The sequence below is a fragment of the Bradyrhizobium australafricanum genome, assembly GCF_020329495.1.
Taxonomy (GTDB): Bacteria; Pseudomonadota; Alphaproteobacteria; order Rhizobiales; family Xanthobacteraceae; genus Bradyrhizobium; species Bradyrhizobium australafricanum.
In genome coordinates, this window is record NZ_JAGKJL010000037.1 from 1 (window position 1) to 56,919 (window position 56,919).

The 56,919-nt window shown below is 65.5% G+C and carries 52 protein-coding genes and 1 pseudogene (1 of these 53 only partly in view); 37 read left to right on the plus strand and 16 right to left on the minus strand.

The features are described from left to right. The first annotated feature begins 189 nt into the window (after positions 1–189). Positions 190–825, plus strand: a complete 636-nt coding sequence (locus J6525_RS28300; RefSeq protein WP_092078615.1) for a LysE family translocator — start codon at positions 190–192, stop codon at positions 823–825. A 156-nt stretch (positions 826–981) separates the two neighbouring features. On the opposite strand, the gene J6525_RS28305 is transcribed toward J6525_RS28300, so the two are convergent. After that, entirely contained in the window at positions 982–1,608 is a 627-nt protein-coding gene (locus tag J6525_RS28305; protein ID WP_225647110.1) for a glutathione S-transferase family protein, read from the minus strand. Positions 1,609–1,820: 212 nt separating this feature from the next. Here J6525_RS28305 and pyrE point away from each other — a divergent pair, with 212 nt between their 5' ends. Both pyrE and J6525_RS28315 read left to right on the plus strand, forming a co-directional pair. Then, the gene (pyrE, locus tag J6525_RS28310) at positions 1,821–2,384 is read left to right on the plus strand and encodes an orotate phosphoribosyltransferase (protein WP_057019495.1); all 564 of its coding nucleotides are present in this window, start codon (positions 1,821–1,823) and stop codon (positions 2,382–2,384) included. A 483-nt stretch (positions 2,385–2,867) separates the two neighbouring features. Next, positions 2,868–3,665 carry a DUF2865 domain-containing protein gene (locus J6525_RS28315; RefSeq protein WP_225647170.1) on the plus strand — a complete coding sequence of 266 codons (798 nt, stop codon included), beginning with the start codon at positions 2,868–2,870 and terminating at the stop codon, positions 3,663–3,665. 126 nt (positions 3,666–3,791) lie between these two features. Here J6525_RS28315 and J6525_RS28320 read toward each other — a convergent pair whose 3' ends face one another. Next, entirely contained in the window at positions 3,792–4,223 is a 432-nt protein-coding gene (locus J6525_RS28320; protein ID WP_016843277.1) for a hypothetical protein, read from the minus strand. A gap of 195 nt (positions 4,224–4,418) precedes the next feature. Between J6525_RS28320 and J6525_RS28325 the strand changes: the two genes are divergently transcribed. Beyond that, complete coding sequence (locus tag J6525_RS28325) at positions 4,419–4,712, plus strand: GIY-YIG nuclease family protein (RefSeq protein ID WP_076831108.1); 294 nt, start codon at positions 4,419–4,421, stop codon at positions 4,710–4,712. 276 nt (positions 4,713–4,988) lie between these two features. Here the strand turns inward: J6525_RS28325 and J6525_RS28330 are convergent, their stop codons facing one another. Continuing rightward, the gene (locus J6525_RS28330; RefSeq protein ID WP_092078624.1) at positions 4,989–5,222 is read right to left on the minus strand and encodes a hypothetical protein; all 234 of its coding nucleotides are present in this window, start codon (positions 5,220–5,222) and stop codon (positions 4,989–4,991) included. Positions 5,223–5,514: 292 nt separating this feature from the next. Between J6525_RS28330 and J6525_RS28335 the strand changes: the two genes are divergently transcribed. The 3 genes from J6525_RS28335 to rocF all read left to right on the plus strand — a co-directional run bounded on the left by J6525_RS28335 (position 5,515) and on the right by rocF (position 10,079). Beyond that, the gene (locus tag J6525_RS28335) at positions 5,515–8,034 is read left to right on the plus strand and encodes a glycogen/starch/alpha-glucan phosphorylase (RefSeq protein WP_376708572.1); all 2,520 of its coding nucleotides are present in this window, start codon (positions 5,515–5,517) and stop codon (positions 8,032–8,034) included. 146 nt (positions 8,035–8,180) lie between these two features. Continuing rightward, positions 8,181–8,999 (plus strand): acyl-CoA thioesterase, encoded by an 819-nt coding sequence (locus J6525_RS28340; protein ID WP_225647112.1) that lies wholly within the window; start codon positions 8,181–8,183, stop codon positions 8,997–8,999. Positions 9,000–9,101: 102 nt separating this feature from the next. After that, on the plus strand, positions 9,102–10,079 hold the full coding sequence (gene rocF, locus J6525_RS28345; protein ID WP_225647113.1) for an arginase: 978 nt from the start codon (positions 9,102–9,104) through the stop codon (positions 10,077–10,079). A 264-nt stretch (positions 10,080–10,343) separates the two neighbouring features. Here the strand turns inward: rocF and J6525_RS28350 are convergent, their stop codons facing one another. The 3 genes from J6525_RS28350 to J6525_RS28360 all read right to left on the minus strand — a co-directional run bounded on the left by J6525_RS28350 (position 10,344) and on the right by J6525_RS28360 (position 13,571). Next, positions 10,344–11,960: a phosphoenolpyruvate carboxykinase gene (locus tag J6525_RS28350; RefSeq protein WP_092078630.1), complete on the minus strand. Its 1,617-nt coding sequence runs from the start codon at positions 11,958–11,960 to the stop codon at positions 10,344–10,346. 556 nt (positions 11,961–12,516) lie between these two features. Beyond that, on the minus strand, positions 12,517–12,783 hold the full coding sequence (locus J6525_RS28355) for a hypothetical protein (RefSeq protein ID WP_225647114.1): 267 nt from the start codon (positions 12,781–12,783) through the stop codon (positions 12,517–12,519). 53 nt (positions 12,784–12,836) lie between these two features. Further along, positions 12,837–13,571, minus strand: a complete 735-nt coding sequence (locus J6525_RS28360) for a HugZ family pyridoxamine 5'-phosphate oxidase (RefSeq protein WP_225647115.1) — start codon at positions 13,569–13,571, stop codon at positions 12,837–12,839. 241 nt (positions 13,572–13,812) lie between these two features. Here J6525_RS28360 and J6525_RS28365 point away from each other — a divergent pair, with 241 nt between their 5' ends. The 5 genes from J6525_RS28365 (at position 13,813) to J6525_RS28385 (ending at position 17,809) form a co-directional block, all read left to right on the plus strand. After that, positions 13,813–14,514, plus strand: a complete 702-nt coding sequence (locus tag J6525_RS28365; protein WP_016843287.1) for a response regulator transcription factor — start codon at positions 13,813–13,815, stop codon at positions 14,512–14,514. Between the two features lie 110 nt (positions 14,515–14,624). Next, on the plus strand, positions 14,625–16,433 hold the full coding sequence (locus tag J6525_RS28370; protein WP_312009880.1) for a sensor histidine kinase: 1,809 nt from the start codon (positions 14,625–14,627) through the stop codon (positions 16,431–16,433). Then, positions 16,430–16,870, plus strand: a complete 441-nt coding sequence (locus J6525_RS28375; protein ID WP_225647116.1) for an HPr kinase/phosphorylase — start codon at positions 16,430–16,432, stop codon at positions 16,868–16,870. The genes J6525_RS28370 and J6525_RS28375 overlap by 4 nt, the downstream gene beginning before the upstream one ends. Positions 16,871–17,084: 214 nt before the next feature. Beyond that, the gene (locus J6525_RS28380; protein WP_021076632.1) at positions 17,085–17,486 is read left to right on the plus strand and encodes a PTS sugar transporter subunit IIA; all 402 of its coding nucleotides are present in this window, start codon (positions 17,085–17,087) and stop codon (positions 17,484–17,486) included. Beyond that, a complete protein-coding gene (locus J6525_RS28385) occupies positions 17,483–17,809 on the plus strand; it encodes an HPr family phosphocarrier protein (protein ID WP_028335869.1) in 327 nt (108 codons plus the stop codon). Before J6525_RS28380 ends, J6525_RS28385 begins: the two co-directional genes overlap by 4 nt. 161 nt (positions 17,810–17,970) lie before the next feature. On the opposite strand, the gene J6525_RS28390 is transcribed toward J6525_RS28385, so the two are convergent. Together J6525_RS28390 and J6525_RS28395 are read right to left on the minus strand one after the other, a co-directional pair. Then, positions 17,971–19,584, minus strand: a complete 1,614-nt coding sequence (locus J6525_RS28390) for a glycosyltransferase family 39 protein (protein WP_225647117.1) — start codon at positions 19,582–19,584, stop codon at positions 17,971–17,973. 108 nt (positions 19,585–19,692) lie between these two features. Beyond that, on the minus strand, positions 19,693–19,866 hold the full coding sequence (locus J6525_RS28395; protein WP_225647118.1) for a M15 family metallopeptidase: 174 nt from the start codon (positions 19,864–19,866) through the stop codon (positions 19,693–19,695). A gap of 277 nt (positions 19,867–20,143) precedes the next feature. Here J6525_RS28395 and lepA point away from each other — a divergent pair, with 277 nt between their 5' ends. The 6 genes from lepA (at position 20,144) to J6525_RS28425 (ending at position 28,731) form a co-directional block, all read left to right on the plus strand. Continuing rightward, positions 20,144–21,955, plus strand: coding sequence for a translation elongation factor 4 (lepA, locus tag J6525_RS28400; protein WP_225647119.1), 1,812 nt, complete (start codon positions 20,144–20,146; stop codon positions 21,953–21,955). A 100-nt stretch (positions 21,956–22,055) separates the two neighbouring features. Continuing rightward, a complete protein-coding gene (locus tag J6525_RS28405; protein WP_225647120.1) occupies positions 22,056–22,385 on the plus strand; it encodes a hypothetical protein in 330 nt (109 codons plus the stop codon). Positions 22,386–22,638: 253 nt separating this feature from the next. Then, on the plus strand, positions 22,639–23,865 hold the full coding sequence (locus J6525_RS28410) for an MFS transporter (RefSeq protein WP_225647121.1): 1,227 nt from the start codon (positions 22,639–22,641) through the stop codon (positions 23,863–23,865). Positions 23,866–24,026: 161 nt separating this feature from the next. Then, positions 24,027–25,199 carry an acyl-CoA dehydrogenase family protein gene (locus J6525_RS28415; protein ID WP_225647122.1) on the plus strand — a complete coding sequence of 391 codons (1,173 nt, stop codon included), beginning with the start codon at positions 24,027–24,029 and terminating at the stop codon, positions 25,197–25,199. 467 nt (positions 25,200–25,666) lie between these two features. Next, the gene (locus J6525_RS28420; RefSeq protein WP_225647123.1) at positions 25,667–26,584 is read left to right on the plus strand and encodes an NADP-dependent oxidoreductase; all 918 of its coding nucleotides are present in this window, start codon (positions 25,667–25,669) and stop codon (positions 26,582–26,584) included. A gap of 179 nt (positions 26,585–26,763) precedes the next feature. Then, positions 26,764–28,731 (plus strand): methyl-accepting chemotaxis protein, encoded by a 1,968-nt coding sequence (locus J6525_RS28425; RefSeq protein ID WP_225647124.1) that lies wholly within the window; start codon positions 26,764–26,766, stop codon positions 28,729–28,731. Between the two features lie 21 nt (positions 28,732–28,752). Here the strand turns inward: J6525_RS28425 and J6525_RS28430 are convergent, their stop codons facing one another. Continuing rightward, positions 28,753–29,664: a sterol desaturase family protein gene (locus J6525_RS28430; protein ID WP_225647125.1), complete on the minus strand. Its 912-nt coding sequence runs from the start codon at positions 29,662–29,664 to the stop codon at positions 28,753–28,755. A 105-nt stretch (positions 29,665–29,769) separates the two neighbouring features. Here J6525_RS28430 and J6525_RS28435 point away from each other — a divergent pair, with 105 nt between their 5' ends. From J6525_RS28435 to J6525_RS28445, 3 genes are read left to right on the plus strand one after another with little or no spacing between them, the layout of a single operon-like run. After that, positions 29,770–30,375, plus strand: a complete 606-nt coding sequence (locus tag J6525_RS28435; RefSeq protein ID WP_225647126.1) for a TetR/AcrR family transcriptional regulator — start codon at positions 29,770–29,772, stop codon at positions 30,373–30,375. Between the two features lie 11 nt (positions 30,376–30,386). Continuing rightward, the gene (locus J6525_RS28440; RefSeq protein WP_225647127.1) at positions 30,387–31,169 is read left to right on the plus strand and encodes a sulfite exporter TauE/SafE family protein; all 783 of its coding nucleotides are present in this window, start codon (positions 30,387–30,389) and stop codon (positions 31,167–31,169) included. 35 nt (positions 31,170–31,204) lie between these two features. Further along, positions 31,205–31,663: a DUF1801 domain-containing protein gene (locus J6525_RS28445; protein WP_225647128.1), complete on the plus strand. Its 459-nt coding sequence runs from the start codon at positions 31,205–31,207 to the stop codon at positions 31,661–31,663. A 107-nt stretch (positions 31,664–31,770) separates the two neighbouring features. Here the strand turns inward: J6525_RS28445 and J6525_RS28450 are convergent, their stop codons facing one another. Further along, positions 31,771–33,969, minus strand: a complete 2,199-nt coding sequence (locus J6525_RS28450; RefSeq protein WP_225647129.1) for a putative bifunctional diguanylate cyclase/phosphodiesterase — start codon at positions 33,967–33,969, stop codon at positions 31,771–31,773. Positions 33,970–34,325: 356 nt separating this feature from the next. Beyond that, entirely contained in the window at positions 34,326–34,763 is a 438-nt protein-coding gene (locus J6525_RS28455; protein WP_225647130.1) for a L,D-transpeptidase, read from the minus strand. Positions 34,764–34,958: 195 nt separating this feature from the next. Between J6525_RS28455 and mepA the strand changes: the two genes are divergently transcribed. From mepA to J6525_RS28485, 6 genes are all read left to right on the plus strand, one after another. After that, the gene (mepA, locus tag J6525_RS28460; protein ID WP_225647131.1) at positions 34,959–35,921 is read left to right on the plus strand and encodes a penicillin-insensitive murein endopeptidase; all 963 of its coding nucleotides are present in this window, start codon (positions 34,959–34,961) and stop codon (positions 35,919–35,921) included. 130 nt (positions 35,922–36,051) lie between these two features. After that, positions 36,052–36,561, plus strand: a complete 510-nt coding sequence (locus J6525_RS28465) for a hypothetical protein (protein ID WP_225647132.1) — start codon at positions 36,052–36,054, stop codon at positions 36,559–36,561. Between the two features lie 208 nt (positions 36,562–36,769). Then, complete coding sequence (gene modA / locus J6525_RS28470; protein ID WP_225647172.1) at positions 36,770–37,555, plus strand: molybdate ABC transporter substrate-binding protein; 786 nt, start codon at positions 36,770–36,772, stop codon at positions 37,553–37,555. A gap of 2 nt (positions 37,556–37,557) precedes the next feature. Then, positions 37,558–38,253 (plus strand): molybdate ABC transporter permease subunit, encoded by a 696-nt coding sequence (gene modB / locus J6525_RS28475; protein WP_225647133.1) that lies wholly within the window; start codon positions 37,558–37,560, stop codon positions 38,251–38,253. A gap of 103 nt (positions 38,254–38,356) precedes the next feature. Continuing rightward, positions 38,357–39,028, plus strand: a complete 672-nt coding sequence (gene modC, locus J6525_RS28480) for a molybdenum ABC transporter ATP-binding protein (RefSeq protein ID WP_225647134.1) — start codon at positions 38,357–38,359, stop codon at positions 39,026–39,028. 112 nt (positions 39,029–39,140) lie between these two features. Further along, positions 39,141–40,406: a hypothetical protein gene (locus tag J6525_RS28485; protein ID WP_225647135.1), complete on the plus strand. Its 1,266-nt coding sequence runs from the start codon at positions 39,141–39,143 to the stop codon at positions 40,404–40,406. A 9-nt stretch (positions 40,407–40,415) separates the two neighbouring features. Here the strand turns inward: J6525_RS28485 and J6525_RS28490 are convergent, their stop codons facing one another. Further along, positions 40,416–42,209, minus strand: a complete 1,794-nt coding sequence (locus J6525_RS28490) for a potassium/proton antiporter (protein WP_092078694.1) — start codon at positions 42,207–42,209, stop codon at positions 40,416–40,418. A 221-nt stretch (positions 42,210–42,430) separates the two neighbouring features. Between J6525_RS28490 and J6525_RS28495 the strand changes: the two genes are divergently transcribed. Together J6525_RS28495 and map are read left to right on the plus strand one after the other, a co-directional pair. Then, complete coding sequence (locus tag J6525_RS28495; RefSeq protein ID WP_057019519.1) at positions 42,431–43,747, plus strand: mechanosensitive ion channel family protein; 1,317 nt, start codon at positions 42,431–42,433, stop codon at positions 43,745–43,747. 168 nt (positions 43,748–43,915) lie between these two features. Further along, on the plus strand, positions 43,916–44,740 hold the full coding sequence (gene map / locus J6525_RS28500) for a type I methionyl aminopeptidase (RefSeq protein WP_028340441.1): 825 nt from the start codon (positions 43,916–43,918) through the stop codon (positions 44,738–44,740). A 25-nt stretch (positions 44,741–44,765) separates the two neighbouring features. Here the strand turns inward: map and J6525_RS28505 are convergent, their stop codons facing one another. Beyond that, positions 44,766–45,485, minus strand: a complete 720-nt coding sequence (locus J6525_RS28505; protein WP_225647136.1) for a DNA-3-methyladenine glycosylase I — start codon at positions 45,483–45,485, stop codon at positions 44,766–44,768. Positions 45,486–45,622: 137 nt separating this feature from the next. On the opposite strand from J6525_RS28505, the gene radC reads away from it, so the two are divergent. The 5 genes from radC (at position 45,623) to J6525_RS28530 (ending at position 52,990) form a co-directional block, all read left to right on the plus strand. After that, on the plus strand, positions 45,623–46,336 hold the full coding sequence (radC, locus tag J6525_RS28510) for a RadC family protein (protein ID WP_092079294.1): 714 nt from the start codon (positions 45,623–45,625) through the stop codon (positions 46,334–46,336). Positions 46,337–46,688: 352 nt separating this feature from the next. Continuing rightward, positions 46,689–48,812, plus strand: coding sequence for a glycogen debranching protein GlgX (glgX, locus tag J6525_RS28515; protein ID WP_225647137.1), 2,124 nt, complete (start codon positions 46,689–46,691; stop codon positions 48,810–48,812). A gap of 242 nt (positions 48,813–49,054) precedes the next feature. Beyond that, positions 49,055–50,920 carry a sigma-54-dependent Fis family transcriptional regulator gene (locus J6525_RS28520; RefSeq protein WP_225647138.1) on the plus strand — a complete coding sequence of 622 codons (1,866 nt, stop codon included), beginning with the start codon at positions 49,055–49,057 and terminating at the stop codon, positions 50,918–50,920. Between the two features lie 82 nt (positions 50,921–51,002). Continuing rightward, a complete protein-coding gene (locus J6525_RS28525) occupies positions 51,003–52,586 on the plus strand; it encodes a tetratricopeptide repeat protein (RefSeq protein WP_225647139.1) in 1,584 nt (527 codons plus the stop codon). Then, on the plus strand, positions 52,586–52,990 hold the full coding sequence (locus tag J6525_RS28530; protein WP_225647140.1) for a hypothetical protein: 405 nt from the start codon (positions 52,586–52,588) through the stop codon (positions 52,988–52,990). The genes J6525_RS28525 and J6525_RS28530 overlap by 1 nt, the downstream gene beginning before the upstream one ends. Positions 52,991–52,999: 9 nt before the next feature. Here J6525_RS28530 and J6525_RS28535 read toward each other — a convergent pair whose 3' ends face one another. Further along, positions 53,000–53,755 (minus strand): SDR family oxidoreductase, encoded by a 756-nt coding sequence (locus tag J6525_RS28535; RefSeq protein ID WP_225647141.1) that lies wholly within the window; start codon positions 53,753–53,755, stop codon positions 53,000–53,002. A gap of 379 nt (positions 53,756–54,134) precedes the next feature. Between J6525_RS28535 and J6525_RS28540 the strand changes: the two genes are divergently transcribed. Continuing rightward, positions 54,135–54,611 carry a hypothetical protein gene (locus tag J6525_RS28540; protein WP_225647142.1) on the plus strand — a complete coding sequence of 159 codons (477 nt, stop codon included), beginning with the start codon at positions 54,135–54,137 and terminating at the stop codon, positions 54,609–54,611. A 144-nt stretch (positions 54,612–54,755) separates the two neighbouring features. Here J6525_RS28540 and J6525_RS28545 read toward each other — a convergent pair whose 3' ends face one another. Further along, entirely contained in the window at positions 54,756–55,529 is a 774-nt protein-coding gene (locus tag J6525_RS28545; RefSeq protein ID WP_225647143.1) for an MBL fold metallo-hydrolase, read from the minus strand. A gap of 74 nt (positions 55,530–55,603) precedes the next feature. On the opposite strand from J6525_RS28545, the pseudogene J6525_RS28550 reads away from it, so the two are divergent. Both J6525_RS28550 and J6525_RS28555 read left to right on the plus strand, forming a co-directional pair. Then, positions 55,604–55,798: pseudogene (locus J6525_RS28550) on the plus strand (helix-turn-helix domain-containing protein); the annotation flags it as partial. Between the two features lie 18 nt (positions 55,799–55,816). Then, entirely contained in the window at positions 55,817–56,491 is a 675-nt protein-coding gene (locus J6525_RS28555; RefSeq protein WP_225647173.1) for a LysR substrate-binding domain-containing protein, read from the plus strand. Positions 56,492–56,595: 104 nt separating this feature from the next. Here J6525_RS28555 and J6525_RS28560 read toward each other — a convergent pair whose 3' ends face one another. Continuing rightward, positions 56,596–56,919: the 3' portion of a flavin reductase family protein gene (locus J6525_RS28560; RefSeq protein WP_016847112.1), read on the minus strand. The gene runs 231 nt beyond the window's last position; 324 of the gene's 555 nt are visible here — the last part of the coding sequence; its start codon lies off the right edge, out of view; the stop codon is at positions 56,596–56,598.

Sequence of the window (56,919 nt, forward strand, 5' to 3'; positions counted from 1 at the left end):
CTCGGGACGACGCTTTGCGTCGCTCGTCGCGCGTCGGCCTAAGAGCGAGCTTTGCTCGTCTCGACCCTCGCAAGCGGGAGAGGGAGCCCTTGCACCACTGCCGCCGCCACATTGCTCCGAGAGCAATTCCAGCATGGCCGCGCGACTGACCACGCGCTAGAAGCGTGCGCATCCCTCGCGAGACCTGTCATGCCCCACACCTCCGCTTTGCTCGGCTTTGCGCTCATCTGCCTTGGCATGGTGCTGACGCCGGGGCCGAACATGATCTACCTGATCTCGCGCTCGATCACGCAGGGGCCTGCGGCGGGCATCGTCTCGCTCGGCGGCGTGGCGCTCGGCTTCGTGTTCTACATGCTGTGCGCGGCATTCGGCATCACCGCATTGCTGTTTGCGATTCCCTACGCCTATGACGCGCTGCGCTTTGCCGGCGCGGGCTATCTGCTCTGGCTGGCGTGGCAGGCATTGAAGCCCGGCGGCCGCTCGCCGTTCCAGGTCAAGGCGCTGAAGGTCGACGGCCCGCGCAAGCTGTTCGCGATGGGCTTCGTCACCAATCTGCTCAACCCGAAGATCGCGATGCTTTATCTGGCGCTGCTGCCGCAGTTCATCGATCCCGCCGGCGGCAGCGTGCTGACGCAGTCGCTCGCGCTCGGCTCGATCCAGATCGTGATCAGCGTCAGCGTCAACGCGATGATCGCGCTCGCCGCCGGCTCGATCGCGGTGTTCCTCGGCACCCGCCCGACCTGGCTCCTGGTGCAACGCTGGCTGATGGGCACGGTACTGGCGGGGCTGGCGATGAAGATGGCGCTCGAGGCGCGGCGGGCCTAATCTTCTTACCTCGCCCCGCCTGCGGGGAGAGGTCGGATCGCATCGTCAGATGCGATCCGGGTGAGGGGGACTCACCACGAATTCAATTCTCACCGTCTTTGCGGCACTGCCCCTCACCCCAACCCTCTCCCCGCAAGAGCGGGGCGAGGGAGAAGATCAATCCAGCTTCGCCTCCATTCCCCGCTTCGTCGCCGGGCGGGCCATCAGCGTCTCGTACCAGCGCTTGACATTGGGGAAGTCTGATAGCTCGACCTTGTGGCGCGGATGGCGCCAGGCCCAGCCGAGGATGGCGAAATCGGCGACCGAGAGATCGCCGGCGACGAATTCGCGCCCCTGAAGCCGGCGGTCGAGCACGCCGTAGAGCCGCCGCGTCTCGCCCATGTAGCGCTTCAGGCCGTAGGCGCGGTCCTGCTCGTTCTCCAGCGCGATGAAATGGTGCACCTGGCCCGGCATCGGGCCGAAGCCGCCCATCTGCCACATCAGCCACTCATAGACCGGAATCCGCTCCGCCAGCGGCTTCGGCAGGAACTTGCCGGTCTTCTCGCCGAGATAGAGCAGGATCGCGCCGGACTCGAAAATGCTGACCGGCTTGCCGCCCGGCCCATCCGGATCGACGATCGCGGGGATCTTGTTGTTCGGACTGATCGCGAGGAAAGCGGGCGCCATCTGCTCGCCCTTGCTGATGTTCACCGGGATCACCTTGTAGGGCAGCCCCATTTCCTCCAGCGCCACCGAGATCTTGCGGCCGTTGGGGGTGTTCCAGGTGTGCAGCTCGATGGTCATTTCCGCTTCCCGTGCAAGTGTTTGGGCAAGTTCGGCCGAGTGTTTGGCGTCTGCTTACGGGGAACGGAACGGCCGCACAACCGCGCTTTGCGGAAAGCACGCCCGCGGAAATCGCGGCTTGGGCACTGTTGACGGCCCGATTTCCACGCTGGAATGTGCCGGTAAGCGTGGATAGATTGCCGCCCGCCTCAAACCCTCAAGGGAAAAAGTCTTTGTCCAAATCAGCCTCCCGCGCCCGCCTCGCCGAGATCATCCGCAAGCGCTCGTTCGGCCGCGGCGAGATCACGCTGGCGTCGGGCCGCAAGAGCGACTTCTATTTCAACCTGAAGCCGACGATGCTCGATCCCGAGGGCGCGGCGCTGCTCGCCGAGCTCACCTATGAAGCGCTGAAGGACGACAAGCTTGATTTCGTCGGCGGGCTCGAGATGGGCGCGGTGCCGCTCGCCGGCGCCATCGCGCAACTGTCCTGGCTGAAGGGCCACCCGATCGCGGCGTTCTTCGTGCGGAAGAAGCCGAAGGAGCACGGCGCGAAGCTGTCCGTCGAAGGGCTGGCGAAGGGCGAGAGCCTTGCGGGCAAGCGCATCGTCATCGTCGAGGACGTCACCACGACGGGCGGCTCGGCGCTGAAGGCGGTGGAAGCCGTGCGCGAGGCCGGCGGCGAGATCGCCCTGGTCTTCACCATGGTCGACCGCGAGGAAGGCGCCACCGAGACGTTCGCCGAAGCCGGGCTCCAATTCCGCGCGCTGTACAAGGCGGGCGAGTTCCTGAAGGACTGACGGTCTCTCTTCTCCCTCGCCCCGCTCTTGCGGGGGCGAGACGAGCGAAGCTCGCTCTTAGAGGGTTGGGGCTCTCTCCCCGCTTACAGCTGTTGAGAGAGCTGTACTGGATCGATCCGCGAGCTCGCTTCGCCTCTCCCGCTTGCGGGGGAGGCCGGATCGCATCGTCAGATGCGATCCGGGTGGGGGCTCTTTCCACGAGTCCCATCGCCGTGAAACCCCCACCCCAACCCTCCCCCGCAAGCGGGAGAGGGAGCGCAGTACCGATGCCGTTGCACCTCAAACCCCATATGCGATAGCCCGCCGCAAGCGGGGCGAGGTGAAAGGCAGTCCGCGCGGTGCGCGTTTCATGTGACGCCGTCACCCTCAATCAATCGCTCGTTTACCATCCCGCCTTAAGGTGAATCCGCCGGGGCAGCTTGTCGCCGCGGCGTGGCGCGTCGGGTGGAGTTGGCGTTGCGTACAGAGTTGAGTGATCGGCGCATGCGGCGCCGCGTGATGCTGGCCGCCGCAGCCTTTGCGGGTTCCATCCTGGTGGTGCCCGCGCCTGCCTCGGCCGAAGGGCTGTTCGACTTCTTCTTCGGCGGTTCCCAGAAGCAGCAGGGCCGGCAGACGCCGCCGCAGGCCAATTTCTTCGCCGATCCGTTCGGCCTCAACCAGCAGGCTGAGCGGCAACCGTCCGCGCCCATCTCGGCGCCGCGCGTGGCCGGTTCCGGACCGGCGTATTGCGTGCGCAGCTGCGACGGCAAATATTTTCCGCTGACGATGCGCGGCAACGCCACTCCGGCGCAGCTTTGCCAGGCATTCTGTCCGGCGAGCGCGACCAAGGTCTATTACGGCAGCCATATCGACAGCGCCGCATCGACCGCCGGCGAACGCTACGCCGACAGCGAGAACGCCTTCGCCTATCGCAAGGCGTTGCGCGCCGACTGCACCTGCAACGGCCGCGACCCGGCGGGGCTCGCGCCGGTCGACCTCGCGCTCGATGCCTCGCTGCGCGCCGGCGACGTGATCGCGACCACCGACGGCCTCGTCGCCTACACCGGCATCCGTGTCGGCAACGAGCAGTCGTTCGACTTCACGCCGGTTGCCTCCTATCCCGGACTGACTTCGGCGGTCCGCGCGCGGCTCGGCGAAATGAAGGTCGCCCCGGTCAGCGCCGAGATCGCCGGCGACGCGCCGCTGCCGGAAACCAGAAGCGATGTCGCGCCGTCGCCGCCGTCGTCTGTTGCGCCGAAGGGCAACGCCGCAAAGCCCGCCAAGCGGGCCGAAGCGAACTGACGGCGCGAGCCGTCATTCCGGGCGATGCGAAGCGTCGAACCCCAATTCGCAATTGCGAATTGTGGAATCTCGAGATTCCGGGTCTGGTGCTAACGCACCATCCCGGAATGACAGGATAACAAACGGCTACCGCGCCACGATCACGCCGATCACGTTCGGCGCGGCCATGTATTTCTCCTCGATCGCGGCCCGCGCGGCCGCGCGGTTCTCCGGATTGAGGATGCCGCGCTTCTCGGCGAGGATCATCCAGCAATAGCCCCACCAGTCCGTCAGCATGCCGTGGTCGTCGACGAGATCATAACCCTGCTCGCCGGCGAAGATCCGCGCATGCGCTTCATCGAGCGAGTCGAGCCAGGCGTGATCCTCGTCCGAGAACAGCTCGTCGCTGAAATCGTCCGTGGTGTAGCCCCAGATCGACATGCAGACCGCGTTGAACTCGCGATCGAGCTGGTCGTCGTCGATCGGCTGGCGGCGCGAGGCCTGGTGCAGCCGCGACAGCGACCGCGCGAAATCGGCAATCCGGGTCAGGGCGAATTGATCGAAGGCGATGGTGGACATGTAGTCCTCGCAGAGACTGAAAGACCATAGATATTGTGTCGGCACAGGCACCGAATCACAATGATATATCAAAGACTTGCTAAAGCGTTCTTAATTCGTTCTGATTGGTTTAATGATCGTTCCCGGACGTCGTCCTGGCGAAAGCCAGGGCCCATTACCCCAACAGGCCGACATCTCGCGAGATTGGGCCAAACGATGAGCGCTGCAAGCAGCTACTACGTCTACATCCTCGCAAGCCGGCATCACGGCACGATCTATATCGGGGTCACCAACGATGTCGGCGCGCGGCTTGAATTGCATCGCTCCGGTCGAGGCTCCAAGTTTGTGTACAAATACCAAGTCTTCCGCCTCGTCCATGTCGAGGAATTCGCCACGCCGCAGGAAGCGATCGCCCGCGAGAAGCAGCTGAAGTTCTGGAAGCGCGACTGGAAGATCAAGCTGATCGAAGCAGAAAATCCGGATTGGAACGACCTGTCGGGCCTCATCTGACTATTGGGGTAATGGGTCCTGGCTTTCGCCAGGACGACGATGCGGCGCGAGCGAGCATCATGGCCCCGTCGCGCGCGGATGCTGCCCGCAAAGCAATTCGGGCCGCTGACCAGGTCAGCGGCCCGTTGAAAATGGCTTCGGAATGAAATGCGTCGGAGCTGAAAAACGTGCCCGCCCCACGAGCGACAGCTGTGTTTGTAAAGAACCCGTTAAGGCTTGGAAATCCGTATCACCACGGTGTTTCGGATTGAGCGTGAAAGCGCGTTGCGCGGCCGCTCAATTCGCTGCCGAGAGCAGCTTGTCGCCGCAGGCATTCGCGAAGAACTTGCCGCCGCATTGCCGCTTGATGGCGGCGCAGCGTGCGGCGGGCGATGCGTTCTGCGCCACGCTGAAGCCGCAACTCAGGCCGTCGGCGCTGCGGCCCGGTCTGCCCGCTGCATCGGCTGCGCTGGTCGCCGTGATGCACACCACGAGCAACGCCGCGGCCGCGATTTCGATCAAGAGTCTCATCACGCATCCTCCGGTCAATTGTCGCGAAATCCCGGCTTCTGCAGCGCCATCGTAGCACCCATGACCGCTGGTCCGGAAGGTTCCCGAAGCGGCCCGGTCCTTGCATAAATCACGGCAGCGCTGTGTATGGCACCGTCCCTGACGGTTTCGATTGCCATGCAAGGCGGGTATCATTGCGCCGGAGCGTGATCGGAAGGCCGCGGAACCGGGATTTCCGGGGGAACCATGCTCGACCAATGAGATGAGAACATGAGCGGGCCATCGCGTCGTGTTCCGGTTTGAACGGCAGGGATTGGGCGCGTTGCAGGAACAGACAAACTACCCGGCATTGAACCAGCCGATCGACGAGCTGGCGCTGACCGAGATCAAGAGCGCGATCCTCGCCAAGCTCCGGCTTGCGATCGGCAAGGACGCCACCGTTGCGACCAGACGCGACTGGTACAAGGCCGCGGCACTGACGCTGCGCGACCGCATCGTGCACCACTGGCTGACGGCCGAGAAGCAGAGCTACGACGCCGGCGCCAAGCGCGTCTATTATCTCTCGCTCGAGTTCCTGATCGGGCGCCTGTTCACCGACGCGCTGAACAATATGGGACTACTGCCGCTGTTCGAGGCGGCGCTCGGCGACCTCGGCGTCGATCTTTCGGACCTGCGCAAATGCGAGCCGGATGCGGCGCTCGGCAATGGCGGCCTCGGGCGGCTTGCGGCCTGCTTCATGGAGAGCATGGCGACGCTGGCGATCCCCGCGACCGGCTACGGCATCCGCTACGATTTCGGCCTGTTCCGCCAGATCATGAACCATGGCTGGCAGCAGGAATATCCCGATGAATGGCTCGCCTTCGGCAATCCGTGGGAATTCCAGCGGCCGGAGGTGGTCTACAACGTCCACTTCGGCGGCAATGTCGAGCATGTCGACGACCGCGGCCGCGACCGCGCCACCTGGCATCCGGCGGAAACCGTCGAGGCCATGGCCTACGACACGCCGATCGTCGGCTGGCGCGGCCAGCACGTCAACGCGCTTCGCCTGTGGTCGGCGCATGCACCCGATCCGCTCGAGCTCGACGTCTTCAACACCGGCGACTACGTCTCGGCCAGCGCCGAGCAGGCGCGCGCGGAAGCAATCTGCAAATTCCTCTATCCGAACGACGAGAGCGCGGCGGGCCGCGAGCTCCGGCTGCGCCAGGAATATTTCTTCGTCTCGGCCTCGTTGCAGGATCTCGTGAAGCGGCATCTCGCCTCCGACGGCGGCCTGCGCAATCTCGCGCAGAAGGCGGCCGTGCAGCTCAACGATACCCATCCGAGCCTTGCGGTCACCGAGCTGATGCGCATCCTGGTCGACCTGCACAATTTCCGCTGGGACGAGGCCTGGAAGATCACGGTCGCGACCCTGTCCTACACCAACCATACGCTGCTGCCCGAGGCGCTCGAGACCTGGCCGGTCGAACTGTTCGAGCGGCTGCTGCCGCGGCATCTCGAGATCATCTACCGCATCAATGTGGCCCATCTCGCGCTCGCCGAGGAACGCTTTCCCGGCGACATCGAATACCGCGCCTCGGTCTCGCTGATCGACGAGCGCAGCGGCCGCCGCGTGCGGATGGGCCAGCTCGCCTTCGTCGGCTCGCACCGCATCAACGGCGTCTCCGCGATGCATTCCGACCTGATGAAGGAGACCGTGTTCCACGACCTGCATCATCTCTATCCGTCGCGCATCACCAACAAGACCAACGGCATCACCTTCCGCCGCTGGCTGATGCTGGCCAACCCGCGGCTGACCGCGCTGCTGCGCGAAACCTGCGGCGAGGCCGTGCTCGACGACTTCTCGCTGCTCGAGCGGCTCGAGACCCATTCGAGCGATCTGGAATTCCAGAAGCGCTTCCGCGACGTCAAGCATCACAACAAGCTGGCGCTGGCGCGGCTGATCCGCGAGCGCAACGGCATCCAGGTCGATCCCTCGGCGCTGTTCGACGTGCAGATCAAGCGCATCCACGAATACAAGCGGCAGCTGCTCAACATCCTGGAGACGATCGCGCTGTATCACGCGATGAAGGACGATCCGCGGCGCGACTGGGTGCCGCGCGTGAAAATCTTCGCCGGCAAGGCGGCGGCGAGCTATCGCTACGCCAAGCTGATCATCAAGCTGATCAACGACGTTGCCGAAATCGTCAACAACGACGCTTCGCTCGGCGGCAGGCTGAAGGTCGCCTTTCTCGCCGACTACAATGTCAGCCTCGCCGAGGTGATCATTCCGGCCGCCGATCTCTCCGAGCAGATCTCGACCGCCGGCATGGAGGCGTCCGGCACCGGCAACATGAAGCTCGCGCTGAACGGCGCACTGACGATCGGCACGCTCGACGGCGCCAATATCGAGATCCGCGACAATGTCGGCGAGGAGAACATTGCGATCTTCGGCCTCGAGGCCGGCGACGTCATGGTCCGCCGCAAGCAGGGATTGGATGCCAGCGACGCGATCCGCAAATCGCCACGGCTGGAGCGCGCGATCCGCGCCATCGAGAGCGGCGAGTTCTCGCCCGGCGATCCCGCACGCTTCGCCTCGATCGGGCACGCGCTGCGCTACCTCGATCACTACATGGTCTCGGCCGATTTCGATTCCTATTACGACGCGCAGCGCGGCATCGACGCCCGCTGGATGGTGGCGCCGGCATGGACCCGCGCCTCGATCCTCAATGTGGCGCGCATGGCCTGGTTCTCCTCCGACCGCACCATCCGCGAATATGCCGAGGACATCTGGCACGTGCCGGTGCATCCGGGCGCCTCGCCGCAGCTCGGCAACCAGCGCGAGGCGAAGGGCTAATCCCGGGACGCGGAAATCGATTACGCCCGACGTCATTGAATTCCGCGCAATAGCTCGCGATATTGCATGACGGACGTCATTGCTCGTCATTGCGCGTCAGTCCCCTTGGCGATGACCGAAGCGCCAGTCGATATTGAAAGATCTGCATGCTCACCAAGACCCCGCACCTTTTCGATGAAGCAACCGCCGTGACCGCCGGCGACAGCCGCTGGCAGGGACGGACCAGTCCCGATTACTGGGCGTTCGTCGGTCCGTTCGGCGGCTGCACGGCCGCGACCATCCTGCGCGCGCTGATGCAGCACCCGCAGCGCGCGGGCGATCCGCTGGCGCTGACGGTCAACTACTGCGCGCCGGTCGCCGAGGGCGCGTTCGATCTCGATGTCCGCCTGGTCAAGGCCAACCGCTCGAGCCAGCACTGGTCGGTCGAGATGACGCAGGGCGGCGGCGAGGTCGCGACGCTGGCAACCGCCGTGTTCGCCGAGCGCCGGCCGTCCTGGTCGCATCAACCGGCCGAATTTCCGGGCGCCGTGCCGTTCGAACAGCTGCGCTCCTTTCCGAAGCTCAAGATGACCTGGGCCAACCAGTACGATTTCCGCTTCGCCGAGGGCGAGCCGAAGTTCGCCGGCGGCGGCGCGAAACAGCCGTCGAGCCCGTATTCAAAGCTCTGGATCGCCGACCGTGTGCCGCGCAAGCTCGATGCGCTGTCGCTGATGTCGATGTCGGACGCGTTCTTCGGCCGCGTCTTCCACGCAAGGCACGAGCTGGTGCCGTTCGGCACCGTGTCGCTGACGACCTATTTCCACGCCGACGCGGCCGACCTGGATGCGGAGGATACCACCCGCGTGCTCGCCACCGCCGACGCCAAGATCTTCCACAAGAGCTACGGCGACCAGCACGGCGAATTGTGGTCGCCGTCCGGCCGGCTGCTCGCGACCACGACGCAGATCGCTTATTTCAAGGCGTAGCCAAATATCCACATTGGTCTGTTACGACTGCATTGCCTATTTCAAGGGTTGAGGGAACATTGGCACGTCGCTTCTGTTCCACACCTTTGGGAGCACTGCTGCATGTCCGAAGCCGACGCTTCAAAGCCCTCGCGCATCGCCCTGCTTGGCGTTCCCATCGAGATCGGCGCGTCGCAGGCCGGCCCGCTGATGGGACCGGACGCGCTGCGCACCGCGGGCATCGCACGCCTGCTCGAGCAGCTCGACTTCCAGGTCGATGATCACGGCAACCTTGCGATCCCCGCCGTCGTCGCCGACGGCCCGGTGCCGGCCAACACCAGGTTCTATGACGAAGTGAAGACCTGGACCCGCGCTCTCTCCGAGCGCGCCTATTGGCTGGCGCATTCCGGCGCGATCCCGATCTTCATGGGCGGCGATCACTCGCTGTCGATGGGGTCGATCAACGGCGTCGCGCGCTACTGGCAGGAAAAGGGCCGGCCGCTGTTTGCGCTGTGGGTCGACGCGCATGCCGACTACAACACGCCGGCCACCACCATCACCGGCAACATGCACGGCATGTCGGCCGCGTTCCTGTGCGGCGAGCCCGGTCTCGACGATCTGCTCGGCGGACTGCCGCGCGCCTCGATCCCGCCCGATCAGCTCGACCTGATCGGCACGCGCTCGGTCGATCCGCTGGAGCGCAAGCTGCTGCGGCAGCGCAACGTGTCGATCGCGGACATGCGCCAGATCGACGAGTTCGGCGTCGCCGTGCTCACGCGCCGCGTCATCGAACGCGTCAGGGCGAAGAACGGCGTGCTGCATGTCTCGTTCGATGTCGACTTCCTCGATCCGGCGGTGGCGCCCGGCGTCGGCACCACGGTGCCCGGCGGCGCGACCTATCGCGAAGCCCATCTCATCATGGAGCTGCTGCACGATTCCGGGCTGGTGCGCTCGCTCGACATCGTCGAGCTCAATCCCTTCCTCGACGAGCGCGGCCGCACCGCGCGCGTCGCCGTCGAATTGATCGGCAGCCTGTTCGGCCTGCAGATCACCGACCGGCAGACGCCGAGCAACGCGGTGCTGCCTGAGATGGGGGAGTAGTGGAGGACGCTCCGCTCTAACCCCGTCATCCCCGCGCAAAGGCTTCGCCTTTGTCGCTGGAGGTGCGAGCCTTGCGGTGCAATTGCGCCGCTGGGCGAGCCTCGAAGGATGCACGGCCCGGCTCGTGGCCGTCGACCCTTCGAGACGCGCGTGCTGCGCGCTCCTCAGGGTGACGGAATTAGCAGTCGCGCGCGCTCGCCAGGCATCAAAACAAAAAGGCGGCCCTCGTGGCCGCCTTTTCAAATCGCGTATCGCTTGCGCGGCTTACTCCGCCGCCAGCTTCACTTCCGGCGCGGCGGCGCGGACTTCGGCGTCGACCTGCGCTTCGAACTTGGCGAAGTTCTTCTGGAACATGCCGACCAGCGCCCGCGCGGTCTTGTCGAACTCGACCTTGTCGGCCCAGGTCTTGATCGGATCGAGGATGTGCGGCTCGACGCCGGGCAGCGAGGTCGGCACCGCGAAGCCGAAATACTTGTCGGTGCGGAAGTCGGCGTTGCGGAGCGAGCCGTTCAGCGCCGCGGTGAGCAGCGCGCGGGTCACCTTGATCGGCATGCGGCGGCCGGTGCCGTACTTGCCGCCGGTCCAGCCGGTGTTGACCAGCCAGCAATCGACATTGTGCTTGGCGATCAGCTCGCGCAGCATGTTGCCGTAGACCGACGGATCGCGCGGCAGGAACGGCGAACCGAAGCAGGTGGAGAATTCCGGCTGCGGCTCGTTGCCGAGGCCGCGCTCGGTGCCGGCGACCTTCGCGGTGTAGCCGGACAGGAAGTGATACATCGCCTGCGCCGGCGTCAGCTTGGCGATCGGCGGCATCACGCCGAAGGCGTCGGCCGCGAGCATCACGACGTTCTTCGGATGCGGCGCACAGCCGGTGCGCGAAGCGTTCGGGATGAAATCGAGCGGATAGGCCGAGCGGGTGTTCTCGGTCTTCGAGCCGTCGTCGAAATCGGGCACGCGATCATTGGCGCCGAGCACGACGTTTTCCAGCACCGCGCCGAAGCGCTTGCTGGCGGCGTAGATTTCCGGCTCGGCTTCGCCGGACAGCTTGATGCACTTGGCGTAGCAGCCGCCTTCGAAATTGAAGACGCCGTCCTCGCTCCAGCCATGCTCGTCATCGCCGATCAGCGTGCGCTTGGGATCGGCCGAGAGCGTGGTCTTGCCGGTGCCGGACAGGCCGAAGAAGATCGCGGTGTCGCCGTCGGAGCCGACATTGGCCGAGCAGTGCATCGGCATCACGCCCTTCTCGGGCAGGTAATAGTTCAGCGTGGTGAACACGCTCTTCTTCATCTCGCCGGCATATTGCGAGCCGCCGATCAGGACGATCTTGCGGGCGAAATCGATCGCGACGACGTTCTCCGACTTGCAGCCGTGACGCTTCGGATCGGCGCGGAAGCTCGGCAGGTCGATGATCGTCAGTTCGGGCATGAAGCTCGCGAGCTCCGACGCCTCGGGGCGAATGAGAAGCGTGCGGATGAACAGCGAGTGCCAGGCAAGCTCGGTGAAGACGCGGGTCTTGATGCGATGCTTCGGATCGGCGCCGCCATAGAGATCCTGCGCGAACAGCGTCATGCCTTCGGCATGCTTGAGGAAGTCGGCATGGAGCGCGGCGAACTGCTCCGAGGTGATCGACTGGTTGCCGGCCCACCACATGTTCTTGTCGGTGAGATCGTCGCGGACCGTGAACTTGTCCTTCGGACTGCGGCCGGTGAACACACCGGTATCCGCGCAAAGCGCGCCATCGGCCGACAGCACCGCCTCGCCGTTACGCAGCGAATGCTCGTAAAGCTGAGGTGCGCCATAATTCCAATGCACGCCCTTGAGATTTTTTAAGCCGAATTTGTCGGCGCCGAAGGCACCGTTATGTACGCCCGTCTCTTGCACGAAGAACCTCCTCGAACCCGCGTATCCTTGTTCGCGCGAATGTCGCCAATCGCGCCCCGCCGCGGTGACCGTGATCAGAATATAGCCTCTCGGCTTCGGTCCGGCGACCTAATAGTGGGGATCGCCAAGCTTGCCAAGCCAATCGAACGGCTTTTGGCTGATTCCAACGCAGGCCCATCATCTGGCGCAAATACCGCAGCGCGAAACCCTTTCGTCTTGCTTTCGTTTTCTCGTTGTTTTGCCAGCAGTCGGGCGATGTTTCGTCGCCTTTCCTGCCGCGCACGGAGCTTTGCGATGCACAAAAAGTGCCAGCTGGCGGGCAGCGCCGTCGCCGATCGAGGCGAACGGTGCGGAGAATGCCGGGTATGCATTTCGCGCTGAGGATGTATCGTTGAGATGAGCCGCCGCGCGTTGACGCAGCGCTGCAGAGCCGAGCATGACCATCGCGTTGCACGCGGCACCACCTGATCGGCATTGAGCTGCAAGTGAGAAGCTGCTGATGAGCAGTTTCGACTGCGCTCAACACACCTTCGTCGAAGCCCGATTGGTTCAACGCTCAACTGCGGTGAACGTTCCGCAACGCGTAGCGTTCGGCGGCGAGGCGATCGCTGACCCCGCGATCGATGATAACGCAATCAGCGTGGTCGCACGCGCGCGTCATCGCGGTCGACATCGCGATCCGGCTGATTTTCGGATGCAGCCACGCCAGACATTCTTGCATGCAGATCGAGCCAACGGGCGATGACACGACACGCCCGTGCGAAATGATCGCGCTGTCAAATCCGGACCGCGCAATCGCGCCGCCGCAGCCATGCGACACCATGCCTCGCCACGGCCGCAGCGCCGCCGTGCGGACAGGTCTTTCTCCTATCCTTGCTATCCCTTGGCGCGCGCCTCGCCGGCGAGCCGCACCAGCATCTTGCGCAGCTCGGTGCCGGTGGTGACGCGCTCGGGGAAATCCAGCCGCAGCGTGTCGCGGCCGGCCTGCATGTCCATGCCGTCGGGATCGCAGCCGGTGCACAGCCAGTCGGCATTTTCCGCGCCGAGCAGCCGCGTCGCGTAGAGATTCATGGCCTCGCGGTGATCCTCGTTCATATGCGCCACCGCGCCGGGCTCGGCTTCGAGCAACCCCTCGGCTCCCCCGAGATCGGTCAGAAATTGCGCGGGTTTGAGGTCCACGATGCGGCCGAACCCGGCGACCAGATGGGCACCGCTTGGCTTGATCCGGAAAAACGAAAAATCCTTAAATTCCACAAAGGCTTCCGCTGACGGATGGGCAGCGAGATAGCGCCTTCGGACGAGCTCCCGCCCGGCCTCCCCGACCTCTTCCGCCTTGCCCGCCAGCATGATCCGGGCGCCCTCCAGCGGATCGCCCTCGGCGCGCTCGTCCAGCATCAGCGACACCCGGCTGTCGGCCAGGATGTTCTTGGTATGCAGCGCCAGCCGGGAAATCAGCAGGATCGGCGAGCCGTCGGGATGGCTGGCCAGATTGACCAGCGAGCAATAGGGATCGCCGGTGCCGGCCATCAACGTAGCGAGGGCGCCCTGGCGGCTGCGGCGGAGCAGCGAGCGGGCAAGGTGGGCAGGATCGAAGTCGGCGGTCGGTTGCATGGGCCTATCAGGTCATTTTATGGGCGATTCGGGCGGGTTCCCTATGAAAAAAGGGCCTTTTCTCATGGTCTAAGGGTGCTATATGGGGACCCATCGCGTGGGTCGCAGAAGCGGATTTTTGCGGAACTCGGTCACACTTCAGCCCAGCTTGCATTGCTCGTTGACCGCGTTCGAAGCCCAATTCTACGGCGCGTCGCCAGAGTGCCCGCCGTCTAAGCCACTCTCATTGTGAAAGCAGCACATGCCCACAATCGCCCTGGTCGACGACGACCGCAACATTCTCACTTCGGTTTCGATCGCGCTCGAAGCCGAAGGCTATCGCATCATGACCTACACGGACGGTGCGTCGGCGCTGGATGGGTTTCGCACGTCGCCGCCCGATCTCGCGATCCTCGATATCAAGATGCCGCGCATGGACGGCATGGAAACGCTGCGCCGACTGCGCCAGAAGTCCGACCTGCCGGTGATCTTCCTCACCTCGAAGGATGAGGAGATCGACGAATTGTTCGGCCTGAAAATGGGCGCCGACGATTTCATCCGCAAGCCGTTCTCGCAGCGCCTGCTGGTCGAACGGGTCAAGGCCGTACTCCGCCGCGGTCAGCCGAAGGACCCGACCGCCGCGCCGAAGGAGCCGGACGCCCGCGCGCTCGACCGCGGCCTGCTGCGGATGGATCCGGAGCGCCACACCTGCACCTGGAAGAACGAGCCGGTGACGCTCACCGTGACCGAATTCCTGATCCTGCAGGCGCTCGCCACCCGCCCCGGCGTCGTAAAGAGCCGCAACGCGCTGATGGACGCGGCCTATGACGACCAGGTCTATGTCGACGACCGCACCATCGACAGCCACATCAAGCGGCTGCGCAAGAAGTTCAAGGTGGTCGACGACGACTTCGAGATGATCGAGACGCTGTACGGCGTCGGCTATCGCTTCAAGGAAGCCTGATCTGCGCTTCCCGGGCGGCTTGTTAACTGACAGGCTCCGCACGGCTGGGGTAAGCTCGGGCGAACGATTGCTTCGCGGGACGACATCCATACCAACCGGCAGCTTTGCCAGTGCTTGATCGAACGCAGCTCGAGCAAGGCCTGAACACCGAGGACGCGTCACAGCTCCTCGATCAGGACGCCGTTGCCGAAGACGTGGCGCAGGACAAGGGCTGGCGCCGTCCGCTCGGCTGGCTGCGCCGCGCCGGTCAGTTCTTCTTCGCGCTGTCGTTCTCGAGCCTGACGCGGCGCATCGTCTCGCTCAACCTCGCCGGCCTCGTCGCGCTGGTCGCCAGCATCCTCTATCTGTCGCAATTCCGTGCCGGCCTGATCGAGGCCCGCACCCAGAGCCTCCTGGTCTATGCCGAGATCATCTCGGAGGCGATCGCGGCCTCGGCGACCGTCGAAGGCAATACCGTCACCATCGATCCCGACCGGCTGCTCGACCTCAAGCCCGGCGAAAGTTATGGCCAGCCGGATGAATCGGCTGACTTCCCGATCAATCCCGAGCGGGTCGCGCCGGTCCTGCGCCGCCTGATCGCGCCGACCAAGACGCGGGCCCGCATCTTCGACCGCGATGGCGGCCTGATCCTCGACAGCCGCAATCTGTTCGCGCGCGGCGACGTGCTGCGCATGGAGCTGCCGCCGCCGTCGGAGAAGCCGTCGCTCTATGAAAAGACCAAGGCGACGATCAAGACCTGGCTCAACCGCGGCGACCTGCCGATCTACCGCGAGCTCGGTCCCGAAGGCGGCAAGGGTTATTCCGAAGTCGCGCAATCGCTCGAGGGCATGAAGGGCAGCGCGGTGCGCGTCACCGAGCGCGGCGCGATCATCGTGTCGGTTGCGGTCCCGGTGCAGCATTTCCGCGCCGTGCGCGGCGCATTGATGCTGACGACGCAAGGCGACGACATCGACCAGCTGGTGATGTCCGAGCGCCTTGCCATCCTCAAGATCGGCGGGGTCGCCTCCGCCGTCATGATCATGCTGTCGCTGCTGCTCGCGAGCACGATCGCGGGCCCGGTGCGACGGCTCGCCGACGGCGCCGAGCGCGTCCGCCACCGCATCCAGACCCGCGTCGAGATTCCCGACTTCACCGGGCGCCGCGACGAGATCGGCCACCTCTCAGGCGCGCTGCGCGACATGACCAACGCGCTGTACAGCCGCATCGAGGCGATCGAGATGTTCGCCGCCGACGTCGCCCATGAGCTGAAGAACCCGCTGACCTCGCTGCGCTCCGCGGTGGAGACGCTGCCTTTGGCGCGCAATGAGAACAGCCGCACGCGGCTGCTCGCCGTGATCGAGCATGACGTCAGGCGGCTCGACCGCCTGATCTCCGACATCTCCGACGCCAGCCGGCTCGATGCCGAATTGCAGCGCCAGGACATGGCGCCGGTCGATCTGCGGCGGCTGCTGACGACGCTGACCGGCGTCGCCAACGAGACCAGGCTCGGCCACGACGTCGCCGTCGAAGCCCGCTTCGAGGGCCGCGGACCGACCGATACGCTGTCGGTGCCCGGCCATGATTCACGGCTCGGCCAGGTGATCTCGAACCTGCTGTCGAACGCGCAATCATTCTCCAAGCCGGGCGACAAGGTGCGCATCGTCTGCCGCCGCAGCCGCGGCGAGGTCGAGATCGTGGTTGACGATGACGGGCCCGGCATCGGCGAGGACGCGCTGGAGCGGATCTTCGAGCGCTTCTACACCGACCGGCCGCATCAGGGGTTTGGCCAGAACTCCGGCCTTGGGCTTTCGATCTCCAAGCAGATCATCGAAGCGCATGGCGGACGCATCTGGGCTGAGAACCGCGCTGGCCCTGCGGACGCAGACGGCAAGCCCACCATCGCCGGCGCACGCTTCGTGGTCAGGCTGCCGACACTATGAGCGACAATTCAAGCGTGCACGCATCCGCCGTTCTGGTCGGCGAGCGTGCGGTGCTGATCCGCGGCCCATCGGGCGCCGGCAAGTCGCGTCTGGCCTTCGACCTGATTCTCGCCGGGCGCACCGGAGCGCTTCCGCCGGCCATTTTGGTGGGGGATGACCGTGTCCATCTCGACACAGCCGGCGAACAATTGTGGGTTCGTCCGGTCCAGCAATTGGCTGGCCTGATCGAGATCCGAGGCCTCGGAATCCGCCATTGTCCGTTCGCAAGTGAAGCCGTGGTCGGCTTGATCGTCGACCTCGCCGCTGACGACGCCGAGCGGCTGCCGCCACCGGAGACGCTCACGATTCGCCTTAATGGTGTTTTGTTACCGCGAATTCCCGTCGGCGCTGGCTTCCAACCCCTGCCGCTGGTTGTCGCCGCGCTGACGACAACCTGAAAGTTCATGTTCCCGTAATCTTGCGGCCAATTGTGGGAAGGGAATTGGTAACCATATCACATCCACTATCGCGTCGGATTTTGCCGGCGCAGCCTCCCCTCTCTACCGCCAGGAACCGGGAGACTAGCCAAGATGCCCTCTTGCGTAGGGCCTCTGGATGGTCAAAGTGGCGCGTTCGTGCGGTGCACCAAAGGGCGCCCGCGAGGAGTTTCCAATGATTGGTCTAGTGCTGGTGACCCATGGGCGCCTTGCCGACGAGTTCAGAGCGGCGCTCGAACACGTCATGGGTCCGCAGAAACAAATTGAAGCGATTACGATCGGGGCCGAGGACGATTCCGATCTCTGTCGAAGCGACATCATCGAGGCGGTGAACCGCGTCGATAGCGGCGACGGCGTTGCGATCCTCACCGACATGTTTGGCGGCACGCCGTCCAACCTTGCGATCTCCTGCATGAGCCGCCCGAAGGTGGAAGTGCTCGCAGGCATCAATCTTCCCATGCTGGTCAAGCTTGCCAAGGTTCGCGAGGAGCGTTCGCTGCCCGACGCGATCGCGATGGCCCAGGAAGCCGGCCGCAAATACGTCACCATCGCCAGCCGCGTTCTCGCAGGCAAATGAGCGACGAGGCCCCGGGCGGAAATCAGGTCGGCCCGGGCGTGCCAGCGGGCGCCATTTCCCGTGAACTCCTGATCGTCAACAAGCGCGGCCTGCATGCGCGGGCATCGGCCAAGTTCGTCCAGTTGGTCGAGCGCTTCAACGCCGAGATCTGGGTCACCCGCGGCACCGAGACGGTCGGCGGCACCTCGATCATGGGCTTGATGATGCTCGCCGCCGGGCCCGGCACCACGGTCGTGGTCTCCGCGAAGGGCGACGAAGCGCAGCAGGCGCTCGACGCCATCGCCGAACTCGTCGCCAGCAAGTTCAACGAGGAAGGCACGTAAGGCAGTCACCTCTCACCTCGCCCCGCTTGCGGGGAGAGGTCGGATCGCATCGAACGATGCGATCCGGGTGAGGGGGTACAGGTCTATCGATAGACTGCCATCGCGGTGAAAGCCCCTCACCCCAACCCTCTCCCCGCAAGCGCGGGGCGAGGGAGCGAAAGCTACTTCGCCGGCGGCACCAGATAGACCTTCCACACCGTCGACGGACCGGGATGGCCGTTGAAGAAGCGCATGGTGGTCATCACCAGCGGCTCGGCATCCTTGGCGTGCTCCGCCATCCACGCCTCGCAGGGCTTCAGGAACACCGGATCGGTGGTGTCGCAGACGCCGATGAAGCCGAGACGCTTGGCTTCGTCGAGCGACGTCAGCCCCGACGACCAGGCTTCGCCCGGCACCAGCGACGCCGGATGATCCGGACTGTAGAACGTCATCGGCTCGCCGATATCGGAGCGCGCGACGACCACGGCCCAGCGTGAATGGAATCTGTCCTGCCAGGTCTGGGTGAGTTCGCGCGCGAGTTCGGAGCGCGCGGCGTAGGTCGAGCCGCCGATATGGTTGGACGCGATCTCCTGCGTGGCGATGCTGGGCGCGGCGATCAGCGTGGCGATCGTGGCCACGAACCAGATTGCGGTAATCGAGAACAGCGCCATGCGCGGGAAGCGCAGCGAGGGGATCGCAACCAGCGCAAGCGGCACCAGGAAGAACAGCGGGATGCCCCAATCGGTCTTGATATAGACGGTGAACGCCAGCGCGCCGAGCGGCGGCCCGATCGCGACGATCAGCTGGATGATCCAGACGTTGAGCGCCTGCGGAAGGTTGACGGCCGGATTGGGTCCGCGCGACCAGATCCGCGCCAGCACGTCCGACGGCCGCCACGGCACCGAGCCCAGCAGCAGCGCCACCAGGCCCAGCACGACGGGAATCGCGAGCAGCCCGACATTGTGCACGACATAGCCGATCACGAGCTGGACATTGAGTGCGCGGCTCGACAGCGCGTAGACGTCACCGGCGTAGGTGAACGGCACGAAGTCCACCTCCTCCAGCCACACCAGATGCGGAATCATCGCCACCGCCATCGTGCCGATCGCAACCCATGGCGCCGGCGAGCGCAGGAATTGCGTCCGTTGCGGATGGATCAGCGCGGCCAGCCCGACGGCGCCGATCATCGTCACCACCCAGTACTTGGTCATCAGCGCCAGCATGCCGGCAAAGCCGAGCCAGAGACCCGATTTGAAGCTGCGCTTCTCGAATGCGTTCAGATAGGCCAGCACCAGCAGCGGCAACGGCACCAGTTGCGCGAGATCAGCGTTGTATTTGAAGCCCTTGAAATTGAAGATCGGGTAGAGCGCGAGCATCACCACCATGAAGAACGCGCGGCGGCGATCGACGACGCGCAGCGCGATCAGCCAGCACACCACCAGCGCGAAGCTGACCGTCGTCATCGCAAGCGCATAAGTCGACCAGTTGGTGACGGGAAAAATCCTGAACCAGACCCCGGCGATCCAGCCCGACAGCGGCGGATGCTTGCCATAGCCAAGCAGGAAGCGCTGGCCCCAGGCATAGGCTTCCGCAACATCCATATGGATGTCCTGTGCGGCCTTGAGCTTGACCAGGATCAGCGTCCACAGCACCGCATGAACCAGCGCAAAGCCGATCACGAACCACAGGCTGGTGCTGGGATCGGTGGCGCGCGAGGCGATCCAGGCGGCGATCCGCCGGATCGTCAGCTTGCGGTTGGTGCGCCGGGCGGCGGGGAGCGTGGAGGCGGTCGACATGGCCTGTGCCTGAGGCATGCCCGGAAAAGTGGAAAGCGGTTTCCCGGAAGGATCATGCCCTAATGGAAGCGGAAGCGCGATGAGTGCTCATCCGCATTTCAGCGCGCTTTAGCGCGTTTTTGTGGCCAGTGAAATCAGCTTGGCGTGAGAACGCCTCCAGCCAGCGGATTCACTTTCGGGGAAGTCCGGCCGGTGCTCGAAATGGATGGTATCGCAGTGATACCATTTGCCGCCCCAGATGAAGCCGTGACGCTCGAAGATGTCGACGATCACGCGCGGCATCCGGTTCTCGTAAGGGATGGTCTTGCCTTGCCGGCCCACAGCCGGTCATCCCGAACTTTCAGGTTGAGGTCGATGGCGGCGGCGTAGCCGTGCATGCTCATCCGCCAGGTGTCGGCAACGCGAAAGACGATTTTCGAGCTGCCGGACCTGGCAGGAACATGCCCGGAAATCGGTCACGGCAACCCAACCGGAAACGCCGCCGTGATTCGCCGTCACACCGCTGCAAAATACCGCAATTTGGTTGCCCGCGCGGGGGTGCGGATGCTATCCCGCGCCCATGACAACTGCCCCGATTTCGAACATCCGCAACTTCTCCATCGTCGCCCATATCGACCATGGCAAATCGACCCTTGCCGACCGCCTGATCCAGATGACCGGCGGCCTGTCGGATCGTGAAATGGCGGGCAAGGAGCAGGTGCTCGATTCGATGGATATCGAGCGCGAGCGCGGCATCACCATCAAGGCGCAGACCGTCCGGCTGAACTACCGCGCCAAGGACGGCAAGGATTACATCTTCAACCTGATGGACACGCCCGGCCATGTCGACTTCGCCTACGAGGTCTCGCGGTCGCTGGCGGCCTGCGAGGGTTCCCTGCTCGTGGTCGACGCCAGCCAGGGCGTCGAGGCGCAGACCCTCGCCAATGTCTATCAGGCGCTCGACAACAATCACGAGATCGTGCCGGTCCTGAACAAGGTCGACCTGCCGGCAGCCGAGCCCGAGAAGGTCAAGCAGCAGATCGAGGACGTGATCGGCATCGATGCGTCCGACGCCGTGATGATCTCGGCCAAGACCGGCGTCGGCGTGCCCGATGTGCTGGAAGCCATCGTGACCCGCCTGCCGCCGCCGAAGGGCGACCGCAACGCGACCCTGAAGGCGCTGCTGGTCGACAGCTGGTACGACGTCTACCTCGGCGTGGTCGTCTTGATCCGCGTCGTCGACGGCGTGATGAAGAAGGGGAGCCGCATCCGCATGATGGGCACCGGCGCCGCCTACGACATCGAGCGCGTCGGATTCTTCACGCCGAAGATGGAGCAGGTCGAGGAGCTCGGCCCCGGCGAGATCGGCTTCATCACCGCGGCGATCAAGGAAGTCGCCGACACCCGCGTCGGCGACACCATCACCGATGACAAAAAGCCGATCAGCGAGATGCTGCCGGGCTTCAAGCCGGCGATTCCGGTCGTGTTCTGCGGCCTGTTTCCGGTCGACGCCAACGACTTCGAAACGCTGCGTGCGGCGATGGGCAAGCTGCGGCTCAACGACGCAAGCTTCTCCTACGAGATGGAAACCTCCGCCGCGCTCGGCTTCGGCTTCCGCTGCGGCTTCCTCGGCCTACTGCATCTGGAAATCATCCAGGAGCGGCTGTCGCGCGAATTCGACCTCAATCTGATCGCGACCGCGCCGAGCGTGATCTACAAGATGAAGCTGACCGACGGCACCGAGCTCGAGATCCACAACCCGGTCGACATGCCCGACGTGGTCAAGATCGCCGAGATCGAGGAGCCGTGGATCGAGGCGACGATCCTCACGCCCGACGAATATCTCGGCAGCGTCTTGAAGCTGTGCCAGGACCGCCGCGGCTCGCAGAAGGAGCTCACTTATGTCGGCTCCCGCGCGATGGTGAAATACGACCTGCCGCTCAACGAGGTGGTGTTCGACTTCTACGACCGCCTGAAGTCGGTCTCCAAGGGCTACGCCTCGTTCGACTATCATCTGACCGACTACAAGCCGGCCGACCTCGTCAAGATGCAGATCCTGGTCAACGCCGAACCGGTCGACGCGCTGTCGATGCTGGTGCATCGCACCCGTGCCGAAGGCCGCGGCCGCGCCATGGTCGAGAAGATGAAGGAGCTGATTCCGCCGCACATGTTCCAGATCCCGATCCAGGCGGCGATCGGCGGCAAGGTGATCGCGCGCGAAACCGTCCGCGCGCTGCGCAAGGACGTCACCGCGAAGTGCTACGGCGGCGACATCACGCGCAAGCGCAAGCTTCTGGAGAAGCAGAAGGAAGGCAAGAAGAAGATGCGGCAGTTCGGCAAGGTCGACATCCCGCAGGAAGCCTTCATCGCCGCGCTCAAGGTGGACAGCTGAGGCGGCGCTACCGGCGCGACTGTTGCCCATTCTTGTCCCAGCAACAAAACGCACCATGATTTGAATCGCCACTGCATCGCGCTCCGACTAGACTGCGATCATGTTGCGCATCCTCTCCCTCTCGATCGTCATCCTCGCACTGCTGCAGCCGGACCTGAGCTCCGCCGCCTCCTCGAAGAAGCGGCACGGCACCCGCTGGCACGGCTATGGCTTCCTGCCCGGCTACCGGCAGCCGCCGAACCAAACCATTCCGGTGTTCGGCCCGCGCGGCGCCGCCCGCGGCTACCCGGACTATTCGCCGCAATATTGGTATGGCGGGGACTGGTACTATTTCGGCCGCCCCGGATTCTATCGCGGCCGCTACAATGGCGGCAGTTTTGGTCCGTGCTGGACCTGGACGCCGATCGGACGCGCCTGGCAGTGCGGCTAGAGCGTTTTCGAGCGAAGTGGCTCCCGGTTCGCGTGAAGAAAACGCGTCAAAGCAAGGATCTAGAGCCCCGTTCCGATTCTATCGGAACGGAAAAGGCTCTAGCCGCGCGTCGCTGCGACATCTTGCGCATGCAACGCACAATCCGCTGATCACGGAATGAGAGGCATGTTGCCCGTCATGTTGCCCCTGGACCTCGGATAGGCCAGCATCCTCCCTGCGCGCACCACAACAAACAACGGCGCCGGGGAAACGCATGAGCAAGGCCGCTCGATTCGATTATGGCTGGGTCGTCGTCGGCGCGGGCGCGCTGATGACCTGCGTCGGCTTCGGCACCATGCTGTCGCTCGCGGTGTTCCTGCAGCCGATCTCGGATGCGATGGGCTGGTCGCGCGCCGGCATCTCGGCGGCGGCGACGCTGGATTTCCTCTGCATGGGTTTTGCGGCGTTCGCCTGGGGCGCGCTGTCCGACCGCTTCGGTACCCGCATCGTGGTGCTGGCGGGCAGCCTGTTGCTAGGGCTTGGCTTAGTGACGGCGAGCCAGGCGCAGAGCCTGTGGCAATTCCAGCTCTGCTTCGGCGTGCTGATCGGGATCGCGGCCGGCAGCTTCTATGCGCCGATGATGGCGCTCGCCAGCGCCTGGATCGACAAGCATCGCAGCCTCGCCGTCGCGCTGGTGTCGGCCGGCATGGGCGTATCGCCGCTGACCGTCGCGCCGTCGGCAAGCTGGCTGATCACGGCCTATGACTGGCGCTTTGCGATGTTCGTGATCGGCATCGCCGCATGGGCGTTGCTGATCCCCGCATCGTTCCTGGTGCGCCCGGCGCCGCAGGGAACGGACGTCGCAATCCCGACCGCCGCGAACGTGCCGCACACCGAATGGACCGCGGCGCAGGCGCTGCGCACGCCGCAATTCATCACGCTGGCACTGGCGCATTTCGCCTGCTGCGCGGCGCATTCGGGGCCGATCTTCCACATGGTGTCCTATGCCATGGTGTGCGGCATCGCACCGCTCACCGCGGTCACGGTCTACAGCCTCGCCGGCTTCTCCGGGCTCGGCGGGCGGCTGCTGCTCGGCGTGCTCGCCGACCGGCTCGGCGCCAAGCCGGTGCTGGTCGGCGGCCTCCTGGTGCAGGCGCTGTCGATCGCGACCTATCTCGCGGTGGCGCAGCTCGGCGAGTTCTACGCGCTGTCTGTGGTGTTCGGCCTCGCCTATGGCGGCGTGATGCCGCTCTACGCCGTGCTGGTGCGCGAGTTCTTCGGCGCGCGCATCATGGGCACGGTGTTCGGCGCGGTGTCGGCGTTCGCGAGCCTCGGCATGGCGCTCGGGCCATGGGCCGGCGGTTACGTGTTCGACACGTTCCACGGCTATACGTGGCTGCACGCCGGTTCCTTTGCGATCGGCCTCGCCGCGGTCGCCGTGGCGCTGAGTTTCTCGACCAAGCGCCAGCCGTCGCTCGATCTCGGCCGCGCCGCCGCCTGAGCGCGGATGCATTCGTCACACTCGCGCACACCGGCACAGCTGGTGGATAGCTGATCTGCATCGGCGCCGTCCCGCCTTGCCTTCCCTTGCCCTCTCCTGCCGGATGAGCCACCATCGCCTGGCCTGCCCAACAAGAATGACAGAAGGCGCCGAGGACACGCATGAACAAGCCGCAGGGATTCGACCTTGTCGAGCGGGCGCGCGCGCTGGCGCCACTGATCACGAGCGAAGCCGACGAGATCGAACGGACACGGCGGTTGACGCCTTCCGTCACCGCGGCGCTGGTCGAGAACGGGCTGTATCGCGCGCTGCTGCCGAAGCGTTTTGGCGGCGCCGAGGCGACACTGGACGCCTTCATGCAGATGCAGGAGGAGATCGCCAAGGCCGATGCATCCACGGCCTGGTGCCTCGGCCAGTGCAGCGTCTGCGCCATGACCGCGGCCTATCTCGAGCCCGACGCGGCCAACGAGATCTTCAACACCGCGCCCGGCATTCTCGCCTGGGGCGCGATCGCCCATGAGGTCCGCGCCGAGCCCGGCGGCTATCGCGCCAGCGCGCGCTGGGATTTCGCCTCGGGCTCACGGCAGGCAAGCTGGCTCGGCGCCCATGTCCGCGTCGTCGAGGCCGACGGCTCACCGCGCGGGAAGCCCGACGGTTCGCCGGAGATCCGCACCATCCTGTTCCCGATGTCGTCAGCGACAATGTATGACGTCTGGGACGTGATCGGCCTGAAAGGCACCGGCACCGATTCCTACTCGGTCGACAACCTCTTCATTCCGGAAAAATTCGCCGCGCTGCGCGACGATCCCGCCGCATGCCGCGAGCCGGGGCCGCTCTACAAGCTCTCCACCAACATGGTGTTCAGCATGGGCTTTGCCGCCACCTCGCTCGGCGTCGCGCGCGCCATGCTGGATGCGGCGACCGAGCTTGCCCGCGGCAAGACCCCGCAAGGCCTCAAGGCGATGCGCGACAACAACGCCGTGCAGGGCCAGATCGGCCGCACCGAGGCGAGCCTGCGCGCCGCGCGCGCCTATCTGTACGCGACGGCCCACGACGTCTGGAGCGATCTCGTCCGCGGCGATCCCATCACCGAGGCGCATCGCGTCGCGATCCGCATCGCCTCGACCTGGACCATCCACCAGTCGGCCGCAGTGGTCGACATCGCCTATCACATGTCGGGGGCAACGGCGGTGTTCGCCAGGAATCCGTTCGAGCGACGGTTTCGCGACATGCACGCAATCGCGCAGCAGATCCAGGCCCGCGACACCCAGTATGAGGACGCCGGCAAGGCGATCCTGGCGGGCAATCTCGGGGCGCTGCCGACGACGCGCTAAAGCATGATCCGGAAAAGTGCGAAGCGGTTTTCCGAAAAGACCATGCTTGAACAAGAACTGAAGCGCGATCAAGTCAGATTGAACCGGGGCGTTGACTCATAAGTCCGCTGTGTCGGCTCTGCTCCCTAAAACACGACATCGCCGGGTAATCATGGCATGTCGGTTTTGGGCCAACAGTGGGCATGACGACTGGCGGCCCTCGCAATCTGAATTCTGTCCCCGACTGTGCAAAATGGATTCTGTCGACTGCCCGGATTTTTCAGCGGTGCGGTAACGCATTGAGCTCGCAGAGGGCAGCCGTCGCGCTTGGTACAGCCAAAATTCGCAATCTTGGTGCTGTTTTATGAGCAGGCGCGGCGCATCTATTCGTTCGTACTAAGCGACCGAACTGCCTTGGCAGTTCTTGGATAGTCGGCGCGTCCGCGCGCTCTGCAAAAGTTCCACCAAAGGACAGAGGAGTAAATCCCATGAAGGCGATCGTTGTAACGGACCAAGCCGCGGGAACGGCCGGGATGAAGCTGGTGGACCGGCCCGAGCCGCAGGCAGCGATAAACGACGTCGTCGTTCAGGTTTATGCGTCGAGATTTGTCCCGACTGAGCTGGCGTGGCCCTCGACCTGGACCGATCGCCTCGATCGTGACCGAACACCGTCGATCCCGGGGCACGAGCTGGCCGGAGTGGTCACCGCTCTCGGATATGGCACTACAGGGCTATCGGTGGGACAGCGGGTGTTCGGTCTAGCGGACTGGTATCGCGACGGCACGCTGGCCGAGTATGTGGCGATCGAGGCGCGCAACCTCGCGCCGCTACCGGGCGACGTCGACTTCACAATGGGTGCAAGCCTTCCGGTCTCGGGCCTGACGGCATGGCAAGGACTATTTCAGCACGGCCGCCTCCAGGCGGGGCAGAGCGTCCTCGCACACGGCGCGGCCGGCGCAGTCGGGTCGATGGTGACGCAACTCGCGCGAGAGGCCGGCGCGTATGTCATCGGCTCCGGGCGGTCCGCCGACCGTCAGACTGTGCTCGACTTCGGCGCGCAGGAGTTCGTCGATCTCGACAACGACGCCCTTGAGGACGTCGGCAAAGTCGATCTGGTGTTCGACGTCATTGGCGGTGAAATCCAGAAGCGGTCGGCAAAACTGATTCGAGGCGGAGGAATACTGGTGACGATCGTTGGGCCGGCCGAGGCGCGACCCTCCGACGGCCTGGCGGTCGACTTCGTCGTCGAGTCCGATCGTTCCCAACTGACTGAGATCGTCCAGCGGGTGCGGGACGGACGCCTGCGGACGAACATCGGCAACGTCACGACTCTCGACGAGGCCGTCGCTGCCTTGAATCCGACCGGTCGACGCAAAGGGAGTACGATCATCCGCGTTCGCCCCTGAGTGACACATGCCTATTGATGCGCGCAGCCGGCCGGCCCTGTCAGGCCAGACGTTGAACAGTACGAAAGTAGCACCGGCGGCCATGGTCGCGGCACGAATACCGGCGGCGCAACATCCGGTTGTTAAGCTTTTTCTGCGACTTTGCCGACGGCGCTAATGCCTGGAGTTTCGCTGGTCCCATGTTCACGCTTCGATCGATTGCCGCCCGCCTGATTCTGGCGATTTCGCTGACTGTCGCGGTCGCCTGCGCCATCCTCGGCGGCTTCTCCATCAGCCAGCAGCGGGCGCTGACGCGGCTCGCGCTCGATCAGCAGCTCAAGCTGCAATATGACAGCGTGATTGCGGCGATCGACTACGAGGGGCGCGCCGCGCTTGCGGTCTCGGCTGTCATCGCCGCCCTGCCGCCGGTCGAAGATGCTATCGCCAAGGGCGACCGCGACGGCCTCGGAAGGCTGCTCGGCGCCTCCTGGGCAGCGATGAAGGCGCAGGGCATCCCGCTGATCTCGTTCTGGCAGCCCCCGGCAACTGGCTTCTACCGGGTCCACGCGCCGAAGGTATTCGGCGACGACGCCTCGACGCGGCGCACCACGGTGGTGGAATCGAACAGGACCGGCAAGCCGATCGTCGGCGTCGAGCCCGGCCGCGAGGCGCTTTCGATCTTCGGCATGACCCCGATCATGCACGAGGGCAAGACGCTGGCCAATGTCGACGTCGGCGCCGCCTTCGGCAAGGAATTCGTCGACCGCGCCAAGAAGCGCTTCGGCATCGACCTCGCGGTGCACTCCTTCGACGGCCAGAGCTTCAAGCGGCTGTCCTCGACCTTCGGCGACACCGTGGTCGCGACCCAGGACGAGCTCAAGCGTGTGATGAACGGTGCGGCCCTGCTGCGCGACGCCGTTCTCGACGGCCATGCGGTCGAGCTCTATCTCGGCCAGATCAAGAACTACGCCGGCGAACCGGTCGCCGTGCTCGAGATCGTCAAGGACACCAGCGACTATGAAGCCGCCGCGGCGAGCGCGCAGCGCAATCTGATCCTCGGCGTGGTCGCGATCATGGCCGCCGCCGTGCTGCTCGCGTTCCTGCTCGGCCGCGGCCTGTCGCGGCCGCTCACCGCGATCACCGCGGTCATGAACCGCCTGTCCAGCGGCGACACCAGCGTCACCATACCCGGCAGCGAGCGCCGCGACGAGCTCGGCACGATGGCGAAGGCGGTCGATGTGTTCCGCCGCAGCATGGTCGAAACCTCCTCGCTGCGCGAGGCGCAGGAGGCCGACAAGGTGAAGGCGGAGGCCGACAAGCAGGCCTTGCAGCGGCAGATGGCCGATCGTTTCGAAGCCGACGTCAAGGGCATGGTCGCCGCCGTCGCGCGGTCCTCGGGCGACATGCAGCGCGTCGCGGGCGAGATCACCGCCAGCGTCAACGGCGCCTCCGAACGGACCTCGGCGGCAGCCGCCGCGTCCGAGGAAGCATCCGCCAGCGTCAATGCGGTCGCAGCCGCAACCGAGGAGCTGGCGTCCTCGATCACCGAGATCGGCCGCCAGGTCACCGATTCCAGCCGCGTCGCCGACAGCGCCGTGACCAAGGCCATGGAGACCACCGAGATGGTGACGAGCCTCGCCGCATCGGCAGAGAAGATCGGCGACGTGCTGCGCCTGATCAGCGCGATCGCGAGCCAGACCAATCTGCTGGCGCTTAACGCCACCATCGAGGCGGCACGCGCCGGCGAGGCCGGCCGCGGCTTTGCCGTGGTCGCCGCCGAGGTGAAGGACCTGGCGAGCCAGACCGCGAAGGCGACCGAGGAGATCGCCGGCCAGGTCGGCGCGATCCAGTCCGCCACCGGCAACTGCGTCAGCGCGATCGGCGACATCAGCGGTACCATCCGCGAGATCTCGGGTATCGCCACCGCGATCGCGGCCGCCGTCGAGCAGCAGGACTCGGCGACGCGCGAGATTGCCCGCAGCGTGCAGCAGGCGTCCACCGGGACCGTCGAGGTCTCCGCCAATATCGCGGGCGCGAGCGAAGCCGCCGGCCAGTCGCGGGCCCTCACCGGCAATGTGCTGGATACCTCCGGCCAGCTCGGCGATCACGCCGCCGCGCTGTCGCACAGCGTCGACACCTTCCTCGCCGGACTGCGCAACGCCGCCTGAGCGGCGGCGCCGGGCTTCAAGTCATGGCCAGGGCAGCACGGGCGGCGGAGCGGACCGGTCGGACTTGTCGTCCGGCCGAGAGTCGGGCCGGCCCCAATCGCGCATGAACGGCATCTTCAGCAGGCCGCGCAGCGACTGCTTCTCGGGATCGTCGAAGCCGTCGAGGCCATAGCGCAGCTCCGCGAAGCGTGGACCACGATTATAGGTGCCGCCGAGCCGGTCCCAGATCGAGAGCAGGTTCGAATAATTGCTGTCGGTCTCCGGCTGATGACGCGAATGATGCATCTTGTGCATGTTCGGCGTCACGAAGACGAGCCGCAGCCAGCGGTCGAGCCGCTCGGGCAGGCGGATATTGGCGTGCTCGAACTGGGCGTTCAGCGCCGACAGCGTCAGATAGGTAACCAGCACCCAGGCCGGCGTTCCGAACACGAAGACGCCGGCGATGTGCCAGCCGATCCGCCACAGCGTCTCGCCGGGATGCTCGCGGAAGGCCGTGGTGACGTCGACGAAGCGATCGGCGTGGTGCATGCGATGGAAGCGCCACATCCAGCCGAGCTTGTGCATGGAGACGTGGGCGAAATAGGCGAACAGGTCGAGCCCGACGATCCCGAGCAGGAGCTGGTTCAGGGGTGACAGGCCGAGCCAGTGCGACAGACCGAATTTCGCATCCAGCGTCCATTGCGCGGCCAGCGGCGACAGCGGGCTGAGCAGCAGGTTCACGCCGACAAAGATCACGGTGATGGCGGCGTTGCGGCCGATATTGCGCAGCCGGTCGCTGCGGCCATAGCTGAACAGCGGAAACGCGGCCTCGAACAGCAGCACGATCGCGAACGACGCGAGCAGGAACGCGATGCGCGCGCCGGTCGACGGCAGCTCGACATGAGCCATCTCAGCCGCGCCCGGATGCCACACAAGCTTTGCAAAGCCGATCATGCTGGCCGCTCCTCTTTACAAAACGAATATTCGTTCTTTACATTGGCAACGAATGATCGTCAAGCCCGCCGCATTAGCTGGCCGCGACCTGAAAAGGACCCGACTATGCCGAAGGTGAAACCCGAGACGCTCGCGATCCGCCGCGAGGAGATTCTGCAGGCCGCGGAGATCTGCTTTGCCCGCCAGGGATTTCACCAGACCACGATCCAGGACGTGATCAAGCAGTCCGGGCTCAGCGCCGGCTGCATCTACGGGCATTTCACGGGCAAGGAGGAGCTGATCCAGGCGATCGGCGAAAGCCGCCATGGCCGCGACAGCGCGCTGCTGGTGCTCGAGGGTCCACCGGACGATGTGTTGCAGAGCCTGCGGTCGATCGCCCGCGGCTTTCTCGGCGACCTGCAGAAGGAAGAAGGCCTGCGCGCCCGCCGCGTCGCGTTGCAGCTCTGGGCGGAGGCGCTGCGCGACGACGTGGTCCGCGACCAGGTGACGAGCGGAATCCGCCAGCCGATCGCCCTGATCGTGGACCTGCTGCGGCGCGGCCAGAAGAGCGGCGCGATCGACCGCGGCGTGCAGCCGCGCGGCGCGGCGCGAGCGATGGTCGCGATGTTCCAGGGCATCGTGCTGCAACGGCTGTGGGGCGAGACCGTCTCGACCGCGGAGGCGATGCACGCCTTCGACATCTTCCTTGCCGGCCTTGCGGCCAAGCGCTGACGGGAGATGCCATGATCGTCCACGACCTCCTCGCCGGCATCGGCACGGGCCTCGCCGGCGGTCTGACCGCCGGGCTGCTCGGCGTCAGCCCCGGCGGCGGACTGGTCGTGTTCTCGGTGCTACTGCTCGGCGCCGGGCAGCATGTCGCGCAAGGCATCTCCCTGGTCGCGCAGGTGCCGCCGACCAGCCTCACCGGGATCCGGCGCTATTGGCAGAGCGGCAACCGCACACCATTGCGCTGGATCGCGCTCTTGACAGTCGGCTTCGTCGCCGGCGGCGCGGCCGGCGCGCTCGCCGCCAACCATGTCGCCGAGCCCGCGCTGCGCTGGACCTATGTGGCCTATCTCGTCGTGCTCGACGCGATGCTGATCCTGCGCGGCGGACGTGACCAGGCGAAGCACGACGACAAGGGCACCGCGCGCGAAATATCCTGGCCGGCGCTGCTCATTGTCGGGCTGCTGGCGGGCCTGTCGTCGGGCTTTCTCGGCATCGGCGGCGGACTGGCGACCGTGGTGGGCTTAAGCGCCGTGCTCGGGGTGCCGCAGCATCAGGCGCAGATGGCAAGCCTCGTGATATCGCTGATCCCGACCGCGATCCCCTCGGCATGGATCTATTGGAGCGAGGGCTCGCTGGCGTCCTGGCCGGTGCTCGCGGGCGTGATCGTCGGCCTGCTGGCCGGCACCGATCTCGGCGCCCGCGCCGCCAACCGCATCGACCGCGCGCGGCTGCGCAACGCGATGATCGTCTTCGTGTCGCTGATGGCGCTCTATATGACCTTCAAGGCGCTGTGGTAGATAGGCGTGGATACGTCCTCCTTGCGGAGCCCACCATGCGCAAGCCGGCAACATCGACCAGCAAGGCGGCGCGACGGCCGCACACCAAACCGGCAGATGCGCTGTTCGACGCGTACCCTGCCCCGGTCAAAGCCAAGCTGCTGGCGCTGCGGCAGCTGATCTTCGAGACCGCGGAGGCGACCAAGGGCGTCGGCGCGCTGGAAGAGACGCTGAAATGGGGCCAGCCGAGCTACCTCACGCCGGAGACCGGCAGCGGCAGCACGGTCCGGATCGATCAGGTGAAGCCGGCCGCCGACCAGGTCGCGGTCTACTTCCACTGCCAGACCAATCTGGTCGAGACCTTCCGCGAACTCTATCCCGAGCTCAGCTACAGCGGCAACCGCGCCATCCTGCTCGATGTCGCGGGCAAGCTCCCCGAATCCGCGCTGCGCCACTGCGTGGCGCTGGCGCTGACTTATCATCTGAACAAGCGGACGGCAGGCAGCAGGACGTAACCTCCGTCATTGCGAGGAGCGAAGCGACGAAGCAATCCATCTGACCGCCCGTGAGGATAGATGGATTGCTTCGCTCCGCTCGCAATGACGTGGCGGGTACAGCCTTTCTACGCCACCAGCGCGGTCGCGACGCGTTGCGCCTTCAGCAGGCTGATGACCTCGGCGTTCGGCCGGGCGCGGCTGAACAAGAAGCCCTGGCCCTCGTGGCAGCCTTCGGCGCGCAGGCAGCTCAACTCCGCCTCGGTCTCGACGCCCTCGGCGGTGATGGTGACGCCGAGCCCGATGCCGAGACTGACGATCGAACGCACGATCGCCTGCGCGTCCGGGTTCGCGCCAAGGTCGCGCACGAAGGACTGGTCGATTTTGATCTTGTCGAACGGGAAGCTGCGCAGATAGCTGAGGCTCGAATAGCCGGTGCCGAAATCGTCCATCGACATCCGCACCCCGAGCGCACGCAGCGCATGCAGCGTCGCCAGCACCTGGCTGCTCTTCTCGAGCAGCAGCGTCTCGGTAATCTCGAGCTCGAGCCGCCGCGCCGGCAGGCCGGATTGCCGCAGCGCGTCGGTGACCAGCGCCAGCAGGTTGCCGGTACGGAATTGCAGCGGCGACAGGTTGACCGCGACGCGTACGTCATCCGGCCATTGCGCCGCGTCCATGCAGGCGCGATGCAGCATCAGCGCGCCCAGCGGATTGATCAGCCCGGTCTCCTCTGCCACCGGGATGAACTCGCCCGGCGAGATCATGCCGCGCTCTGGATGCGGCCAGCGCACCAGCGCCTCGAAGCCGGTGATGCGCCCGGTCGCAAGATCGACCAGCGGCTGGTAATAGGGCCGCAGGCCTTCGTTCTGGATCGCATCGCGCAGGTCGATCTCGATCTTGCGGCGGCTTTGGGCGCGCGCGTCCATCTCCGCCTCGAAGAAGGAGAAGGTGCCGCGGAATTCGCTCTTGGCGCGCGACAAGGCCATGTCGGCGCTCTTCAGGAGTTTTTCGGAATCCTCGCCGTCGCCGGGCGACATCGCGATCCCGATGCTGGCGCCGATCACCACCGAATGCCCCTCGAGCAGATAGGGCTCGCCGATCGCGTCCAAAATCCGCCGCGCCAGCAACACCGCGTCCTCGGGCCGCATCACGCCGCCCTGCACGATGGTGAACTCATCGGAGTTGAGACGGGCCAGCGCATCTTCCTCGCGCAGCGTCGAGCGCAGGCGCTTGGCGACCGCGCGCAGCAGCTTGTCGCCGATGCCGTGACCGAGCGTCTCGTTGACCGCCTTGAAATTGTCGAGACCCAGCATCAGCACCGCGACCTTGTCGGTCGAGCGGCGGGTGTGCTGCAGCATCTCGTCCATCTGCTGGCGCAGCAGATTGCGGTTGGGCAGGCCGGTCAGGCTGTCGTGCTGGGCCATGAAGGCGAGTCGCGCCTCGGCGCGCTTGCGTTCCGTGATGTCCATCAGCGCGAGCAGCATCGCCGGCTGGTCGCCATGCATCAGCTGGCGCGAATAGATCGCAAGGTCGATCAGCGTGCCGTCGGCGCGCACATGCTTCCAGGTCCGCGCCGCCTGCTCGTCGCTGCTGCGGCCCGCCGCCCAAGGCAAGTCGGCATCGAATGCCTGCAGGCTCCTGATCGTCATCCGCTCGAATTCGGCGCGGACGTAGCCGTAATGCGCGATCGCAGCGTCGTTGACGGCGAGGATCCGCTCGCCGTCGAGCGCGCACAGGATCATCGGCACCGGATTGCCGTCGAACAGCAGGCGGAACGACGCCTCGCGCTGCTTCAGTTCGGTGATGTCGACGCGCAGGCCGACGATGCCGCCATCCGAGGTCAGCCGCTCCTCGATCAGCACGACGCGGCCGTCGGCCAGCACCTGCTCGTGCCGCTCACCCGGCTGGTACATCTTCCTGAGCCGTTCGGCGATCCACTCTTCCTCGCGGCCGGCGGCCTCCGGATAATCGCCGCGCGCGACACCGATGCGGATGGTGTCTTCCAGGCGCGCACCGTGCTCGAACAGATCGGAGCTGCGCTTGTAGATTTCCGAATACTTCTTGTTCCAGAGCGTATAGCGGCCTTCGCGGTCCAGGAACACGATGCCCTGCGGCAGGATGTCGATCGCCTCACGCAGCCGCGCGTTGGATTTGCGCGCCTCGGCGATCGCGGCCTCGGCCTGCGCGCGCTGGCGCACCAGTTCGCCGATCTCGACCGCGGGGCGGCGCGATCTGCCCGACACTTTCGGCATCGGTGCGGGCCGGCGGCCCCGAGGACGGGACAGTTTGGCCTGGTTCAGTTTCTTGGTGTTTTTCTTCGGCCGCATCATCGGTATCGCACGCCCCACGCGCATTCCAGTTCGGCGATATATCTGCGATAAGTCTCTGAAAAATTGGTATCTCCTGGCGCGTAGCTGCGCTGCCTGAGAAGCCCTTGCATGCCTGCTTTGCAGGCGAATTCACGCCGGGCGCGAGTTTGCTCCCGGCGCTCCGGCGGCGCACGGCACAGATTCGCAGCGACGAAGCGCCGGCTCTTGGTGAAGGAAGCGTAAACCGGCGCGCGATTGCACAATGAATGCGCCGAAGACGCTTCAAGCGCATCAATGTTCGTCAGCGTGCCGCAGGGTTATCGCGCGGTTAAAGTGCGGTGCGCCTCAGCCTTCGGATTTTGCCGGATCATACCTTAGTTGGTGATCTCGATGCGCGTGCCGCCTCGGCCGTTGCGCTCGACCAGCGCATAGAGCATTGCGGCGTGCGAGGGATGCAGGCGCACGCAGCCATGCGAGGCCGGTCCGCCAAGGCGCGTGAGTTCGTATGTTCCATGGATGGCAAAGCCGCGGTGGAAGAAGATCGAGTGCGGCATCGGCGAGTTATAGTACTTCTTCGAGTACCAGCGGCGCGCCAGCATCTGCGGACGGAACACCCCACTCGGCGTGCCATAGCCGCGGCGGCCGGTCGACACCGGCCAGTTGTAGCGTCTCGCGCCGTCGACGCTGACCGCCATGCGCTGCGATGATTTATCGATGTGAACGACGACATCGGCCCGTGCCGGGGAGAACGCCAAAATCGGCGCGGCAATCGCGGCGGCAAACGCCAGCCGTACGCACGATACGCTTGTCACAATAACGCCTACCCTGAAATTATTGCGGACATGATGTCGCCCACAACGTGCGCTTGTAAAGTGGCGTGGCTCACATCGGAGCCTGGAAGCCGCGGGTAATCTTAATCCACCCTGTGGGCGATCAAGCGAATGGGATGAAAGCGCGGTACGTCCGGTTCGAATCCATGCTAGCCTTGCGCCGACAGAGTGATCCGAATGACACCCCGCCTGCGTCTGTTCCCACTCCTGATCTTAGCCCTCGTCGCCTGCACCATCTCCGCGCGGGCGCAGGACAGGGGCTCGCTCAATCCACAGCCGCTGCCGCCGCTCGCCAACCCCAACGATCCAAAGATCGGGGCGAAGCAGCTGTTCGCGCGCAAGGTTTTGCCGGCGGCATTGCCGACCCGGTCGATCGGCGGCTACACCAAGGGTTGTCTCGCCGGCGCCACGCAGATGCCGCTCAACGGCGACACCTGGCAGGTGATGCGCTTGTCGCGCAACCGCTACTGGGGTCACCCCAACATGATCGCGCTGCTGAAGCGGCTTGCGGCCAACGCGCACAAGGACGCCGGCTGGCCGGGCATCCTGGTCGGCGATATCGGCCAGCCGCGCGGCGGCCCCGCGCTCTCCGGTCATGCCAGCCACCAGATCGGACTCGACGCCGACATCTGGCTGACGCCGATGCCCGATCGCAAATTGTCGCGCGAGGACCGCGAGGAGATGTCGGCGGTGATGATGGTGCGCGACGACCGGCTCGACATCGATCCGCGCGTCTTCACGCCGGGCCACGTACTCGTTATCCGCGACGCGGCGCGGGAGCCGGCGGTGCAGCGCATCTTCGTCAATCCCGCGATCAAGAAGGCGCTGTGCCGCGAGGCCACGGGCGATCGCGGCTGGCTGTCGAAGATCCGGCCGTGGTGGGGCCACGACTACCACTTCCACATTCGCATGCGATGTCCGTCCGGCAGCCCGACCTGCGAGAGCCAGAAGGCGCAGGCGGAGGGCGAAGGCTGCAAGCCGTCCGATCTCGCCTTCTGGTTCAAGGATTCGGTGCTGCATCCGAAGCCTCCGCCGAAGCCGCCGAAACCCCGCCCGCCGATGACGCTTGCGCAGATGCCGGCTGACTGCAGGACGGTGCTGAACGCCCCCGACGCCAAACAGCAGCTGCCAGGGCAATAACATCTTCGTCAGGCGGCTATGCCGGCCGGCTCGAACTGCGATATGATCTCGTGCCGTCGCGCCGTAAGCGCGTTCGGGCGATGGATCGGGGCGGCTGATCTGTTTATCCGTCATCACGAATGGACCAGACATGCGCAAATCGCTCCTCGCCGCAGCGCTCGTGCTCGTCTCGACTTCCGCTGTCGCGGCGGAGGAGCCGAGCGGCTGTGACAAGTTCAAATGGTCGATCGAGCGCGCACGCGCCGCGCTGACCGCGTCCGATCGTGCCAGGGTCGTATCGGGAAGCGAGCAGACGGCGCTGCCGGCGACCGCGATCACGCTGGCGCTGGTGGCCCCCGGCGACGCCAAATTGCCGACCCCGCCGGAGCGCGCGCCGAAGGAAGGCACCTTCGCCGGCTTCACCAACTTCAAGGCCGCGCCGAAGGCCGGGCTCTATACCGTCAGCCTGTCGGCCGGGGCCTGGGTCGACCTGGTGCAGGACGGGCATCTCCTGAAGCCCAAGGCGTTCAGCGGCGCGACCGATTGCGACGGTATCCGCAAGACCGTGAAATACGACCTCGCCGCCAGCCCCTTCGTGCTGCAGGTCAGCGGCTCAAAAGAGAACTCGCTGTCGATCGCGATCCAGCCGGCGGACGAATAGGACGAGCGGTTAGACAAACGGTCGCCTTTACCGTAAGCCCCAGCCTGCTATGTTTGCAGCGCGATATCCCTGAGGACCGTAAGTCCGTCGGGGACCAGCGGAACAGCGCTTCCGTCCGTCGCAGGCCAGACCCCAACCCAACGCCTGATTTGCGCGCAATCGTTCGCGCGCGAACTCGCACGGAGCGCTTTCCATGTCACGACTTTCAATTTCAAGGCTTGCCGGACTTTTCACCGCTTTCGTCATCCTGCTCGGCGCGCTGCATTCGCCCGCGAGAGCGGAGGACAAGACGCTCACCGTGTTTGCCGCCGCCTCGATGAAGAACGCGCTCGACGACATCGATGCAGCCTATACCGCCAAGACCGGCGTCAAGATCACCGCCAGCTATGCCGCGAGCTCGGCGCTTGCCAAGCAGATCGAGCAGGGTGCGCCGGCCGACGTGTTCGTCTCCGCCGACACCGACTGGATGGACTATGCGATCAAGCAGAAGAACATCAATGAGCAGACGCGGGTGAACCTGCTCGGCAACTCGATCGTGCTGATCGCGCCGAAGGATTCCAAGATCGACAACGTCAACATCGGACCGGGCTTCGATCTCGCCAAGGTCGCCGGCGACGCCAGGATCGCGACCGGCGACGTCAAGGCGGTGCCGGTCGGCAAATACGCCAAGGCCGCGCTGGAGAAGCTCGGCGCCTGGCAGGCGGCGGAGCCGAAATTCGCGATGGCCGAGAGCGTGCGCGCCGCGCTGACGCTGGTGGCACGCGGCGAAGCCGTGCTCGGCATCGTCTATTCGACCGACGCCAAGGTCGAGCCGGGCGTCAAGATCGTCGGCACCTTCCCGGCCGACACCCATCCGGCCATCATCTATCCGGTCGCGGCGACCACGACCGCGAAGCCGGAGACCGCCGAGTACCTGGCCTTCCTGCGCTCGTCCGCGGCGAAGACGATCCTCGAGAAATACGGCTTCAAGTTCCTGATCAGCCCGACGACCTAAGCGTGTTCGAGATCTCGCCGACCGAATGGACGGCGATCCTGCTGTCGCTGCGGGTCGCCGTCATCGCAACACTGGTGGCGACCCCGTTCGGGGTAGCGCTCGCCTGGCTGCTGGCGCGGCGCGATTTCTGGGGCAAGTCGCTGCTCGATGCCGCCGTGCATCTGCCGCTGGTGCTGCCGCCCGTCGTCACCGGCTATTTGCTGCTGCTGACCTTCGGCAAGCGCGGCCTGGTCGGCGGCTGGCTGGCCGACCATCTCGGCATCGTGTTCGCATTCCGCTGGACCGGCGCGGCGCTCGCCTGCGGCGTGATGTCGTTTCCGCTTCTGGTGCGGCCGATCCGTCTCTCGATCGAAGCGGTCGACCGCCGGCTCGAGCAGGCGGCCGAGACACTCGGCGCCGCGCCCTGGCGGGTGTTCGCAACCGTGACGCTGCCGCTGGCGCTGCCCGGCTTGCTGGCCGGCATGGTACTCGGTTTTGCCAAGGCGATCGGCGAGTTCGGCGCGACCATCACCTTCGTCTCCAACATTCCCGGCGAGACCCAGACCATTTCGTCGGCGATCTATTCGCTGATCCAGACGCCGGATGGCGACCCCGCCGCCGCGCGGCTCGTGATCATCTCGATCGTGCTCGCGGTCGGCGCACTGGTCGCGGCTGAAGTGTTCGCGCGTCGCGCCACCGCGCGCCTGCATGGGCAATAGAGCATGATCCGGAAAAGTGTGAAGCGGTTTTCCGAAGAGGTCATGCTCAAACAAGGAGCTAAAGCGCGATGACGATTCAACTCAATCTCATCGCGCTTTAGCCATGCTGCGCGTCGACATCACCAAGCAGCTCGGCGAGTTCTCGCTTGCGGCCTCGTTCAGCAGCGAGGGCCGCGTCACCGGCCTGTTCGGCGCGTCCGGCTCCGGCAAGACCTCGCTGATCAACACCATCGCGGGACTGTTGCGTCCCGACCGCGGCACCATCGTGATCGACGGCGAGACCGTCGACGATACCGCGACCGGCATCCACGTCCCGAGCTGGCGCCGCCGCATTGGTTACGTGTTCCAGGACGCGCGGCTGTTTCCGCATCTCGATGTCCGCCAGAACCTCGACTACGGCCGCCGCATGAACGGCCTCACCGAAGATCCCGCCCAACACCGGCGCGTCGTCGACCTGCTCGACATCGGCGCCCTGCTCGACCGCCGTCCCGGAAAGCTCTCCGGCGGCGAGCGCCAGCGCGTCGCGCTCGGCCGGGCGCTGCTGTCCAAGCCGCGGCTGCTGCTGCTCGACGAGCCGCTGGGGGCGCTCGACGAAAGCCGCAAGCTCGAGATCCTGCCCTATCTGGTGCGGCTGCGCGACGAAGCCGGCATCCCGATGGTCTATGTCAGCCACGACGCGGCCGAGCTGCGCCAGCTCGCCACCCAGATCGTGATGCTGCGCGGCGGCCAGGTGACCGCGTTCGGCGGTGTCAAGGTGCTGACGGCGGGCGCCTAGCTGGCCGTTTTTCCGAAAGTCGGCATAAGATAGCCTATCTTGTCTGCCAGGCCCGCGTCGGGACGTCCGATCGGGCATAGGGAAGGGTGAATTTGTGCGACTGACTGGCTGGGTGTTGCTGCTGATCGGCGGGCTGCTGTGCGCCACGATTTCGTGGGCCGCGCTCGGCTTCCTGCTGATGGGCGTCGGCCTGATCGCGCTGCAGGTCGACGAGCGGCGCCGGCGTCCGGCCGATGCTGCCGTGCCGGCCGGCGCCTCGGGATTTACACCGCCGCGCCTCAGCGACGGACTGCAGCCGCCGACCCTCGACCCGATCGAAGCCCAGGATACCGGGCAGCGTCAGCCGCGCCGGGTGGCCTGGCCCGACAAGAAGGGGGACGCGGCTTACGACCGGGAGACTTACGACCGGGAGGCCTGGCGCCGGCTTGTCGACAGCGATCCCGACCTCGCCCAGATCGCCAATGTGCTCGCCGATTACGGCCCGCAATATGTCGACGAGCTGGCGGCGAGCTATCTGGCCGCACCCGACAAGGGCCGCCTGGCGGCGATTGTCGACGGCATCATCGCGCGCGCCGGGGATGGTCAGCCGATCCCGCCGCCGCCCGCACCAGTCGAAGCATCTCGGCCGCCGCCGCTGCCGCCCCCGCCGCAGCCAAAGCAGGTGATCATCCCTTCCGCCAAGCCGGCGGCTTCGCCAAGCAATCGCGCAAACGCTCTCGAAGCGTCCCTGCTCGCCACGGTCGAGGAGGCTTCCGCCAAGATGGCCGCCGAACGCGCGGGTCTCTTCAAGCCTGCCAAGGAGCCTGGCAAAGAGCCGGGCAAGGCCACCGACAGCCGGCCGCAGGCGGCGATCCCGCGGGAACCGCTGTTCGGTCGCGCAACCCGGGACGCGAAGCCCGCCGCTTCGCCGCCGGTACCGGTCACACCGCCGCCCATGCCGGCCGACACGCCCGCCGCCCTCGAAGCATCGTTGATCGCCGCCGTCAGCGAGGCCGCCGCCCGGCGCGCGGACGCCCCCAAGGATGCATCCAAGGACGCCCCCAAGGACGCGTCCAAGCCGGCACCGGAGTCAGCGCCGCCGGCGAGGCGCGAGCCCGAAATCCGTGCGGTCGCGCCCACTCCACCGACGCCACCTCCGCCGGCTCCCGCTGCGCCCGCCACGACGCCAGCTGCGACGACACGACCTGCGAAGACAGCGGCCGACAATCTCGACGAGACGCTGCTCGCGGCGCTGGCCGAGATTTCCGGCCAGAAAATCAAGGGCGAGACCAAGCCGGACGCGGCGTCCAAGGGCTCGTCCGGTCCGCCGGCCGACGACGGGCTGTCCGACATGATCAAGAAGTTCGCGCCGGATTCGAACTTCCTGCGCAAGACGTAACGGCGCGGCTCAGACCCCCGCCACCGACGCCCAGATGTCGGCGAGCTTGCGCTTGACGATCTGCATCCGCGTTTGCGGCGCGACCTTCTCCTCTTCCTCCGGCAGGCGCAGACCGACCACGTTGACGCGGCCACCGCTGATGCTGCGCGCCACCAGCACGATCTCGTCGAGCGCCAGTTCGGCCCCTTCCTTCGGTGCGCGGTCGAGATTGACGTCGAAATAGTCGGCGAGCGTCAGCTTGGCCTGGTGCTCGTCGACCTTGACGCCGTAGATCTCGGCGAGTTCGCCGAGCGTATGCTCGGCCGACACCATGAAGTCGCCGAGCAGATGCGGATCGGGCTCGCTCGACGGCGCCATGTCGACGAAGAAGCGGTCGAGCGCCTCGGCGCGCTCCGGCGGCGCCAGCAAATAGATGTAGTCGCCGGGCGCGACCGGATCGGCCTCGGTCGGCGTCAGGATCCGCTCGTCGCGGATCACCAGCGTCGGCTTCGACCAGGACGGGATCAGCCCGCGACGGAAATACAGGCTCTTCGGCCGCACCGGATAGCCGACCAGCTGTTGCTCGAGCTGGCCGGGCAAATCGAGCTCGACGCGGCGCGGGCCGCGTTCGGCGCGCGGCAGCGCGACATGCAGCCGCCGCGCCGCCGGCGCCAGCGTCCAGCCCTGCAACAGCAGCGAGATGATGACGACGACGAAGGCGACGTCGAAATAGAGATAGGCTTTCGAGAGTCCGACCAGCATCGGGATGGAAGCGAGGAAGATCGCCACCGCGCCGCGCAGGCCGGTCCAGGCGATGAAGACCTTTTCCCGCCAGTTGAACTTGAACGGTGCGAGGCAGATCAGCACCGCCAGCGGCCGCGCCACCAGCATCAGCGCGAACGCCACCAGCACGGCGCCGCCGGCGCTGGAGAGCAGGCGATGCGGCGAGACCAAGAGGCCGAGCAGCACGAACATCACGATCTGCGCCAGCCAGGTCGCGGCGTCGAGGAACGTCACCACCGAATTATGCGCGCGGGTCGGCCGGTTGCCGATGATGATACCGGCGAGATAAACCGCGAGAAATCCCGAGGCATGCACGATCTGCGAGCCGCCGAAGATCACCAATGCCGCCGTGGTGACGAACGGCGCATGCAGGCCCTGCGGCAGCGCTACATAGTTCAGCGCGATCACCACCAGCCGGCCGCCGATCACCCCGATGATGGCGCCGAACACCGCCTCCTGGATGAACTCCAGCGCGATGTGCGAGGCCGAGCTCTGGCCGATCGAGATGAACTCGACCAGCATCAAGGTGAGGAAGATCGCGAACGGATCGTTGGTGCCGGATTCCGCCTCCAGCGTCGCGCCGACGCGTGGGCGTAGCCGCAGACCCTGGGTGTGCACCAGCAGGAACACGGCAGCCGCGTCGGTCGAGGCCACGACGGCGCCGACCAGCAATGACTCGGTCCAGTTGAGGTCGAGCACGAAACGGGCGACCGGCGCCGTGATCAGCGCGGTCAACAGCACGCCGGCGGTCGCCAGCACCATCGAGGGCACCAGCACGGTGCGGATGCTGGCAAACCGGGTCTTCAATCCGCCGTCGAACAGGATCAGCGCCAGCGCCACCGAGCCGACCAGATAGGTGGTGCGGACGTCGTCGAACTGCAGCCGGCCGGGGCCGGAATCGCCCGCCAGCATGCCGACCAGCAAGAACACCAGCAGCAAGGGAGCGCCGAACCGCAAGGCCAGCAGGCTCGACAGGATGCCGGCCATCACCAGCACCGCACCGAGCAGGATCGCTATACTGACGGAGTCGAGGGATGCCATGCGCCTTCGGAGGTCTCAAATACTTGCAATTGCATCCTTATCGTCGCCACACTGGGACGCCAACCGATTTCTGACATAAGCGGCAATGTGCCCGGTCTCATCATCCCTAGGTCGCCCCGACACTGTGTTGTATCGATGGTCGCGTGCGCGGCTTTGTGGGATTCTGCCGGCGCATTCGAATCACATTTGGCTGACCCGCGCTTCGAGTTGAGATTTTGCCGATGGACATGAACTGGAAGGACGTCCTCGAATCGATCCAAATGGCGGCGCGCTCGGTCGGCGCCGAGGTCGCCTCGCCCTGGTTCTATCTGCAATTCGGCATCATCCTCGCCGCCGCGGGCCTCGCCTACGCCGCCGACACCGCCATTCATGCGCGGGTCGACATGTCGTCGCTGGCGATGCGCTGGCCGCTGCCGCTCCGGCACTTCGCCCGCGTGATGGTGAAGAGCGCTTCCACCGCCGTGTTCGCGGTCCTGATGATCATCTCCCGCATCGTGATGTGGCACGCGACCTGGCCGAGCCGCAGCTACCTGATCGCGGTCTCCGCCAAGCTGGCGCTGGCCTGGCTGGTGATCCGCCTCGTCACCTCGGTGATCGATAACGCCTTCATCGTGAAAACAGTCTCGATCGCGGCCTGGGTGGTCGCCGCGCTCAGCATCATCGGCCAGCTCGACTGGGCGGCCGACACGCTGGATGCGTATGCGGTCGTGGTCGGCGGCCTCCGCCTTTCCCCGCTGCTGCTGATCAAGGCCGGCGCGCTCCTGATCGTGGCGCTGTGGCTGACCAACCTCGCCGGCAATTTCGCCGAGAGCCGCATCAACCGCGCCACCGATCTGACGCCGTCGATCCAGGTGCTGCTGGTCAAGATCATCCGCATCGGATTGATGGTGACGGCGATCGTGATCGCGCTCGGCGCGGTCGGCATCAACCTCTCCGCGCTCGCGGTGTTCACCGGCGCGGCCGGCGTCGGCATCGGTCTCGGCCTGCAGAAGATCGTCGCCAATTTCATCAGCGGCCTGATCCTGTTGGTCGACAAATCGGTCAAGCCCGGCGATCTCGTCACGATCGGCGACAATTCGGGCCGGATCAGCGCGATGAAGACCCGCTACATCTCGGTCGCTGCCGGCGACGGCCGCGAGTTCCTGATCCCGAACGAGGACCTGGTGACGCAGAAGGTCACCAACTGGACCTATACCGACAAGAACACGCTGGTGAAGATCGCCTTCTCCACCAATTACGACGCCAATCCGCGGCAGGTCTGCAAGCTCGCGATCACGACCGCGGCGGCCCATCCGCGCGCCACCAAGGGCCGGACGCCGAACTGCATCCTGACCGAATTCGCCGAGGCCGGGATGAAATTCTCCCTGACCTTCTGGATCGCCGACCCCGACGGCATGGACAATGTGAAGAGCGACGTCATGCTGTCGCTGTGGGACGCCTTCAAGCAGGAGGGCATCCGGGTGCCCTACCCGGTGCGGGAACTCCGCATCCGCGGCGGCGCGCTGCCGGTCGAGAGCGTGGTCGAGGTCTCCAATTAGCGCTTGCGCGCGGTCTTTTCACCGCAGCGGTGGCCGCTGTTCCGGATATGGCCTGAAAATCAAGCCGTTTGGACATGTCCCCATGCCCAACCTTGGCTTGCGCCGGGCGCGCCGATCATTAAATTAGGGCCTGAAATCAGCCCCTTGCCCGCAGAAAACAGCCCGCCCATGAGCTATATCGACGCCACCGACACCTCGCTTCGCAAGACCGGTCAGATCAAGCTGCACGGACCGAGCGGCTTTGCCGGCATGCGCAAGGCGGGCGCCCTGGTGTCGAAATGCCTCGATGCGCTCACCGACATCGTCAAGCCGGGTATCCCGACCTCCGTCATCGACGAGTTCGTCCGCAAGTTCGCCTTCGACCACGGCGCCTATCCGGCGACGCTGATGTATCGCGGCTATCGCTACTCGACCTGCACCTCGATCAATCACGTGGTCTGCCACGGCATGCCGGGCGACCGCCCGCTGAAGGAAGGCGACATCGTCAATGTCGACGTCACCTTCATCGTCGACGGCTGGTACGGCGACTCCAGCCGCATGTATGCGATCGGCGCCATCGCGCGGAAGGCCGAGCGGCTGATCGAGGTGACCTATGAGGCGATGATGCGCGGCATCGCCGCGGTGAAGCCCGGCGCCACCACCGGCGATATCGGCCATGCCATCCAGAGCTTTGTCGAACCGCAGGGCATGAGCGTGGTGCGCGACTTCTGCGGCCACGGCCTCGGCCGCCTGTTCCACGACGAGCCGAACATCATCCATATCGGCCGCCCCGGCGAAGGCGCGCCCTTGAAGCCCGGCATGTTCTTCACCATCGAGCCGATGATCAATCTCGGCAAGCCGCATGTGAAGATCCTGTCCGACGGCTGGACCGCGGTGACCCGCGACCGTTCGCTGTCGGCGCAGTTCGAGCACTCGGTCGGCGTCACCGCGGACGGCGTCGAGATCTTCACGCTGTCCGAACGCCATGGCGAGAAGCCGTGGGTTCAGGTCTAATCGGGTTGAGCTGTAACCCTCCTCGTCAATAATCGCTCCGCGTGCGCTCGATGATCTCCTCGGGCGTGTGGTTCTCTCCGATCGACATCGCGCAGATCCGCGACAGATGCAGATAGGACAGTCCGGTCTCCTCCGCCCAGGCGTTGAACTGCGCCTGCACCTTGGCGAGATCGCGCTTCGACTTGACCTCCTCGGCGATATCGAGGCCGGCATCGCGCAGGCAGGCGACGACGTCGCGCGAGGTGACGAATCCGTCCCAGCCGAGGAAGCGCAGCAGCATCTGTCCGGTGTTGCCGCCGAGCCGGCTGCCGCGCTTGGCCAATAGCTCCAGCAGTCCGACCTCATCCGATGACGGCCAGGCGCTAAGGAATTTGCCGAAGCTGCCGTGCTCGCGCGCGATCTCCTGCACGAAGCGGCCGTTGTCGCGCACCGACATGATCTTGGCGCCGTTGCGCACGATCCTGGCGTCGCTGACGAGCTTCTCCCAGAATTCGTCGGGCTTGAAGGCGAGCTTGGCGGGCTGGAAGCCGAGGAACGCCTCCTCGAAGCCCGGCCATTTGGCGTCGATCACGCTCCAGGCAAAGCCCGCGCAGAACACGCGCCTGGTCATCTCGGCCAGCACGCGGTCGTCACCGAGCTTGGCCAGCGCCTTGCCGCCCGCCGGCGGCCGCAGCAGCTTCTCCAGCGCCTTCGGCCCGCCCTTGCGCTTCTCGGCGCGCGAGCGGATCACCTTGAATGATGTCACGCGACCCTCCCCCTCTTTGCTCTCGATCCGTTGCGGCCGACGGTAATTCGCCGGTCGCATTGTGGCAAACCGGAGCGGCATCGGCCCTTCAGGATCGCCCCTTGCAAAATGCGGCCGGCACGGCATGGTTGTGGCCGATGCCCACCAAGCCCGATACCAGCGACGACGAAGCCGACGAGACGCCGCATTATCACGGCCATCGCGAACGGCTGCGCGAGCGCTTCTATGCGGCCGGGCCCGACGCGCTGACCGACTACGAGCTATTGGAAATGGCGCTGTTCGCCGCGATCCCGCGCCGCGACACCAAGCCGTTGGCCAAGGCGCTGCTGAAGAAGTTCGGCTCGTTCGCCGAGGTGGTGCATGCGCCGGTGGCGCGGCTGCGCGAGGTCGAGGGCGTCAAGGATGCCTCGATCAACCAGATCAAGCTGCTCGCCGCCGCCGCCGGCCGGATCGCCAAGGGCGAGATCAGGCGCAACATCGCGCTGTCGTCCTGGAACGACGTCATCGACTATTGCCGCACCGGCATGGCGTTCGCCGACAAGGAGCAGTTCCGCCTCCTGTTCCTCGACAAGCGCAACCAGCTGATCGCCGACGAGGTGCAGCAGACCGGCACCGTCGATCACACCCCGGTCTATCCGCGTGAGGTGATCAAGCGCGCGCTGGAATTGTCCGCCACTGCGCTGATCCTGGTGCACAACCATCCGTCCGGCGATCCGACGCCGTCGCAGGCCGACATCCAGATGACGAAAGCCATCGTCGACATCGCAAAGCCGCTCGGGATCGCCGTGCACGACCACATCATCGTCGGCAAGAACGGGCATACCAGCTTCAAGGGCATGCGGCTGATTTAGCATTGCACTCAACAAGCCCTCCGCTGTCGTGTGCGCAATTGCGCACGGGGGCCGGGACCCATACCCACAGGGTTGCGTTGTCGAAGCACGCTATGGCTCCAGCTTTGCAAGCCAATTTGCTTTCGTGGTTATGGGTCCCGGGTCGCGCTGCGCTTGCCCGGGACGACATCGAGATTGTGGCAGAGAGTCATACGTCCGCATTCTCGCGACATCTCTTGCCGAGCCTTGCATCTCGTTCCGCCCGCGTCATACGAACCAAGCGTAACTGCCGCTAAACTAGCCAATGCAACGTTTTCCGCACGGCGGCGTTTGTTGCAGGTTGCATTGATGGCTTCCAAGCCTTGGGGGACCGATGTCCGATTTCGTCATTGAGGAGGGGCTGCCCTATCCGCTGGGCGCCCACTGGAGCGGCCACGGCACCAATTTCGCGGTGTTTTCCGCCAACGCCACCAAGGTCGAGGTCTGCCTGTTCGACGGCGAGCGCGAGACGCATCGCTTCGAGCTGCCCGAATATACCGACCAGGTGTTTCACGGCTTCATCAACGGCGTGCAGCCGGGGACGTTCTACGGCTACCGCGTCTACGGTCCCTACCAGCCGGACGGCGGCCACCGCTTCAATCCGAACAAGCTGCTGCTCGATCCCTACGCCTGCGCCCATGCCGGCAGCCTGACCTGGAATCCGGCGGTGTTCGGCTACAAGATGGAGAGCGGCGACGACCTCACCTTCGACGAGCGCGACAGCGCGCCGTTCATGCCGAAATGCGTGGTGGTCGATCCCAATTTCGACTGGGTCCAGGAGGCGCAGCGGCAGGACGTGCATTGGGACGAGACCGTGGTCTACGAGACCCACGTCAAGGGGTTCACCAAGCAGCACCCGGGCGTCAACGAACATTTGCGCGGCACCTATGCCGGCTTCGGCTCGAACGCTGCGATCGACCATCTCAAGGCGCTCGGCATCACCTCGGTCGAGCTGCTGCCGGTGCATTCCTTCATCAACGACAGCAACCTGCTGGACAAGCACCTGACCAATTACTGGGGCTACAACACCATCGGCTTCTTCGCGCCGGATCCGCGCTACGCCGCCGACGTGCCGAACAGCCTGCGCGAATTCAAGGAGATGGTGTCGCGGCTGCATGGCGCCGGCCTCGAAGTCATTCTCGACGTCGTCTACAACCACACCGCCGAAGGCAATGAGCGCGGCCCGACGCTGTCGTTCAAGGGCATCGACAATGCGAGCTATTACCGCCTGCTGCCGGACAAGCGGCGCTACTATATCAACGACACCGGCACCGGCAACACGGTGAACCTGTCGCATCCGCGGGTGATCCAGATGGTGATGGACAGCCTGCGCTACTGGGCCGGCCACATGCATGTCGACGGCTTCCGCTTCGATCTCGGCACCATCCTGGCACGTGAGGTCTACGGCTTCGACGAGCAGTCCGGCTTCCTCAAGGCGATGAACCAGGACCCGCTGCTCGCGACCGTCAAGCTGATCGCCGAACCCTGGGATTGCGGCCCCGGCGGCTACCAGGTCGGCGGCTTCCCGGCGGGCTGGGCGGAGTGGAACGACAAATACCGCAACGTTGTGCGCGATTTCTGGCGCGGCGAGGCGGCGCCAGGCAGCCTGGCACCGCGGCTGCTCGGCTCGCACGACGTGTTCAACCGCGAGGGCCGCCGCACCTGGGCCAGCGTCAACTTCATCACCGCCCATGACGGGTTCACGCTGAACGACTGGGCGAGCTACAACAACAAGCACAATGAGGCCAACGGCGAGCACAACAATGACGGCTCGTCGGACAACCACTCCTGGAATTGCGGCGCCGAGGGCCCGACCGCCAATCCGGATATCCGCACTTTGCGCGAACGGCAGAAGCGCAACATGCTGGCGACGCTGCTGGCCTCGCAGGGCACGCCGATGCTGCTCGGCGGCGACGAGTTCGGCCGCACCCAGCGCGGCAACAACAATGCGTACTGCCAGGACAACGACATCTCGTGGTTCGACTGGAATTTTTCCGACGACGGCGGGAAGCTGCTCGCCTTCACCAAGCGGATGATCAAGCTGCGGCGCGACTACCCGATCCTGCGCCGCAGCCGCTTCCTCTCCGGCGATCGCGATCCCCAACTCGAGATCCGCGACGTGGTCTGGATCAGCACGACAGGCGTGGAGATGACGCAGGCCGACTGGAGCACCGGCTGGATCAAATGCTTCGGCGTCGTGCTCGACGGCCGCGCCCGCAAGACCGCGATCGCGCGCGAGGGCGAGGACGACACGGTGCTCGTTATCCTCAACAGCTTTGAGGGCGAGGTGGACTTCAAGCTACCGCGGACGTCAGCCGGACCGCGCTGGTCGTTGCTGCTGGATACCAACGCGCCGGAACAGCCGGCAGGCGCGCAGTTTGCGTTCGACGGCACGTACAGGGCGGTGGGGCGTTCGTTCGTGCTCTTCACCGCCGGCGAGGTGAAGTCATCCCCGTAGCCCGTTGGCTCCACCCGGGCTGCGGTCCGCCTTCTCCTTCCCCTGAGGGTGAAGGTCGGGATGGGGGTCAGCCCCGGGCGACGCTGCAAGCCGAGAGTGCAGATCCCCACCCGCTTTGCTCTCACGAGCAAAGCGACCTCCCCTTTTCAAGGGGAGGTTAGAGTCCCGCGACCCCGTCGGCCAATTGACATTCGGCCGCGGACTGCCAGACTTCGCGGAAAATTAGGGGTGGAGACCTCTGGATGGCCAATCTTTCGGCCTCAAATCACGTCGCCCGTGTTTTGTCGGCGGCCAAACAGGTGGCCGGCGTCGACACCGAGACGCGGATCGCCGCGTCCTGGCGGCGCTGCCTGGTCAATCACAACCTCGATCCGGCCCGGCGCGGGCCGCCGCAGACCCTGACCGAGGCGGAGATCCGGCACATCGCCGAGCCGATGGAGGATTTGATCCAGGTCGCGATCCCCGAGCTCGAGGACCTCGCCCGCGTGCTCCACGACTCCGGCTACTGCGTCAATCTCGCCGATCCCAACGCCACCATGCTGGTGAGCCGGCTGCCCGGGGGCGACTACGCGCGGATGTTCCTGGAGTGGAAGATCTACACCGGCTCGAACTTCGCCGAGACGTTCGAGGGCACCAACGGGCTCGGCACCGCGCTCGCCGAGCAGCGGCCGATCCTGGTGCATGGCGACGAGCATTTCCGCGAGCAGTGGCACATGTTCACCTGCGCGGTGTCGCCGCTGTTCGATCATGCCGGCCGCCTCGCCGGTGCCGTCAACATCACCTCCTGCCGCAGCGACCTCGGCCGCAGCGCGCATGAACTGGCGCTCGCCGTCACCACGGAGGCGACGCGGCGGATCGAGCAGTCGTTCTTCCGCCGGCGCTACCGCGCCTCCTGGATCGCGATGCTGCCCGGCGACGGGCACGGCATGCTGGCCTATGACGACGACCGCCGTGTGGTCGGCGCCTGCCGCACCGCGCGCGCCGCGTTCGGGCTGACCGATGCGATGATCGAGGACGGCATCGACCTGTCGCATCTCGTTCAACTGGACGATCGCGCGACACGCGCCGCGGACGAGCAGGTCGCGCTGCGCCGCGCCGACGGCACGCCGTGGGGACGCGGCCGTCTGGCGCCGCCGGTGCGGGCGCGATCGCCGCGTCCACCATCCACGCCGCCGCGCGAGAAGCCGGCCGGACAGTTTTCCGGCCTGCACCGGCTGGCGGGCCGCGATCCCGTGCTGATCAAGGGCGTGAAGCGGCTGATGACGGTCGGCAATCTCGACCTGCCGATCCTGCTGCATGGCGAGACCGGCGCCGGCAAGGACGTGTTCGCGCGCGCCATCCATGCCGCGAGCAACCGCGCCGGGCGCAACTATGTCGCGCTGAACTGCGCGGCGATGCCGGAGAGCCTGATCGACGCCGAGCTGTTCGGCTACGAGGCCGGCGCCTTCACCGGCGCGCGGCGCGAGGGATCGAAGGGGCTGATCGTGCAAGCCAGCGGCGGCACGTTGTTCCTCGACGAGATCGGCGACATGCCGCTTTCGCTGCAAACCAGGCTGCTGCGCGTGCTGGAAAACCGCGAGGTCTGGCCACTCGGCGCGCTGAAGCCTGTCGCCGTCGACATCCGCCTGATCAGCGCCACGCACCGCGACCTGGCGCGGATGGCGGAGGACGGCAGCTTCCGCTCCGATCTGTATTACCGGCTGCGCGGCATGGAGATCCGCCTGCCCGCGTTGCGCGAGCGTGCCGACCGCAAGGACGTCATCACGCAGATCGCCGACGAGGAAGCGCCGCACTGCCGCATCGCGGCCGACGCCTGGGCGCAGCTGATGGCCTATCCGTTCCCCGGCAACATGCGCCAGCTTCGCCACGTGCTGCGGCTTGCCGGCGCCACCGCGGAGGACGGCGTCATCACCGAGGCCGATCTCGATCTGCCGCCGTTTACTGCACGCAGTACGGAGGCCGATCACACCACGAGCGAGCGCGCCGCGATCGTCGATGCATTGCGCGCCAATGACGGAAGAGTGACGGACGCGGCCAAGGCGCTCGGGCTCAGCCGCGCGACGTTGTACCGGAAGATCAAGGCGTTAGGGATCGCGCTGGACAGCTAGATCAGAACGCCCCCGCTGTTCCGGCCTTGCGGGAAAGGTGATATCCTACGGCTTTCGCCCTCAACGCCACGGAGCGGGTCCCATGACACGGTTTCCCCTCGCTGTGGTCGTTGGCCTCATTGCCGCGACCATTTCGCAGCCTGCCGCCTCGGATTCCACCGAGCAACGATTGGGCAAAGTCCATTTTGTAACATCCTGCAAGCCTGAAGCGCAGGAGTTGTTCGATCGCGCCATGCTGTATCAGCATTCCTTCTGGTACAGCGCGTCGCGGCGCACCTTCGAGGAGGTGCTGGAGGCCGACCCGCAATGCGCCATCGCCTATTGGGGCATCGCGCTCAGCTATCTCTACAATCCGCACGCGCCGCCGCCGCCGGAAAACCTTCCGCTCGGCCTCGAGGCTGCGAAAAAAGGCCAGGCGCTGAATGCCGGCACCCCGCGCGAGCGCGAATACATCGATGCGATCGCGGCGATGTATGTCGACTACGACAAGGTCGATCACCGCACCCGCGTGCAGCGTTTCCTCGCCGCCGAAGAGCAGGTCGCGACGCACTATGCCGACGATGACGAGGCGCAGATCGCCTATGCGATCACGCTCAACGTCGCGGCCTCGCCGGGCGACAAGACCTACGCCAACCAGCTGAAGGGCGCGGCGCTGCTCGAACCGATCTTCAAGCGCCAGCCCGAGCACCCCGGCATCGCCCACTATCTGATCCATCTCTACGACTACCCGGCGCTCGCGGAGAAGGGCCTCCCCGCGGCGATGCGCTATGCCAAGATCGCCGAACACGCGCCGCATGCCCAGCACATGCCGTCGCACATCTTCACGCGCGTCGGCTACTGGAAGGAGTCGATCGCCTCGAACAAGGAATCCGCGCGCATCGCCAAGCAAGACGGCGAGCAGCAGGACCAGGCGCACGCGATGGACTATCTGGTCTATGCCTATCTCCAGCTCGGCCAGGACAAGGAGGCACGCGCTGTGATCGACGAGCTCGGCAAGCTCCAGTTCAAGCTCGACCGGTTCGCAGGCCCCTTCGCGGTGGCGGCAAGCCAGGCCCGCTATGTCTTCGAACGCGGCGACTGGAAGGGTGCCGCCGCGCTTGAAGTGCATCCCACCAAATACGCTTATGCGGATGCCATCACCTATTTCGCCCGCGCGGTCGGCGCCGCGCGCTCGGGTGACCCCGCCGCCGCCAAAGCCGATGTCGCCAAGCTGGTCGAGCTGCGCGACAAGTTGAAGGACGCCAAAGACGCCTACTGGTCCAACATCGTCGACATCCAGCAGCAGATCGCGAGCGCCTGGGTGCTGTACGCGGAAGGCAAATACGACGATGCGCTCAGCGCGATGAATGCCGCCGCGGAGGCGGAAGACAAGACCGAGAAGCATCCCGTCACCCCGGGACCGCTGGCGCCCGCGCGCGAGCTCTACGCGGCGATGCTGCTCGATCGCGGCATGGCCAGGGAGGCGCTCGCCGCCTATGAAGCCGTGCTCAAGAAGGAGCCCAACCGGCTGGCGACTTATCTCGGCATGATCAAGAGTGCCAAGGCGGCCGGCGATCAGGCCAAGATCCGGGAATGCGCCGATCAGATTGCCCGGCTCACCGCGGATGCCGATCTGTCGCGGCCGGAGCTGATCGAATTGCGCCAGACGACCGGAAGCAAGCTGTGATGCCACGGGCGACATGGCGCAACGGTGGAGCGGCGCTGCTCGGCGCCGTTGCGCTATCGCTTTGCCATACCCTGCCGCTTGGCGCGATGGAGATCCTCGGCCAGGCCGGCGTGCTCGGCGAATGGGAGCTGACCGGACATCTCACCGAAAGCGCGCCGGGCGCGCCGAGGCAGTTCTCCGGACCGCTCAAGATGAAGCATGTGGGCATCTGCACGCAGGACGGGCCGGACGAACGCGCCGGAGAAATCAAGCTGCAAATCACGGGTGCGGATTCGCAGGTCACCGCCGAGCTGGTGCTGGACGGCGCGCCCTGCAACTACAGCGCGCGCAAGACGCGCAATTACGAGGGCACGCTGTCCTGCGAAGGACGCGCGCCCGTCCCGCTGCTGGTGTGGCTCAAATAGCCGATACCGTCACGTCGCCGGCCGCGCGCGGCGCAGCCATTCGTTCAAATCGATGCGGCCGAGGCGCGCCTCGCCGAGCGGCACCAGCGAGTGCTGCTCGACCCGGCCGCCCCAGTAAAGCGCGTCAGGGTCTTTCACCACCTCGCGCGGGTCGCCCTTTGCCTTCAGATAGCGCGCCACGATCTCGTTGAACGGCGCGCGGTCGGGACCTGCGATCTCGACGATGCCGTTGCGTGGCGGCTCGAGCGCGATATCGGCGACGAACGCGGAGACGTCCTCCGCCGCGATCGGCTGGAACAGGCCGGGCGAGAGCCTCACCGTGTTTCCGACTGCGCCCGCATCGGCGATCGCGCCGACGAATTCCATGAACTGGGTCGCGCGGATGATGGTGTAGGCAATCCCGGACGCCTCGATCAGTTTCTCCTGCGCCACCTTGGCGCGGAAGTAGCCGTTCTCGGGCGTGCGGTCAGTGCCGACGATCGACAGCGCGACATGGTGCTTGACGCCGGCCGGCTTCTCCGCCGCCAGCAGGTTGCGGCCGGAGGTCTCGAAGAATTCCATCACCGCCTTGTCCTCGAACGAGGGCGAATTGGCGAGGTCGATCACGACGGCCGCGCCGGCCAGCGCCTCCTTCAGCCCCTCGCCGGTGATGGCGTTGATGCCGTTCTTCGGCGAGGCGGCGACGACGTCATGGCCGCGCTGGCGCAGAATGGCAACGGTCTTTGAGCCGATCAGTCCGGTACCGCCGATCACAACGATCTTCATGGTGATACTCCTTGTCGGTGACGAAGTTTCTTGAGACATGCTTGCCGGATTTGCCGGCGGCATCGTCATGGGTACGTCGCGCGACCTCTTCTGTCGCTCTCTCGCACGCAACGACACTATAGCACGCCGCGGCTGTTCTGATGTCGCGGAGTCTGTCGTCTGATGCGCACGAGCCGTTGGTGGCTACGCTTGCTGAACCTCTTACCGTCACGTAGACTAATGCGTGCGTTCCAGCCAGCGTGCTGGGGTACCGAAAGCTTCGGCCGCTGCCGGGATATCACCGCGGGTTCTCTTTCGTGCTGCAACGCAAATGCTGGGCATGACGTTTAGCCCGCTGTGCACTCCTTGATTTGATTTCAAGCAAACGCAGGAGGAGTCTATGCGGAATTTTATCACCTTTTTCGTTTCCAGCGTGGCAATCGTCGTTGCGGCATCGACCGCCGTAGCGGGTGAGAAAGTGCTCGAGTTCAAGCTCGTCACCAAGCCTGTCGACGTCAAGGTCATCGAGGCAGCAAACGTCGAGGGGCAGACGGTCGTTTCCGGCAAGTTCTTTGGTGTCGCCATCTTCAGTGATGGCCATATCGGGGTGAAGGAGTTCGTCCATTCAGGAGACATGCTGAAGGGCTCGGGCTCCTATTACGGTTACAGCACCTACACGTTCGAGGAAGGCGCGATCACGGCGCGTTACACCGGCGCGATCAAGGACGGAAAATCAAACGGCGAATATACGATCCTCTCGGGCACGGGCGCCTATGCGAATGCGACGGGCGCAGGAACGATCGAAAGCGCGCCGAACCCCTTCAAGGGGGTCAATCTTCTGAACATCAAACTGGTCGTGAGAACGCCGGGGTCATAGCAGCGCAGCGTCCGCGGGACCACAGCAAGGACAACGACGCCTCACATGAGCGTTGGCCCGGCCAGCAGTCGCACGGCCGCGCCGGGTCCACGACATCAAACGCGGCGCCGCGGTAAGCCGTGTTCAGGCTCTGCCACGGCCGGCTCACCATGACAGTGGCAGCGGTTTGCCCTTTTCAAGCCGGGTCAGACGGGCCGCCAGATTGAACTTGGCGAAGACGTCCAAAAGCTGGTCCTGGCTTTCGCGCAGATGGCCCCAACCTTCGTTGTGGACCGCGACAAGTGCTGCGTCGGGAAAGGCGTGCGCAGCCTCCAGCGCATCCTCGCTGCCCATCGTCATATGGAAACGGCCACGGGGCTCCGCGGCGCCCGTGAACAGCACGACGAGCTTGGGCGAAAACCGCCTCGCGACCTCGGCGGTGCCTTCGAACCAAAGCGTATCGCCGGTGACGTAAAGCAGGTCTCCCGGCTGCTCGGCGCCGAGCGCAAATCCAACCACGTCGCCGGCGTCGACCCCGATGGGTCCATGGCGGGCCGGCGTGGCGGTCACAAACAACTTCTTGCGTTCGCTCTCGAGGACGCGGGTCTCGAATGGAGCAAGGCCCAATGCGTTCCCGCCGAGACGCTGCGCGCCGGAATTCGTCGTGTAGGCTGTGCCGGCGTGCGGAAGAAGCGCGCGGCCGGCATTGTCGAGATTGTCGAAGTGGTGGTCGTGACTGAGCAAGACTGCGTCGAGCTTGCCGATCCGTTCGACTGAAAGGGCCGGCCCATCCGTCTTCCTGTGCCGCACCGGGCTGTACGCTCCCTGATACTCGCCAGGAGGATCGAAGGTCGGGTCCGTCAGCAGACGAAACCCGTCGTACTCGATGAGCACGGTCGGACCGCCGACCAGGGTCAAGGTGAGATTCGGTGCCGCCATGAACTGCCTCCCGCGCAATTGTCAGCCCAAATAACCAGCTCCCCGTCCTGAGCGGAATTCGCTATTCTTTCTCAATGGCTGATCAAAATCGCACAGCGATCGATTGGGAGGATGTCCGGCTATTCGCCGCGCTTGCCCGCCACGGCAGCCTGTCGGGAGCCGCGCGTGCACTCTCGGTGAACCATGCTACCGTCGCCCGCCGCGTGAAGTCGCTGGAGACCGCGATCGGCGAACGGCTGGTCGAACGGCGTCCCGACGGTTACGTCCTCACCCGGAGAGGCGCGCGCATGCTCGATGCCGCCAACGATATGGAGGCCGCGGCAGCAAGGCTTGGCCACAGAGGGACGTCGGGCGCGCCGACCGGGCTTGTCCGCATCAACGCGCCCCCGAGCCTCTCACAGAACTTCCTCGTCCATCGCCTCGCCAGACTGTCCAGGCAGCAGCCGGGACTCGACATCGATCTGGCAACCGACTTTCGAACCGTCAGCCTCGAAAGGCGCGAGGCAGACATCGCCCTGCGATTTGGCCGTCCGGAGGACGGGGATGTCATCGCCAGGCGACTCGTGTCGATGGGTTTCGGCTTCTACGCGACCGCCGATTGCCGCCGCAGGATCGACGCCGGCGACGAGCCCGTGTTCGTCGGTTTCGACGAGGCCAATGCCCATCTTCCCGAAGCGCTGTGGTTGTTCCGGAAATTTCCCCATGCGCGCATGTCCTTCCGGACCAGCAACCAGGCCGCGCAGGCCGCGGCCGCACAGGCCGGCGCGGGCATAGCCCTGCTTCCGCATTTCATCGGCCGAGCCGAACGGAAGCTGTGTGCCTGCAAACTCGCGCACGCCCCGCCGCCACGCGAACTTTGGCTCGTCACCCGGCGCCGCGACCGAAATGACCCTCTCGTCGGCACCGTTGCCCGGCATCTCGCGGACATCTTCGCCAATGAGCGCGTGCTGTTCGAGGATTAGGCTCGCTGCGGAGCAGCAGGTCTCAGGCAACCGAATTGCCGTCAGGCGAGATGGCCGGCGCGCAGATCATCAAGAGATGCGGGGGAAGGCCTTAAGCGCAAGCCTTACGAAAACTCGTTCCAGCTGACACGCCGTGCGTCGAGGTCGCCGAGTTCGACCGGATCATGGATGTTGCGCACGCTCTGGAAGCCAGAGCGCAGATAGATCAGCGGGTCGACCGTGGTCGCGGCGCGGACGTGCTGGACCTCGCCGATGAAGATCGAATGGGTCTTGGTCTCGAGCTCCTGCGCCAGCACGCAGTCGAACGCCGCGACGGCATCCTCCAGCACCGGGGCGCCGGTGGCGCCGGTGGTCCAGCGCCCAAACGCAAAACGGTCGTCGCCGTTGACGCCCTTCTGGCCGGAGAAGGTCAGCGCCAGCAGCGCGTG

Coding starts and splice junctions, on each gene's coding strand:
- J6525_RS28300 (WP_092078615.1), top strand. CDS start 190: ATGCCCCACACCTCCGCTTTGCTCGGCTTTGCGCTCATCTGCCTTGGC.
- J6525_RS28305 (WP_225647110.1), bottom strand. CDS start 1,608: ATGACCATCGAGCTGCACACCTGGAACACCCCCAACGGCCGCAAGATC.
- J6525_RS28315 (WP_225647170.1), top strand. CDS start 2,868: ATGCGGCGCCGCGTGATGCTGGCCGCCGCAGCCTTTGCGGGTTCCATC.
- J6525_RS28320 (WP_016843277.1), bottom strand. CDS start 4,223: ATGTCCACCATCGCCTTCGATCAATTCGCCCTGACCCGGATTGCCGAT.
- J6525_RS28325 (WP_076831108.1), top strand. CDS start 4,419: ATGAGCGCTGCAAGCAGCTACTACGTCTACATCCTCGCAAGCCGGCAT.
- J6525_RS28330 (WP_092078624.1), bottom strand. CDS start 5,222: ATGAGACTCTTGATCGAAATCGCGGCCGCGGCGTTGCTCGTGGTGTGC.
- J6525_RS28340 (WP_225647112.1), top strand. CDS start 8,181: ATGCTCACCAAGACCCCGCACCTTTTCGATGAAGCAACCGCCGTGACC.
- rocF (WP_225647113.1), top strand. CDS start 9,102: ATGTCCGAAGCCGACGCTTCAAAGCCCTCGCGCATCGCCCTGCTTGGC.
- J6525_RS28355 (WP_225647114.1), bottom strand. CDS start 12,783: ATGGTGTCGCATGGCTGCGGCGGCGCGATTGCGCGGTCCGGATTTGAC.
- J6525_RS28360 (WP_225647115.1), bottom strand. CDS start 13,571: ATGCAACCGACCGCCGACTTCGATCCTGCCCACCTTGCCCGCTCGCTG.
- J6525_RS28365 (WP_016843287.1), top strand. CDS start 13,813: ATGCCCACAATCGCCCTGGTCGACGACGACCGCAACATTCTCACTTCG.
- J6525_RS28375 (WP_225647116.1), top strand. CDS start 16,430: ATGAGCGACAATTCAAGCGTGCACGCATCCGCCGTTCTGGTCGGCGAG.
- J6525_RS28380 (WP_021076632.1), top strand. CDS start 17,085: ATGATTGGTCTAGTGCTGGTGACCCATGGGCGCCTTGCCGACGAGTTC.
- J6525_RS28385 (WP_028335869.1), top strand. CDS start 17,483: ATGAGCGACGAGGCCCCGGGCGGAAATCAGGTCGGCCCGGGCGTGCCA.
- J6525_RS28390 (WP_225647117.1), bottom strand. CDS start 19,584: ATGTCGACCGCCTCCACGCTCCCCGCCGCCCGGCGCACCAACCGCAAG.
- J6525_RS28395 (WP_225647118.1), bottom strand. CDS start 19,866: ATGCCGCGCGTGATCGTCGACATCTTCGAGCGTCACGGCTTCATCTGG.
- lepA (WP_225647119.1), top strand. CDS start 20,144: ATGACAACTGCCCCGATTTCGAACATCCGCAACTTCTCCATCGTCGCC.
- J6525_RS28405 (WP_225647120.1), top strand. CDS start 22,056: ATGTTGCGCATCCTCTCCCTCTCGATCGTCATCCTCGCACTGCTGCAG.
- J6525_RS28410 (WP_225647121.1), top strand. CDS start 22,639: ATGAGCAAGGCCGCTCGATTCGATTATGGCTGGGTCGTCGTCGGCGCG.
- J6525_RS28415 (WP_225647122.1), top strand. CDS start 24,027: ATGAACAAGCCGCAGGGATTCGACCTTGTCGAGCGGGCGCGCGCGCTG.
- J6525_RS28420 (WP_225647123.1), top strand. CDS start 25,667: ATGAAGGCGATCGTTGTAACGGACCAAGCCGCGGGAACGGCCGGGATG.
- J6525_RS28425 (WP_225647124.1), top strand. CDS start 26,764: ATGTTCACGCTTCGATCGATTGCCGCCCGCCTGATTCTGGCGATTTCG.
- J6525_RS28430 (WP_225647125.1), bottom strand. CDS start 29,664: ATGATCGGCTTTGCAAAGCTTGTGTGGCATCCGGGCGCGGCTGAGATG.
- J6525_RS28435 (WP_225647126.1), top strand. CDS start 29,770: ATGCCGAAGGTGAAACCCGAGACGCTCGCGATCCGCCGCGAGGAGATT.
- J6525_RS28440 (WP_225647127.1), top strand. CDS start 30,387: ATGATCGTCCACGACCTCCTCGCCGGCATCGGCACGGGCCTCGCCGGC.
- J6525_RS28445 (WP_225647128.1), top strand. CDS start 31,205: ATGCGCAAGCCGGCAACATCGACCAGCAAGGCGGCGCGACGGCCGCAC.
- J6525_RS28450 (WP_225647129.1), bottom strand. CDS start 33,969: ATGCGGCCGAAGAAAAACACCAAGAAACTGAACCAGGCCAAACTGTCC.
- mepA (WP_225647131.1), top strand. CDS start 34,959: ATGACACCCCGCCTGCGTCTGTTCCCACTCCTGATCTTAGCCCTCGTC.
- J6525_RS28465 (WP_225647132.1), top strand. CDS start 36,052: ATGCGCAAATCGCTCCTCGCCGCAGCGCTCGTGCTCGTCTCGACTTCC.
- modC (WP_225647134.1), top strand. CDS start 38,357: ATGCTGCGCGTCGACATCACCAAGCAGCTCGGCGAGTTCTCGCTTGCG.
- J6525_RS28490 (WP_092078694.1), bottom strand. CDS start 42,209: ATGGCATCCCTCGACTCCGTCAGTATAGCGATCCTGCTCGGTGCGGTG.
- J6525_RS28495 (WP_057019519.1), top strand. CDS start 42,431: ATGGACATGAACTGGAAGGACGTCCTCGAATCGATCCAAATGGCGGCG.
- map (WP_028340441.1), top strand. CDS start 43,916: ATGAGCTATATCGACGCCACCGACACCTCGCTTCGCAAGACCGGTCAG.
- radC (WP_092079294.1), top strand. CDS start 45,623: ATGCCCACCAAGCCCGATACCAGCGACGACGAAGCCGACGAGACGCCG.
- glgX (WP_225647137.1), top strand. CDS start 46,689: ATGTCCGATTTCGTCATTGAGGAGGGGCTGCCCTATCCGCTGGGCGCC.
- J6525_RS28520 (WP_225647138.1), top strand. CDS start 49,055: ATGGCCAATCTTTCGGCCTCAAATCACGTCGCCCGTGTTTTGTCGGCG.
- J6525_RS28525 (WP_225647139.1), top strand. CDS start 51,003: ATGACACGGTTTCCCCTCGCTGTGGTCGTTGGCCTCATTGCCGCGACC.
- J6525_RS28530 (WP_225647140.1), top strand. CDS start 52,586: ATGCCACGGGCGACATGGCGCAACGGTGGAGCGGCGCTGCTCGGCGCC.
- J6525_RS28535 (WP_225647141.1), bottom strand. CDS start 53,755: ATGAAGATCGTTGTGATCGGCGGTACCGGACTGATCGGCTCAAAGACC.
- J6525_RS28540 (WP_225647142.1), top strand. CDS start 54,135: ATGCGGAATTTTATCACCTTTTTCGTTTCCAGCGTGGCAATCGTCGTT.
- J6525_RS28545 (WP_225647143.1), bottom strand. CDS start 55,529: ATGGCGGCACCGAATCTCACCTTGACCCTGGTCGGCGGTCCGACCGTG.
- J6525_RS28555 (WP_225647173.1), top strand. CDS start 55,817: ATGCTCGATGCCGCCAACGATATGGAGGCCGCGGCAGCAAGGCTTGGC.